Origin of the sequence: Saccharopolyspora hattusasensis (assembly GCF_050972075.1) — a bacterium.
GTDB lineage: Bacteria > Actinomycetota > Actinomycetes > Mycobacteriales > Pseudonocardiaceae > Saccharopolyspora > Saccharopolyspora hattusasensis.
The window spans coordinates 4,885,419-4,939,260 of the sequence record NZ_JBPCDC010000001.1; the positions used below are offsets into that span (position 1 = coordinate 4,885,419).

Consider the following 53,842-nt stretch of genomic DNA (forward strand, 5'->3'; position numbering starts at 1 on the left):
TGCCTCCTCGGTTCGGCTGACGCGCTCGCTGACGACAGTCGTCATAAGCATCCAATCCAGCTAGAACGGCTTCTCCCGCAATAGTTTTCCACTGCGCGCACCCGGCCATGATCGTGCCCACCTCGCTGGGGGCCGCGGCCGTCGGAGCAGCCACGACTGCCTTGGTGCCATGATTGCGTCGGCACGTGGGAGCACCAAGGGAGAAGCATGGACGGCGAGGCGGTGCCCGCACGGCTGCGTCGGCTCTGGCGCGTTCCGGTCACCTCGCGGCTGGGGCGACCTGCGGAGCTCGACGTGGACCAGGTGGTGCATGCCGCCGTCGACTTGGCGGACCAGCACGGGCTACTCGGGGTCACGCTGCCGAAGACCGCCAAGGAACTCGGCTTCACCACAATGTCCCTCTACCGCTACGTCGGCTCGAAGGATGAGTTATTCGTCCTCATGCAGGACTTCGCGATCGGCGCGCCACCGGAGATCGCGGCGGACGACTGGTGCGACGGCCTGCGGGAGTGGGCCAAGGCCGAACGCCGCATCACCCACCGGCACCCGTGGATGGCCCAGTTGCCCGTTTCGGAGCCGCCGACCGGGCCGAACCAGATCGCGTGGCTGGAAGCCGCCCTGCGCGTCCTGCGCCCCACCAAGCTCGACTGGCCGCAGAAGATCGGCGTGATCATGCTGCTCAGCGGCTACGTCCGGCATTCGACGGTGCTGTCGGAAGAGCTCGAGACCGGTCGCGGCGACATCGACGAACCCGAGGCCACCCGCCGCTACGGCGCGAGCCTGACGAAGCTGATCGACCCGCACACGTTCCCGGAAGTCGCCGAAATGCTGGCCGCCGGTCTCTTCGAGGCATCCCCGGGGCCGGGCGAGGACCCGGCGGAAGACCGGGACTTCACCTTCGGCCTGGACCGGATCCTCGACGGAGTAGCCGCCCTGACCTAGGGGTCCGCATCAGGGCAGGTTGAGCCGCCAGGAGACCCCGAAGCGGTCGTTCAGCCAGCCGAAATTGTGGTCTGCCGTGCAGGTACGCCGCGCCCGCTACGGTGGCCCATTCCGCGACGGCTCGGGCCTCGGCCGAGGTGCCATCCGTCAGGTTGACCACGGTGCGGCCGGCGAGCGCGTCGCCCGCCGATTCCAGGAGTTCGCGCGCTGCTGTCGCCCTTCACACCGACGACCACGAGCGGCCGGCCGCGACGCGTCAGGCCCAGAGACTTGATCAAGTTGTGGATCTCGGCCCGGTAGAGCTTGGCCGGTTCCCTGGTCAGGGGGCCCAGGCGCCGTAGATCTCCAGCGACCCCACCCCGTGCCTGCGACCCCAGGCGTGCAGTGAGAGCGCGACGGCGGCCGGCGGCAGTTCGGGGAACGACTCGCGGACCTCGTCGGCCAGGCGCGGTCCGAAGTCCGGCCAATCGTGGCCGCCGTCAGCCTGGCGGTTGCCAGGCGGCGGCCACCAAGCTGGTGAGGCCCGCGCAAGCCCGGTGCTCGGCCTCGGCGGCGGGCCCGCCGGGCGGTGCCTGATAGCCGGGGACCGGGTCGCCGTAGATCCGCAACCCCACAATCCGGCGCACCACGTGCACGGGCGTGCGCGTCGGGTTGTGATGCGGAGGTGAGCTGCGATTGGCCATCCCTGCCGCACCCTCGGCCGGTAGCGTGCAGCCCATTTCCCGGCGGTCTTGGGCGAGACCATGAACGCCCCGGCCGCCGAGGCGACGGTCCAGCCTGCTCGACGATCAGACACCCAACCGCAGACGTGCACGCGAAGTCAGCGCAGCGTTAGCGTGGGCACGAACGCCTCCCGGTCGTGAACGTGGTTACCGGACATCTCAACTCCACAACCGGAGGCCTTCCGTTCACGAAACGTGTCAAAACGTTCCGTGAGCAGATGACTTGCGCCACCTGCGTTGACCATCAGGAAGACTGGTGGCCTTCACGCTTCCTCGACCACTGCCCGCACGAACGCTGGTCTGACACGGTCTCCACGTGCGTTTGGCCTTGCGGCCGGTTCCCACGCAACTCGCGGTACCTGACGTGTTTCACCTGCCGCCGCAGGAAAACCGCTGACCGGGCTTGGCTTTCGCTCGGTCAGCAAGCAACACACTACACCACGCTCTGTCACACATTGCACAGGATCCGGAACTGTCAGTAACCCCATGCCGTCATTCACGACCGTGTGTCGCGCGATGTCATTCACGACCGTGTGTCACGCGATCAAACCCAGGACGACCTCCCCGACCGGGATCGGCGACTCATGAATGCCAATCCACCACGCCGGGGACTGGCCTCGCCAAGAACCCCGACGGGGTGGCATGGCCTGAGAACCCGCAGCGACGCCAGCCGCTTAGCTGTGGTGTCCGCCAGGCCGTCCGAGGTTCCGCTACCCGCACCGCCACGCAAAATGAGTTCGGAAACAGGCTCTGCAGCGTCTTAAATCAGTCACGGGTGATCAAGTGCGGAACCGGCCGTCGGGCCCTGCACCCTCCTCCCGGGTTGGGGCCGTACGCTTCGGGTATGGAGCGCGACCCGGTCAACAGCCTGCTGCCCGAACTGGCGGCGTGGGCTGAGAAGCAGGAACAACCGGTGCACGGGAACAGCCACGACGCCGAGATCTTGCTCCGGCTGCTGTTCGAGCACGTGGGGCTGGCCGATCTCGCGGAGCTGCGACCAGCGGATCTCGACGAACTGCTGCTGGAGTTGTTCCCCGTCAAGGTGGCCGTTGAACCGGACGAGGACCTCGCCGAGGTGATCGCGACGCTCCGCGAGCTGCTGAGCTTCGCTGGGGACACGGGCCGGATCTCGACGGAGCAGCTCGACGGTCTGCGGCAGAAGGTCGACGAGATCGAGCCGCGGTTCGCCGAGGCCGTGATGGACCCGGCGAACTGGGGAGGCGCCCGCGCCCTCGAACAAGCCCTCATGGCCGAGGGCGTCGACCTGACCGACGAGGCCGCGGTGGCTCGCTGGGTCGACGAGACCGCCGAGTCCCTCGCCGAGTCCCTCGGCGAGGCGCAGCCCTACGACCTCCGGGAGGAGCTCGGGCTGCCCGACCGGTTGCCGCCGCTGCGGTTGCCGTCGGACGAAGAACTCGCCGCCGCAGCGCGGCAAAGCCCGTTGCTCGACCGCGCCCGGCGGCTGGCGTTGCGCACGGTCGCCTGCCCGGTCAACGCCGGTGAGCTGGGTGCCGGCGACGCCGTCGACGTCGCCGGGGAACTCGGCTTCCCGGTTCCGGACGCGGTGGAAGGAATGGCGGACATCCCGGAGCTGGCGAAGCTGTGGGAATGGGCGGCCGAGCTGGAATTCATCGGCCCCGGAACGGAAGTGGTCGAGTTCGGTCCGACCATTGAAGACTGGCCGGACGGCGACGACGAAGCGGTGCTGGACGTCTGGGCGGACGCACTGGGCCTGCTGCTGGAGGCGATCTTCCAGGACGAATGCTCCGAGCTCGATCTCGACGACGTCGCCTTCTATGCGATGGTGTCGTTGTTCCTGGTCCGCAGCGAGGGCGTGCCCGTGGCGGAGTTGCGGGACATGATCCGCGAGATCGCCGTGGACGAAACCACTTCGGATGGCGCGTGGAATTCCTGGGTCCAGCGGTGCGGCGATCCGGCGGAGCGGCTGCTCGCGACCCTGGTCGACCTGGGAGCCGCGCAGGTCGACCAGGGCGTCGCGCGCCTCACCCCGCTCGGCCAGTACACCTTCGGGGGCGCGTTGACCGACGGCGGCGTCGAGGTTCCGCTGCTGCCGCCGGTCGAGGAGATGAGCGCCTTCGACCTGGTGGACTTCGCCAAGGGCGCGACCGACGAAGAACTGGCCGCCGAGACCGAGGCCTGGTTTACGGTCCGCGGAGCCGCCGCCGCCACCGACGACCTGCTGACCGCCGCGGCCGAGGCCGAAGCGGAAGACCGGATGATCGCGGTCGCCATCGCCGCGCCGCTCGCCGAAAACGCGACGCAGCGATGGCAGCAGGCGCTGGACGAACCGATGCTGCGGCCTTACGCGAAAGTGACGCTCCGCCAACTGGATCCGTCCGAGGAGCTCGAATCGACGGTGACCGACGCGGCACGGTTGCTCACCGACATGCTCGCGGCCGCGCTCGACTCGGTTGACCCCGAGGAGCTGCCCGAATTGCTCGCGGAAACGGTGCCCGCGGGGCAGGAGCCGACGATCTTCGAGGAAATGTGGCGCCTGGACCACCCGGCGGTCCGCGACGTCCTGATGCTGATCGGCGAACAGCACCCGGACAAGAAGATCGCCAAGGCCGCCCGCAAGACGTCCTTCAAAATCACCCCAGCCGAGTGATTTCCTCGAGGTGAGGGGCACCCTTGAGCGGTTGTGCCGTCGGTTGTGCCGCCCAAGGGTGCGTGCCCCTCACCTGTCACCTGTCATCGGTCCGGGTGGTCAGGCGGCGTCGAGGAGGATCTTGCGGAAGTCGTCCGGGGCGTCGGCCACGATGTTGTGCCCGATCGGCAGCGACCGGACGTGCCACGCCGAGTCCTCCCGCGTCAAAACCCGTGAGTGTTTTTGGTTGCCATAGGGCCCAAAAACACTCACGGGTCTGCCGGTCGGCGCGTCCCGCGGGCCCAGTCCCGGCAACGTCACCGGGAGCGCCGCGTGTCCCTCTTCGCGCAGCTCGGCCGCCAGCGGCTCGTACCACCATCCGCCGTGGCAGGCACCGGGAACCAGCACGTAGGTCGCCATGTCCGTCTCCTTCGAGGTCGTCGTGACACCAACCGTAGGAGCCGTTTAGGACAGTTCCCGTCCACAAGCGGATTCCGTTGTCGGGGATCCGGTGGGTCCGGGTGCGAGCGAGGTGGAGCGCACGGCCTGCTCGCCTCGATAGACGGCGCAAACGGGCCGTTTGCTCCACGAGGCGGGTTCGCCGACCCAGGCTCGTGAGTGCTCAAGCCGGTTCTTGCCGGAACGAGCACTCACGACGACGTGCCGAACCACCCCGGTACGTCGAGGCGGAACGTCTCTGCCGGCGCCATGGTGCGCAGGTTCGCCTCCAGTTCGCACCTCCGCTTCGCACCGAGGACCTTCGCCCACTGCGACCTGAGCTCCTCGAAGATGGCGGCCGAGCGGGCGAGCACGTCGACGCCCCGGTCGGTAAGCCGGATCAGCTTCCGCCGTGCATCGACGGCGTCGTCGACCCGCTCGACATACCGAGGCTCGCCAGGCGGTCCACGGTCTGGCCCGTGGCCCCGTTTGGAGATCCCGAGCCGACGTCCCAGCTCACTGGCCGTCGCGTCGCGCCGTCGCGTCCGGTCGCCTGCATGGCGAATCCGTGCGCCGGGCGCACGTCGGGGTGTCCTTGCACAGCCAGCTCGGCGTGCAGCCGGTCGATCAGGTCAGTTCTGCTGCCGACGGGCCCGCTTCACCTCGCGGTCGATGGCCCAGGCGTCGGCGACCGGCCCGATGTGGCCGAGCTTGTCGGGATTGATCACCGTGCGGATGTTCTGAATCTGCCCGTCGAGCACATCGAGGACCATGGTGTGGAGCACCTTGCCGTCCCGGTCGCGGAAGATCGCGCCGGGCTGGCCGTTGACCTCGTGCGGCTCGAACGACACATCGATCCGGCTCATCAAGGGGAAGATCGTGCCCAGCACCCGGGCCACGTTCTGCGCGCCCACGATGGCCCTGGCCAGCTGCGGGCTCTTGCCGCCGCCGTCCCCGACCAGCTGCACATCGGCTGCCAGCAGATCCTGCAGCCCGCCCACATCGCCGTCCTTCAGCGCGTCGAAGAATCGCGTCGCCAGCTCCTGCCGCACCTGCCGGTCCGCTTCGAACCGCGGCCGCCCGGCCTCCATGTGCCGCCGCGCCCGCACCAGCAGCTGCCGGCACGCCGCCTCCGACCGCCCCACCGCCGCGGCGACCTCGTCGAACCCGAAGGCGAACACCTCCCGCAGCACGAAGACCGCCCGCTCCAGCGGACTGAGCCGCTCAAGCAGCAGCAGTGCCGCCATCGACACCGAGTCGGCCAGCTCCACCGACCGGCCCGGATCCTGGTACGGATCGCTGAGCAGCGGCTCGGGGAACCACGGGCCCACGTACTCCTCGCGCCGCACCCGCGCGGAGCGCAGCACATCGATCGAGATCCGCGTGACCGCGGCCGACAGAAAAGCCTTGGTCGACGTGGGCCGGGTCGACGAGCCGTCAAAGCGCAGCCACGTCTCCTGCACCGCATCCTCGGCCTCACCGACGCTGCCCAGAATCCGATAGGCGATCGAGAACAGCAGCGGCCGCAGCTCCTCGAACTCCTCGACCTTGCTCACGCCGACTCCACTCTCTTCGAAGCGATCTCCTCCGGCCATGCTCGCGTGATCACCCGGACCGCCGCCAGGCCAGCGCACCACCCGAGTCCGGGGCCCGCAGCCGGGCCCCGAACCAGCTGATGCCGTTCAGTGGAACTGCCCGGGCTCGTAGTCGCCGGCGGGCTGCTGGGCGATGATGTTCAGCCGGTTCACCGAGTTCATGAAGGACACCAGGATCACCAGGGCGGTGAGCTGCCCCTCGTCGTAGTGCTTGGCGGCGCGGGCCCACACCTCGTCGCTGACCCCGCTGGCCGCGTCCGCGACCCGGGTCCCTTCCTCCGCCAGCTCCAGCGCGGCGCGCTCGGCCTCGGTGAAGACCGTGGCCTCCCGCCACGCCGCGACCAGGTTCAGCCGCACCGAGATCTCGCCGGCAGCGGCGGCCTCCTTGGTGTGCATGTCGATGCAGACGGCGCAGCCGTTGATCTGACTCACGCGAAGCGCTACCAGCTCTTGTGTTGCGGCCGGCAGCGGCGAGTCCTTGAGCGCCTTGCCCATCGACATGAAGTACTTGAGGACTTTGCCAGCGGTCGGGTCGGCGAAGTAGTCCAGTCGCGCGTCCATGGTGTGCTCCTCTGCGGTCGTCAGTGGCTACACACCTTGAGACGGGGTAGTCCGATGCGCTGTGACACGGACGAATGTGATCTACGTCTCTCGACGACTGTCTCTGAAATCGTTTTGCGCAGCGGTGCCCTGCGCGCGGAAATCCTCGGACAGCGAATGCGGCAGCTGCGCGATCGGCGGCCGCGGGTCTGGGTGAGCAGCCCTTCCTCGCTGAGAATGGCCAGTGCCTTCCGCAACGTCCCGCGGCTGACCCCGGGCGGCTTCGCGAGCGCGGGCTACGGCGGCAGCTTGTAGTGCTCCGGCCACTGTCCACTGAGGACGTCATCGCGGAACGCCGCCGCGATCCGCACGTGCAGCGGCGCGGGTGCATCGCGCGAGATGCGCGAAGCGTCGTCGGCCGGCACAGGGCAGATTTACAGTACATCCGGCTTCGCCGAGTGAACGAAGATGTGAACAATGGCCGCACTGGAGACGTCATGCTTGAGCGCATCCCACTGGTGATCGACACCGACACGGCGCAGGACGACTGCATCGCCCTGCTCGCGGGCCTGCTCGACCGCCGAGCCGACCTGCGCGCCGTGACGATGGTCGCCGGCAACGTCGACTTCGGCCACCAGGTCCACAACGCGTACCTGACCTGCAACGTCGCGGAAAAGCTCGGCGACGTCCCGATCTTCCTGGGGTGCCGCCGCCCGATGGTCCGGACGTGGGAGAGCGCGGAGAACGTGCACGGTGACGGCGCGGGCGGCCTGACGATGGACCTGACGGGCTGCGTGCCGGAACCCGAGCACGCGGTGGACGCGCTGATCCGGCTGGCCGCGGAGAACCCTGGCGAGTTGTCGATCGCCGCGATCGGCCCGCTGACTAACATCGCGACCGCGGTGGTGAAGGACCCGGACTTCGTCGGGAACGTCAAAACCCTTTACGTGATGGGCGGTTCCAACAACGCCCGCGGCAACATCACCGCAGCCGCCGAGTTCAATTTCTATGCAGACCCCGAGGCGGCGAAGACGGTATTCGCGGCGGGCTTCGAGATCGTGGTGGTCCCGTGGGCGCCGCTGACCCTGGACCAGGCGGTGTTCGCGCAGCCCGCGCTCGACGAGATCGCGGCGCTTGGCACGCCGCTGTCGGACTTCTTCACCCGCGTCTGCGCGGCGACGCTGGAATTCGACCGCAGCGTCGGCATCGACGGCACCACCCACCCCGACTCGCTGACGGCGGCGGTGCTGCTGCACCCCGAGCTGATCCGCCGTAGCGCGCGCTACCACGTGGACGTCGAGACGGCCGGCGAGCTGACCCGCGGTTACGCGGCGATGTCCTGGGGAGTCCACGGCCTGGAAGCCAACGCGACGGTCATCGAGGAGATCGACGCCGAAGCGTTCTTCGACTACATCAAGGGCCTACTGGCCACGAAGACCACCCCAGCCCGCAGGTTCGCCTGACTGCCCGGGTTTCAGGAGCGGGAGCGCCGAGAGCACTGCAACTGCCCCTGGCCCGGTCGCGTATCGTGGCCCACCCACCACTGGTGCTCACGGCCCTGTTAGTCGCGGTGGCTAGCTTCCAGACGAACGCGACCATGCTGTCGCCATCATCGACACCACGAGTTCGACGTTGCACACGGACGTTGGCACGATCGGCCTGAGCGCAACGGCGTTTCTGTTCGTCGCGGGCCTGACGGGCGTGATCCTGCCGCGCTACAGCGACATCATCCGCCGCCGCGCGCTGTTCGGTTCGATCGCGGTGATGGCTCTGGGCAGACTGATCGCTACCTCGCGCCGAATGTCGAGGTGCTGATGGTCGGCTGGGCGCTGCAAGGTACTTGCAGCGCAACGATTTCCTCGGCATCACGCTGCGCGACATCCTGCCGACCAAGCAGTTCGGCCGCTACCTGGGAATCCTGACGGCGGTGAACAGCGGTGTTGCGGGCGTGGACACGCTGCTGGGCGGAGTCATCACGGACACGATCGACGTCCGCGGCATCTTCGGCTTCACCTTCGTCCTAAAAGTGATCGCGGTGGCGGTGATCGCGGCCTGGGTCCCGGACTCGGCGCGCACGGACACCCGGATGGACTGGAAGGGCGCGGCGCTGATTTGCCTAGCCCTGCTGGTCCTGAACGCCTGGCTGACGGCCCGACCGCGGGCTGGTTCGCCCGTGGCCGCTGGCGTGCCTGACGGTGGGCGTGGTGCTGCTGGTGGTGTTCTGGCTGGTGGAGAAGGGGCAGAACGACCCGCGCCTGCCGCTGCCGGCGCTGCGCAGCCGAGGAGTGCGGGGCCTGCTGCTGACGACGTTCTGCACGATGGCGTCGATCTGGGCGGTCCTGACGTTCGTGCACCCAACGCTGGCGCAGAACGCGACGGCGGGCTTCGGCACGAGCAGAGAAAGTCTGACCCGAATCCGCGAGTATGGGTGTGATTTGGGGCGGGATATGGTGATGGGTGTCGCTCTGACCTGGGATGATGTTGATTGTGAAGTCAATTTCATCTGGTCGGAGAGGACACCCATCTGGTGGGCAGTGTAGTTGATGGCCGGCGCACGCTAGCGAAGGTGCGGGTCGGTGTGCCGGATTTGTCGTTGACCCAGGTGTCGGGGATGGCGGCGGTGACCGAGCTGGTGGACCGGCTGGGTGTGATCGCGGAGCTGGATGAGGCGGTCGGGCCGATTAAGGAACGGGACCGAGGCTTCGGGCCGGGTGAGCTGATGGTGGGGCTGGCGTGCGCGCAGCTGGCCGGGCAGGATTTCCTGGTCGGTCTGGACCGGGTACGTGAGGATGCCGCCGGCCAGAAGATCTCGCCGGTGCCGGGATTGCCCTCAACGACCGCAGCCGGTCTGGCACGGCGGTTCACTGATCCACAATGGACGGCGGTGGAGGCCGGGATCGCCGCGGTCACCGAACGCGCGTATGAGCTCTCGCCCGCGGCGCGGCGGGCGCGGCTGGCCGCCTCCGTGACGATCGACCTGGACACCTCCGATGTCGAAGTCTACGGGCGTAAGAAACGCGGCGTGGCCTATAACCATGAGGGCCGGCGTGTGGGGCGTCCGCATGTGGCGTGTTGGGCGGAGACCGAAGCAGTGCTGGCCGCGGAGTTGTTCTCCGGCAACGACGACGCTCGTGCGAGCGCACCGGCGATGTTACGGCGGGCGCTGAAAGGCCTGCCGCGTGCGGTGCGGGGCGCCCGGATACGGCTACGGGCCGACACCGGTTATTTCGACGGTGCCCTCGCGCGGGCGGCGCTGGCCGAGGGTGCGGAGTTCGCGATCGGCGCGAAACGCATCGCACCTCTGTGGCGGCTACTGGACGGGCTCTCGGAGGACGACTGGACCGACGCCCGGGACATGACCGGCGCGCAGGTCGCGGTCGCCTCCTACAGGCCGAACTGGTGGCCCACCGGCACCGAGATCCTCATCCGCCGTGTGAAACTGGACATCTCCCAGGTCTCGGCCGATCCCCGTTCCCGGCGGCGCCGCACCCTGCACCCCAACCAGCGCACCCTGCCGCTGGATGAACTCGGAAGTGCTGACTGGATCTACGCCTACTCGTTCATCTGCACCAACATTGACGTGTCCACCCCAGCCAAGGCGGTCGCGGTCGAGTACTGGTACCGCCACCGCACCACGATCGAAAACCTGTTTCGCGACAGCAAACATGGCGCCGCGCTACGACATCTGCCCAGCGGCTACAAGGAAGTCAACACCGCCTGGATGCACGGCGCGCTGCTGGCGGTGAACATTGCCGCCTGGCTACACGAACTCACCGGCAAGCCCGATGGCGAAACCGTGACAGGACACGGGATCCGTGGCGGCAAAGCCATGATCGCAACCCTACGGCACCGGCTCATCTGCGTCCCCGCGCGCCTGATTTCCCATGCGGGACAAGCCATCCTGCGTCTCCCACCCGGACATCACCTGCTCGCCGGGATCCTCACCACACTGAGAACACTCCCCGCGATCCCCTGACCACCCGGCCCACCGGCCCCGACCAAGGACCCGGACAACGCGAACCCGGCGCGACAACCGGGCCACCACCATGCCCACAACCCAAAAACACCGCAGCGGAGATCAACACCAAATACAACATGATCAACCCAACCCACTATTCACGGATTCGGGTTCTGAGCAGGGTCACTTCACCGGCTGCGGAGTACTCGAACGTGCTTGTCCGCTCCTGCGTGTGATCATCGATGTGGCCGTAGGTCAATTCTGGCGCCTACTTCGTCTGATCGGGTTATAGTCACATGGGTGATCAAGTGACTAAGAGTGATGACGGTCTGGTCGAGTGGGATCTCAAGGTCGATGATGAGTTGCGACGTACCGAGGTCCACGACAGGTTTGGCGGTTCTCGTCAGGGCGGCATTGCGTCGGCGCCAAAAGCGGGCAGCGTGCTTCTGTTCAGCTCTCCGCAGGGGGCGCAGTACGGCTACAAATACGACGGTTGGCGTGAAGACGGTTCCTACCACTACACCGGTGAAGGCCAAGCGGGCGATCAGCGTTTGGTGCGTGGAAACAAGGCGGTGCTAGCGCCAGGACTTGCTTTGCGGCTCTTCGAAGCAGCGGAGCGGAGGAGCTATGTCAAGTACATCGGCGAGTTCACATTGGACCGCGAAGAACCGTACTACCGTGCCGACGCACCCGACGAGGAAGGCGTACTCCGCAGCGCCATCGTGTTCCGGCTCTGGCGTGCCGACTCAGTTCCTCCTGTTCCTGCGGCGAGCGAGCCAACGGAGCCTCAGGTGCAGTCGATCCCTGTCGAGTCAAATGAAGCGGCAGAGTATTCCGCGACTTCCAAGGACAGTTCGATAGTCGCGAAACGTCGAGAAGCGGCGCTGGTGAATCGGTACACCGAGTGGCTTCATAAGCAGGGCAGAGCGGCGACGCGCCGATCGATCCGCTTGCCAGGGCAGGCTGGTCAACTTTTCACGGACTTGTTCGATGAAGGGCTCCGCGAGCTGATTGAAGCCAAAGGAGCAACCTCAAGAAGCGATGTGCGGCTCGCCCTCGGCCAGGTCCTCGATTACGGGCGCTACGTCAAGCACGACCAACTCGCCATTTTGGTGCCAGTTCGCCCGGCGGCTGACCTAGTCGACCTACTCACTTCGTATGGCGTGAGTTGTATCTACGAGGCGAAGCCAGGGCATTTCGCTCGCGTCCAGGCGACCTGAAGGTGTCATCGCGTTCTTCCTGAAGCGCAGGGTGGTCGGTGACCGGGCGCGTGGGGAGGGGGCATTCGCGCCCGGTCACCGGGGTGGGCCGGTGCGGCCGAGATCGGGGAGGTACCGCACCGGCCCGGCTGGGGAGGTCAAGTCTCGTGAGTGGTCGTGCCGGTAAGAACCAGAGGGAACACTCACGAGCGTTCAGGCGCGCAGGTGGTGCCGCCCGGTGGGTTCGTCGGGGTCTGTGGTGGGGAATCCTGCTGGTATGTGGGGATGTTCGTGCCTGGTGTCGGGTTCTTCGGCGGTGCGGGATTCGGCTTCGATGTCGGCTATGAGGTGCCAGACCGTGTAGGCGCCTTCGCCGCCTCCGGCGTGCTGGCCTGTTGAGAACGCGATGGCTCTTGCGGGTAGCTGGGTGGTGAGCATGGCGAGGATCAGCAGGTTGAACAGGACGAAGGTGCTGAGCTGGATCCAGAACATGGTGGGGTTCCTTCCGAGGCGGGACGGGTCGATTTCGCGCGAAATCGGCACTTGCCAGGCGTGGGGTGCGGCGATTTCGCGCGAAATCGCCCGTCCCTGGGTGTCACAGGCGGGTGGTGAGGGTGTGCCAGCAGCGCATGCAGGTGTCTTCGCGGATCCAGTCCACTTCGGGCCGGTCGTGCAGCTCCGCTGCGTTCGCTTCTGCTCCGCAGAACGCATTCACCTGCTCCTCGCGCGGAGCTTTTGTTGCTGCGATGGGGAAAGCGTGGCGGCCTCCGGTCACGGGGCGCCAGACGTAGGTCAAGTAGTCAGCCATCAGGGGCTCCCATCAGAGTCGATTACTCTATGAACTTTGATCAGCACTGAGAGTGTCAGATTTGGTGCCGATCATCAACTTGTCTGATCAGAAAATTTTCCATTCCGACCAGATCGGGTGATCGGATACGGTGTGCGCATGCCCAAGCGCGCACAGCCAACAGTCCGCAAGCGCCGCCTTGCGGCCACGTTGCGCAGCCTCCGCGACCAAGCAGGAGTGAGCCCAGAGCAGGTCATGGAGGAGCTGGACTGGTCCCGTTCGAAGGTCTCCAAGGTCGAGACCGCAAACATGGGGGTCTCCGTACCGGATGTGCGGGTGCTTTGCGAGCTCTACGGAGCTGACCACAAGATCACCGAATGGCTGGTGAAGACCGCCCGCGACGCAAAGCGCCGTGGGTGGTGGGCCTCGTACAACGATGCGATGCCGTCAATCTTCGAGGACTACGTTGAACTGGAGTCTGAAGCGACCTGCGCGCACTACTTTGAGATCGACTTGATCCCAGGCTTGCTCCAGACCGCAGACTATGCGGTTGCGCTGATGGAAACGACCTCTCCGGAAGCAGTAAAGGAGACCACCAGGGCGCGGGCCGAACTACGCATGCGGCGACAAGAGCGCTTGCTGTCTGGCGAAATGTCCTTGTGGGCGATCATCGATGAGTCCGCGCTACTGCGTGGCACGGGCACCGCTGAGACCCGCAGCGGCCAGATTCGGCGCCTTCTGGACGCGATGGACCTGCAGAACGTGGTCCTGCAGATCTTGCCCCTCCGGGCCGGGTCGCATCCGGCGAGCGGATCGCCCTTCGGTCAACTCCACTTTCCCGAGCCGATACCGAGTGTCGTCTTCGTCGACAACGTGGCGGGAAGCCTGTACATCGAGGAACCCGACGAAGTTGCTCGGTTCAGCACCGCCTTTGATCACCTTCGAGCGACGGCTGTAGATGCGAGAGAATCACGAAAGCTGCTCACAGCAGCTTTGAAGGCGGTCGATGCAGAGAGGTGACCCATGGACGTCATCACGAACTGGCGCACGTCTAGCCGTAGCAACGGACATGGCGGGATGTGCGTCGAGGTTGGCAGTGGCACCGACGTGGTTGGGGTGCGGGATACGAAGAATCGGGACGGCGGGACATTAGTCTTCCCGTCGCAAGCCTGGGGATCCTTCTTAGCCGCCGTCAAGGCTGAGCGGTTCGGCTGAACCACGCAGCGCAGCGGGTAGCTGTTTCAAGGCTCCGGCGTGGCGCTTGCGCGAGAGGCGACGACAGTGCTCCCGGCAGTTTCGCCGGGGGCACTGTCGTTGATGTCGCTGCCGTCGGCCGGCCCCTGAAAAAACTGAACAGGGCCGACGCGGTGCTTGGCCGCCTGCGCCGAAGACCTGCGTCGACCAAGATCTCGTTGCGTCAACGGCTGCGTGCTCATGCAAGAACCCACTGGCCCCGGGTGGCCGACCTGCGGTTTCGCTACCGCGGCCAGTTCGCCTACGTCGAGGGCGAACTGACAGACGGCGAGGTCTGGCCGCTGATACGCCTGAGGTACACAGGCTCGGCCGGCCAATGGGGCTTCGCGCTGTACCTGGCCAGTTCCGGGAAGTACGAAGACCAGATCCTGCCCAGCGGCCTCCCCGTAGGCAGCCCGGAAGAAGCCCTCGATTGCGCAGCCAGTCTCTACCTCACAACACCCGACATCTGACCCGCACAAGACCCACAGGCAGTCAACCCCCGAAAAACTTCCGGCGGCGACCACTTAGGTGTGTCCGGTTGGGTCGGTGACCGGGCGCGTGGGGCGAGGGGGCATTCGCGCCCGGTCACCGGGGTGGGCCGGTGCGGCCGAGGTCGGGGAGGTACCGCACCGGCCTGGCTGGGGAGGCCAGGTCTCGTGAGTGTTTGTTCCGGTAAGAGCCGGAAGGATCACTCACGAGCGTTCAGGCGCGCAGGTGGTGGCGCCCGGTGGGTTCGTCGGGGTCTGTGGTAGGGAATCCCGGTGGTATGTGGGGATGTTCGTGCCTGGTGTCGGGTTCGTCGGTGGTGCGGGATTTGGCTTCGATGTCGGCTATGAGGTGCCAGACCGTGTAGGCGCCTTCGCCGCCTCCGGCGTGCTGGCCTGTGGAGAACGCGATGGTTCTTGCGGGTAGCTGGGTGGTGAGCATGGCGAGGATCAGCAGGTTGAACAGGACGAAGGTGCTGAGCTGGATCCAGAACATCGGTGGGGTTCCTTCCGAGGCGGGACGGGTCGATTTCGCGCGAAATCGGCGTTTGCCAGGCGTGGGGAGCGGCGATTTCGCGCGAAATCGCCCGTCCCTGGGTGTCACAGGCGGGTGGTGAGGGTGTGCCAGCAGCGCATGCAGGTGTCCTCGCGGATCCAGTCCACTTCTGACCGGTCGTGCAGTTCCGCTGCGTTCGCTTCTGCTCCGCAGAACGCATTCACCTGCTCCTTGCGCGGAGCTTTCGTTGCTGCGATGGGAAACGCGTGGCGGCCTCCCGTGACGGGGCGCCAGACGTAGGTCAAGTAGTCGGTCATCGATGCCTCCTTGGTCTCGGAATCTATCGGCAGTTTCTGAAACTGATCTAGTCCCGTTTTGGGTGAACCAGATCCCCGAGCGGACGATCTAGTACGGCAGCCGCACTTTCCGGTTGGGCTATGTTCGCTGGTCACGACGTAGTCGGGCGCGGTGATGGAACCAGCGGGCGCGAGCTTGGTGTCGGCGTCGCCACCAGACCCAGTGCAGGTGGTGGGTTTCGGGGTGGAGCCGACGGGTGACCAGTGTGAATAGTCGTTTGATCTCGGCGACAGTGAGTGCGATCAGGCCGGGATCCTCGGGTGGCTGCTGATCGGGCGTGGTGGGCAAGATTGGTGCTGGAGCTCGGGTTCTGGCTTGGGCTGCGGTGATGGCGCAGACGGCGAGCGCGGCCAGAGTGAGTACGATGTGCCGCAGCAGTGCGGTGTAGAGGCGGACCTGGGAGTGATCAAGTCCGAAGTGGTCTTTTCCGAACTCGAACCCTTCTTCGACTGGCCAGCGCAAGCATGCGACCCGCACGAGGGTCATCAGCGTGATCGGCCGTCCAGCGGGAACGTGACAGTAGTGGTAGGCCAACTCGCCGGTCTGCAAGTGTTTGCGTATCAACAGAAAGTGGCGTGGGCTCGCGGTCGCGATCCAGGCCCAGGCGTACATGCGTTCGCCTTTCGACCCGGTCACCGAGCAGACCTGCCAGGCCCGCTCGTGCTCGCGGCTGGCCAGGTGCGTGGCCACGGTAGCGTCCGCGCGTATCCGCTCACCCGTTGGCAACTCGATGGTGAAGGCGCACCCGACGCGCATCACGTACCCGATCTCGTTGTCCTCCAAGAAAGTCCGTAGCGGGCCCGATCGGCCATAGACCTCGTCGCCCGCCACCCACGGTGGTATCGTCTCATCCGAGATCATGTCAAAAAGAATGTCTTGCGCCAGTTGCGGTTTCGTTCGGAACTCGGTCTTGTCGGGAACACCGAGCGCGACACGGCGATCAGGATCGTCGAGCTGTTCGGCCGGCACATAGATACGGGCACCGACCAGCGCGTGCCCGCCGGGGGTGGCGTACGAGCAATAGACTGTGTTCACCCCATTCGCGACCCGGCCCGCGCAGCCCATGTACTGCCGTTTGGCGCCCGCAGTGCATTCCCCCTGTTTCTCCTGACCGGACTCGTCCAGCGCCACCACCCGCAACGGCTGGTCTCCTAACTGGTCGACCACGAACCGTCGCACCACCCCCTGAACCTGATCGTGGTCCCACACCGCGTGATTGAGCAGCCGCTGCATCCGATCCGGAGTCCGGTCTCCCGCGTGCTCGGCGATGGTCCACCCGTTCTTGCGCGGCAGATCACTCATCAACCCGGACATGTACTTCCTGGCCTGCCCAAACGGCTTCGCCCGCGCGAAACACGGCCTCAACCGTCCGTGCAGCACCTCCAGGTTCGCCACCGCACGCGCACCCTCTACCATGACAGCCGCAGCCGCCTCACGATCTTCTTGCGTCACAACATGATCATCGCGAGGCGGCTGCCCGCCTGATTAACCGGGCCCCCTCAACGCCCCTGACCAGCCAAGATCACGAAAGTGCGGCTGCCGTACTAGGCTGCTCAACATGAATGGCAGTGCTCGTGCGCGGGGTTTGGGAGCTGAACTGCGGCAGTTCCGGAGCCAGAGCGGCTACAAGCAGGAAGACGTTGCGAAGCGACTCGGCTTGTCGAAAGCGACGATGAGTCGGATCGAGAACGGCACGAAGGCGGTCACCGAAGCCGACGTGTCCGCGATCCTCGCCATACTCGGCGTGACAGGCGAGGACCGTAACCGCCTACTGAAGCTCGCTCGCGAACAGGATCAGCCCGGCTGGTGGGAGACCGGCGTTCCAGGCTTGCCGAAGCAGCTCACCGGTTTGCTGGAGTTCGAGCGAGATGCGAGCCAGATCAGCTGCCTCGGCATGGTTCTGGTTCCAGGACTGTTGCAAACGAGTGACTACGCGCGGGCCGTTATGCATGGCAGCGACGTTGACGCCGCTGATATCGAAGCGCGCGTTGCGATTCGCCTCGGACGACAGGAGAGTCTCACCAAGCCCACTCCTGCAGGGTTCCGTGCGTTCATTGACGCAAGTGTGCTTCGGCGGGTTGTCGGAGGGACGCGCGTGATGGCGGAACAGTTGCGCCACATCTTGAAGATGGCCCGGCGTCGAAACGTGACTGTCCAGGTCATCCCGGAGGAAGTCGCAACGCATCCTGGCCTCGAAGGATCCTTCGTCCTGCTCGACTTCCCGAAAGCTCGCTCGATCGTCCACTTGGAGCAGCGCAGGCTGGGCGCGTTCCTGGACGAGCCCGCTGACGTTGCCGATTACGCGAAAGTGCTGGATACACTCGAACGGGTGACGCTGAGTCCTGCGGATTCGGCGAAGCTGATCGCAACGCGGGCTGACGAGCTAGAGGGGTGAAAGTCGTGGCATTCCAGACCTGGCGGAAGTCCAGCCATAGTGCGAGCCAGTCTGACTGTGTCGAGGTCGGCACCGGGACCGACGGGATCGGGGTGCGGGACACCAAGGACCGGGCTGGGGGGACGTTGGTCTTCCAGTCGCAGGCCTGGGGATCCTTCTTGGTCGCCGTCAAGGCGGAGCGCTTCGGCTGAACTGCAGAGCGCGGCATGGTTGTTGCTTCCCGAGGCTTCGACGTGCCCCGGCGGTTTCACCGGGGCACCGTCGTTGTCGCTCGTGGCAAGTCGGTCGACCGGTCTCTGAAGACCGCGGACCGCGCGGACGTCATGCTTGGCTGCCTGTGCGGAAGGCTTGGCCAGGTGACTCGGTTGGGCTGGCGGCGCGTAGCCTGCACGGGCGACGAACGATCAACCTTCCAGCGCGGGGCACCGGTGAGCGAGTACCAGTACTACGAGTTCTTGGCTATTGATCAGCCGCTTGATGAACAGCAGCAGCTCGAACTTCGGGATCTTTCGAGTCGGGCTGACATTTCTGCGACCAGGTTCGTCAACGAGTACCACTGGAGCGACTTCCGGGGCCGTCCGCGCGTATTGATGGAGCGTTACTTCGACGCTTTCCTCTACTTCGCGAACTGGGGAGACCGGCAGCTGATGCTTCGGTTGCCCGCGGGGCTGCTTGATCTCGAGACGGCGCAGCGTTACTGTGTCGATGACGATCTGACCAGTGCTTGGCAGCATGGTGACCACGTCATTCTCAGTTTCACGTACCGCGACGAAAGCGGCGAGTGGGAATACACCAGCGATCCGAAGTTGGGTGTACTGCTTCCGATCCGCGAGGAGGTGGCCGGTGGCGACTACCGTGCTCTTTATCTCGCTTGGCTGGCGACGATCGGTTTTTACCTTGAGTGGGAGGACATCGATGCCGAAGAGGTCGAACCTCCCGTTCCCGCTGGGCTTTCGAAGCTGACCGGCCCCCAACGCGCACTGGTTGAGTTCCTCCGGATCGATGAAGACCTGCTGGCCGTTGCGGCACAAGCCAGCGCGCCGCTCGGCGCCAGGCCGTCGGATGATGGGCTCGCCAAGTTCGTGGAAAGCTTGCCGCAGAAAGAAAAAGACGCGCTCCTCGTCCGCGCCGCGACTGGCGATGGTAGTGGCATTGCGGATATCCGGCGACGCTATCGAAGTCTGCACGCGACTGCGCCTTTGACGGGCTCCCGCACGGTTGGTGAGTTGTTGGATGCAGCGTCAGGGCGGGAAGCGGTGAGGCAGCAGGAGGAGACTCGCCGCGCCGAAGAGTTGCGCGCCCGCCGTGATCGCGAGGCCGCTGCCGCTCGCGAGAAGCGGCTTGATGCGCTCGCCGCTGACGAGGAAGCCGCTTGGCAGCGGGTGGACGAACTGATCGCCACCAAGAACCAGCGCGAATACGACGCGGCCGTCGGTCTCCTTATCGATCTCAAGGCTCTCAGTGCACGGAGTGGTGACGAGCCGAAGTTCGCCAAACGCTACGAACAACTTCGAAATGATCATCGCCGCAAGCCGAGCCTGATGCAACGTTTCGACGTCGCAGGGCTTTGAGATTTCTGCAAGCCTTTGGCGGAGCCCGGAAAGCCGTCAACCGCACCACGGGAAACCGTCGTGGCAGTCCACGCCGAAGACCTTCCCGTGGCTCGTTGATCATTGGACGCGGCGGGGGCTGGGAAGCTGCGGCTGGTGTAGCCGGGGCGTCCAGCCCGTCCGTCACGGGAAGGACCATATCCGCCACTGGTAGTAATGCTCTCCGTTGCTGTTGTGGAGCGCGGCATCGTTTACCGAACATGATTTGCGCTGACTTGCCGGGGGTCGGTCTTTGCGTGGTTGGAATACGGGCGCGGTTGGCGACATCGCCGAGGTGCCCGACGGGTGCCTTGGCAACTGGCCAGAGCTCGAACTACCGGGTATCGGGTATAAGGTCCTGTCTCGTGGAAAAGACCGAGCTTCTCGAACAAGTGCGCCGGCTACGTAGTGAAGGCAAGTCGCCGAAGGAAATCGCCCGTGCTCTTGATGTACGTCCGTCCGCGGTGGCTCCTCTGGTGCGGGCCGTCGCGGCGCAAGATCGCGCCACGGCCGAGTTGCCGGAACTCGTTGGCTGCTGGATCAACGTGGGTTGGAGCCAGGGGCTTTCCGTTGTCGGCCGACCCGACTGGATTGAACCAGCACAGGACGGCGCCGGTGGGCTGGTGAGCGTGCTGATTGCGCGCAGGCACCGCTGGGACAAGGTGTCGGTGTGCGGATACCTGGTGGACGTCTATTGCCTGGGAGTCAAGAACGCGCTCGGGCCGGACATCACCGACGACGTCGCCCTGCGGCGGTTCGTGCCGGAGTACTTCAGGACCTTCCGGAACGGTTGGAAGGAGGCTCCGATCGAACTCGCACAGGAGATCGTGTTCGGCGCCGTCGAGTACGCGCGCGGACTCGGTTTCGAACCCCACGCCGATTTCCTGAAAGCCGCCGACCACCTCGGTACCTGGGAAGGCCCGTCCGGCATCACCTTTGGCAACCAGGGCAAGCCGTGCTACATCTCGGGCCCGTATGACAACCCTCGCCGGGTGATTGACACTCTGCACCGCACGGTGGGCCCGCCACCCAACTTCGATCACATAGTGATGATGTGACCACCGTTCGTGACCACCGTTCGTGACTCCTGCTTGTAACCCCCGTTTGTGATCACCGTTCGTGACCCCTGTTCGTGACCCCTGTTCGTGACCCAGGCGCAGGACGATCCAGCACTCTACCAACGCTTGCGGTTGCTGGCGGCCACCACGTCGGACCAGCCAGATTTTTCGGCACTGCGTGATCAGATCGATCTGCTGCAGACAGATTGGCTCGATTACGATCAAGCGGTCGCCTATGCCGACCGCGCCTACGGCACGCTGGACGCGCTTCGCCGCCTGTTGCCCGATCACGCGACCGACGTGCAGTCCTTGCTGCGTGAGGTGATGACTCACGTCGGCGCCGCCGCCGATTGCGGCGAGGGTGAGGTGGAGGAGGTCGCTGATGCGGCTTGGCAGCTCTATCTGGATGCCTGCCAGGTCAATCCGCCCGACCCGGAGGAGCTAGGGCGCTGGCTGGCATCCTTCCGGCTCAACGGTACGGATTGGCCCAGCATCGAACTGTGTGAAGTCATCGAACTGCTCGGTCCGGAGGGGCTCGCGGCTTATCGGCTCGGCCTGGATCAGGCCGGAAGCCGATGCCCGGTGTGGCGGCTACGCTGGCTGCGCGAGGAGCTCGTCCGGGAAACCGAGGACACCGACACGCTGATCAAGACCTTTGCCGAGGACCTCTCCAATCCTTACTCCTACGTGCGAATCGCCGATGTGCTGCGCGATGCCGGTCGCGTTGATGATGCGATCGACTGGTTGCAGCGCGGTCTTCGGGACATGGGTCGGCAGGATCCGCGGCTTGTGGACCTGCTTGTCGACCTCTACCAGGCGGAAGGCCGTGGGCCTGATGCGGTGGAGCTCCTGGAAGCCGGATTCGCCGATGCTCCCGACGAGGGCACCTACCGGCGATTGCGCGTGGCCGCCGAGCGGACCGGACAATGGTCGCAGCTGCGCGAGCGGGCGCACCAGGTGCTGCGCAAGCGAGTCGAGGCCGGGAAACCCTTCGTGGCCGCAACACTGGCGCGGATTCTGTTGGCGGAAGACGACATCGATGCGTCCTGGCAGGTGGTGCAGCAGTATGACTGCGACGCGTCGACCCGAATGGCCGTCGCGGAGCGCCGGGCGGAGACCCACCCGGCCGATGCCATCGCCATCTACCGGCCGCAGGTCGACACGGCCATCGCGGAAACCAGCCGCCAGGGCTACCTCCGCGCAGCTCAGTTGTTGACGGCGTTGCGGGGCCTGCACTCCCGTGTTGGAGAAAGGGAGGCTTTCGCGGCAGACGTTAGGCAGCTGAAGGAAACCCACCGGCGCAAGCGGAACTTCCTGTCGATCCTCGCCGAACACGGCTTGTGACGGAGCCGCGGCCATCGGCAGGCAGTTCGCAGCGGCCATCGGCAGGCAGTTCGTAGCGGCCATCCGTAGGCAGTTCGTAGCGGCGGTTTCTGCTGCTCAGGGGGCCGTGAGTGGTTTGGGGTGCTATAGCCCCCAGAAGTGCTCACGAGGGGTTTGTCGGCCCTGCGCACGTTGATGTCGTTTTTTCGCTAGCTTGCGGCCCGGCTCCCGGTGATGCTGGTGGGTATGCACGAGGATGTGGCTCGGTGTGTGCGGGCCGTTCAGTCCAAGGACGCTCGGTTTGACGGGTGGTTCTACACCGCCGTCGTCAGCACTGGGATCTACTGCCGGCCCAGCTGCCCCGTTGTTCCTCCCAAGGTGGAGAACATGCGGTTCTACCCGAGCGCCGCCGCTGCTCAGCAGGCCGGGTTTCGGGCTTGCAAGCGGTGCCGACCCGACGCCAGCCCCGGGTCTCCGCAGTGGAACGAGCGCGCCGACCTCGTTGGGCGGGCCATGCGGCTGATCGCCGACGGGGGCGTCGATCGGGACGGCGTTCCCGGGCTCGCCTCTCGGTTGGGGTACAGCGTGCGGCAGATCCAGCGGCAGTTGCTGGCCGAACTTGGGGCCGGGCCGCTTGCCCTGGCCAGGGCGCAGCGCGCGCAGACCGCGAGACTGCTGATCGAGACCACGACCGTGCCCATGAGCGATGCCGCTTTCGCCGCTGGGTTTGCCAGCGTGCGGACGTTCAACGACACCGTGCGCGAGATCTTCGGGCTTGCGCCCACCGAGTTGCGAGCGCGGGCTTCCCGGCAGCAGTCGGTCGCAGGGGGATCACTCGCGTTGCGGTTGCCTTTCCGGGCTCCGTTATGTCCGGACAACCTTTTCGGGCACCTCGCCGCGACCGCAGTGCCCGGGGTTGAGGAATGGCTTGACGGGGCCTATCGGCGGACCTTGCGCCTGCCGCACGGGCACGGCGTCGTCGCGCTCCGGCCGCAGCCCGAGTACATCGACTGCCGGTTGACCTTGGCCGATCTTCGGGACCTGTCGGCCGCGATCACCCGCTGCCGTTGGCTTCTCGACCTCGACGCCGATCCGGTCGCCGTCGACGACCTGTTGCGCACCGACCCGGTGCTCACGCCGTTGGTCGACAAGGAGCCGGGGCGTCGGGTGCCCCGCACCGTCGACGCTGCGGAGTTCGCGGTGCGCGCCGTGCTCGGGCAGCAGGTTTCGACTGCTGCGGCACGCACGCATGCCGCTCGGTTGGTGACGGCTCACGGCGAGCCGGTCGACGATCCCGCCGGTGGGTTGACCCACTTGTTCCCGGATGCGAGTGCCTTGGCGTCGCTGGATCCGGACACGCTCGCCTTCCCGAAGGCTCGCCGCAAGACCATCACCACGTTGGTCGAGGCCTTGGCGGGTGGTGGTATCGATCTGAGCGTCGGCAGCGACTGGCATCGGGCTCGTGCCCAGCTCGCTAAGCTGCCAGGATTCGGCCCGTGGACCGTCGAGACGATCGCCATGCGCGCCCTGGGCGATCCCGATGCGTTCGTGCCCACCGACCTGGGAATCCGGTACGCCGCAAGTAGCCTGGGGCTGCCCTCGACGCCTGCGGCACTGACCGGTCATGCCGCTGCATGGCGTCCCTGGCGAGCGTACGCCGTGCAGTACCTGTGGGCGACCGGCGACCACGCGATCAACCGGCTACCGGCCTGAGGAGAGGTTTCCAGTGCACCCGGTGAACACCGTCATCGACAGCCCCGTCGGCCCGCTGACGCTCGTCGCCGTCGACGGCGCCCTGACCGGTCTCTACATGGAGCGTCAGCGACACCGCCCGCCGGAGGAGAACTTCGGCGAGCCGGACACCGCGCCCTTCGGGCCGGTGATCGATCAGTTGGAGGAGTACTTCTCGGGGCAGCGCAACGAGTTCGACCTGCCCATGACGCTGGTCGGCACCCCGTTCCAGCGCATGGTCTGGTCGGGGTTGTGCGAAATCCCCTACGGCGAAACGATTTCCTACGGCGAGCTGGCCGAGCGGATCGGAAAGCCCAGTGCCTCGCGGGCCGTCGGGCTCGCCAATGGCAAGAACCCGATCGGCATCATCGTGCCCTGCCACCGCGTCGTCGGATCTACCGGCAACCTCACCGGTTACGGCGGCGGGCTGGACCGGAAGCAGCACCTGCTCGACTTCGAGCGGCGTAACACCGCTGGCATGCAGGCGGCGCTCGACTTCTAGCGCCTGTTCTGGGGCGGTGCCGGACACGATTTCGCTGGCAGTGGGCCGGGAGTCTTTTGAACCAGCGCAAACCAGCGCAGCCCAGAAGACCTCACGGCCCCCGGGCTTCAGGGCGTCCAGGCCAGGTTGCGGCCGGTGCCCCCGAGGATACTGTCCAATGCCAATGCCAATGCCAATGCCAATGCCGAGGCCGAGGCCAATGCCGAGGTCGAGGTCGGCCGGTCCCCTTCGATTTCCATTGAAATTGCGTGAGTTGTCCACAGACTCCGGCGTGTCGTGGTCCGACACGCCGGAGGAACGCAATTTCCATTGAAATTGCGGGTGGGTCATCGGGACAGGCGGACGGTGGAGAAGCTGAGCACGAGCAGTGGCCGGTCCGTGCCCTCCCGGGCGATCGGGAGCCCGTCACCGCCGCGTGTGATCAGCTAGGTGTAATCGGGGTTAGTCGCGGCCGGTGGGCCGTTCTCCTGCCATCAAAACCTCGACCCGCGCCGGTACCCGGCACCGCGGTGATGCTGAGCCCGAGCATGAGATTGGTCAGATCCTCTAGTGGGAGGCAGAGTTCATCGGCGACGTCTGCAAGGCTGATCCGCTGTCCGCGAAGCGCACGCAAGACCTTCGTCAACAGTTGAGAATTTTCCCGGGGAATCCCGCCGGGTTCGGCCCCGCGGAACCCCTGCTGGCTGAGTTCCACGCATGCGGACCGATAGTGATCACCCGTGAGAAGCCCGAGGTCACGAAGCCGGTGCGTTAGCGCCATGGCTGACACTCGCCAAATGGCCCTGCCGTCGATGATCTGACTTGTCAGCGGTTCTCTTGGCATATGAGTGAGCACGCTCGTGCGCGGCATGAGGAAAGCGCTCGCAAAGGCGTTGGCTTCATCTTCCGCTTCCTGCGACGGTAGCTCCGCAGCCCCTGAGTGGAGCACCAGGTGCCCGAGTTCGTGTGCGACATCGAACCGGCCGCGTTCCCCCGAAGTGAGGGTGTTGAGGAAGATGAACGGCCGCCCTCCATGCCAAAGTGAAAAAGCGCCGACCTCGGCATCTTCCGGTGACACGGCGAACAGTCGAACCCCGCGTGACTCCAGGAGGTGCACCATGTTCGTCGTCGGTTTGAGCTCGATGCCCCATGACGCCTGCACCATCTCCGCTGCGATCTCCGGGTCCACCCGATCGATGATCGGCACCGCGGCTTCCGGCAGGTCGAAACGGCTTTCAAGCCAACGGTTGAACTCCACTGCGAAAACGGCCGAGCTCGTCGCGGCATCGCGTTTGATCGCTGCGGTCTTCTTGCGCGCCCTGAAGGAAGGCGCACCCGATGCGATCTCATCGGGTTCAGGTGCTGCGAAGAAGTTCAGCGGGAACCTGAGTTGCTCGGCGAGGGAACCCAGTGCCGCGCGGTCGGGTTCCAGCCGGCCGCGTTCGTAGTCGCCGATGCGCCTTGCGGTAACTCCTGCCCGTCTGGCCAGTTCAGCCTGAGTCAGCCCACGACGTCGGCGGGCAAGTGCGAGGCGGCCTGGCGAGAACATGACTCCGCCATTGTCCACCCGTCTCGGTCAGCCCAACGCAGCACCGGACTGAAGAGCTCGAACGTAGACATCGATCTGGTCCGGGTCCTCGGGTCCTCCGGGCATCACGATGGGGGCGAACCGCAGCGGTGGGAAGACCAGTCGTTGTCTCCAGGACGTGATGTGCCTGTCGGGAGAGATCGGGTCTGCCAATGAGACCTCTCTGCGCACCATGAACTCGTCGCCGACATCGAGGGGATAGGTCACGAGGAACCACACGTCCATCGCAGCGAGGTCTTCGATGTCAAGATGCCCGCGGTTGCTCGACCGCGTCAGGTCGAGATCGAGTGTCGGCTGCCCGGTACCTTGCGCCGTAGCCTCAGCAACCACCGCGCCCTTCGGGTACTTGCTCCGGGGGCCCGTCTTCGAGCGGGCGTCGCCCGTGTTCTGGTCACCCAACAAGACACCCAATGCCCTGCTCTTGTGGGCTTCGTACACCAACGGCACGTTCCGTGGATCCGCGTATCGCCAGCCGGCCTCAGCCACTACGCGGCGACGGAGCTCCCCTACTCGTGCGATCCAGTCCTTGAGGCCGGGGGCGGATCGGGGCTCGAAGTCGTTGTTGGAACGCCTAGCGTTCACTCCGGCCCGGATGGCCTCATCAACCTGAGCGATATTGAGCCCAAGCTCTTGAAGGCGGCGTTGCGCAGCGGTACCGGTCCAGACGATCGTGCCTGACATCAAGCCCTCCCCAGCGCCGATGATCCGTTTCTAACGAAAGTGGATCTCCCTGGGGAACCGCCAATCGGGGCGGTGTCGCCTTACGCGGTCAACGCCCCGCCGTCGGCGACCGCGCGGCCGTTGTGGATCACCGTCCGGTCACGGCCGCGGTCCATCACGGCGGCGGCAACGGTTTCGCCGTCGACCAGCAGCAGGTCGGCCTGGTCACCGACGGCGAACCCGGGGCGGTCGGCTACCGACGCCAGCCGCGGCAGCGAGCGGTCGAGGATCGACGCACCGCCGCGGGAGGCCACCGCGTAGCAGTGCTCGATGAGCTCGTCGGCGCGGAACTGGTTGGTGAACGAGAGCTGCCACGTGCGGTCGAGCATGTCGGCGTTGCCGTACGGCGACCAGTAGTCGCGCGCTGGCCGTCCTCGCCCAGCCCGACCCGGACCCCGGCGGCGGTGAGCTCGGTGAGCGGCAGCGAGTGGTGCCGCGCGGGCGCGACGGTGGCCATCGAGATGTCCAGCTCGGCGAACTCCGCGATCAGCCGCCGGGTGGTGGCTTCCGAGACGCTGCCGAGGCTGTAGGCGTGGGAGATGGTGACCTGCCCCGCCATGCCGAGCGCGCGGGTGCGCTCCAGGATCAGGTCGACCGAGAACACCCCGAGCTCGCCGGGCTCGTGCAGGTGGACGTCGATCCGCGCCTGGTGCTTCTCCGCCAGTCCGAACAGGACGTCCAGGTGCCGCACCGGGTCGCGGTCGAGGGTGCAGGGGTCGATGCCGCCGACCACGGCAGCCCCCGAGACCAGCGCCTCGTCGATCAGCGGCGGGACGCCGTCCTCCCGCAGCAGCCCTGCCTGCGGGAACGCGATGATCTCGACGTCGCAGCGGTCGCGGTGCGCCTCCTTCGCGGCCAGCACCCCTTCGAAGCGCTCCAGCCCGCAGTCCGCGTCGATCTGGGCGTAGCTGCGCACCCGGGTCGTGCCCTGCTCGATCATGCGGCGGAGCGTGTAGGTGGCCCTTTCGGCGACGCTCCACTCGGCGTCGCGCCAGTTCCCGCGGTCGTTCACGACCAGCGGCCAGATCCCCGGGCTGCCGGTGTGCGGCCGGAACGGCAGGCCCAGCCGGGTCGAGTCGAGGTGGCAGTGGACGTCGGAGAACGAGGGCAGGGCGAGCCGCCCGCGGCCGTCGACCGAGTCGGCGCTCGTGGCCTGCGTCAAGTGCGGGGTGACGGCGCTGATCCGGCCGTCCTGGATCTCGATGTCCGAGGCCTGGCCGCCCCACGGGCGGACGTTGGTGATCAGCATTGGCTCTCCGTTCGTCACGTCGTTGGTAGCACGTCGGCGAGGCTGGCCAGCGAGGGTGCTCGGCCAAGCTCGATGCGAGAACGCGAGTGTTGATCTTCGCCGTGGAACGGGTGCATACCGGACGCGAGTTCCTGCCGCACGGCTACAACATTCGGAGCAGTTCCGGCCGATCAGCGTGCGGGTTTTCCGACGACGGGCTCCGGACTGCTTTCGATCCACCGTCGCATGCCGCTCAGCGTGCTCTGCGCGTCGAAGACGTCCGCGGTCCAGGTGGTGGATCGGACCGTGCCCCGCTCGCGGCAGCGGCGCATGATCTCGACGTGCGCGGGCAGGCCGACGAACCGCTGCAGGTCGTGCTCGCCGGTCCAAACCGAGAGCGCGCCGCTCTTGCCCTCCAGCGGCGAGACCCAGAGCCACGAGCCGACCGCGCCGGGCATCGCTTACCAACCTCGGCGCAGGCGGATCCCGGCGCGCGCCACGCCGACCAGATCGCGGCGGCGGTGCAGGGTGAGTTCGGTGCCGCTCACCAGCACCGGCCCGGCCGGATTCAGGGCGGGCCCGGGCTCGAAGCGGGTGAACAGCGGGGAGTGGAGTCGGTCCATGCCCCGATCTTGCGGCCCGATTGGTTTGCTACGAGATCCAATCTAGTCATGGACAAGCAGACCAATTCAACGCATTCGGAGTTCCCGGCGGACGTGTTGGTGCCGCTGGATCGATCCGCTCCGCGTCGGCTTCGGGAGCAGGTCGAGCACGGGTTGCGCGCGGCGGTCCAGGACGGGCGCCTGGCGGCCGGCACGCTGCTGCCGCCGTCCCGCGCGTTGGCCGGCGATCTCGGGGTCTCCCGCAGCGTGATCGTCGAGGCGTACCGGAACCTGATCGCCGATGGCTACCTGGTGGCGCGCCGCGGATCGGGCACGCGGGTCCGCGACGTCGCGCCTGCCGACAGCATCGAACCGCTTTCGGCACCGACGGCGGCGGCTCGGTTCGTCGGCGGACTGCCCGACACCGGGACCTTCCCCAGGCGGGAGTGGTACCGGCACTACCGGGCCGCACTCGCCGGCACACCGGATTGCAGGCTCACCTACCCGGGTCCGCAAGGCGCGCCCGAGCTCCGGGCCGCGCTGGCCGGTTATCTCGGTCGCGTGCGAGGAGTCCGCACGGCACCCGAGACGATGGTCATCACGACCGGATTCACACAGGCGCTCGTGCTCCTCTGCCGCGTCCTGCGCGCCCGCGGGGCCGAGCGGATCGCGGTCGAGGACCCGTGCTTCGCCTTCCACCGCAGGACAGTCGAAAGGACGGGCATCCACGTGGTCCCCGTGCCCGTCGACGACGACGGCATCGACGTGGCCCGGCTGCGCGTGCAGCAGGTCGCTGCGGTGCTCGTCGCACCGGCGCACTCCTACCCGACAGGTGCGGTCCTGAGCCCGCAGCGGCGCGGGGAACTGGTGCGGTGGGCCCAGCGCCACGACGTTCTGGTCATCGAGGACGACTACGACGCGGAGTTCCGCTACGACCGCGCTCCGGCAGGCGCGGTCCAGGGGCTCGACCCCGAGCACGTCGTTTACGCAGGTGGGGCAAGCAAGACGTTGAGTCCCGCGCTGCGGCTCGGTTGGGTCGCCGCGCCCAAGTCCCTGGTGGGTGATCTCGTCCAGGAGAAGTTCTTCGACGACATGGGGTCGGGGCTGCTGGAGCAGCTCGCGCTCGCGCGGTTGGTCGAGGACGGCGGATTCACCCGGCACCTGCGGCGGGTCCGCCCGATCTACCGCGGCCGGCGGGATGCGGCGCTCAAGGCTCTTGCAGCGCACTTTCCCGAAGTCACCCCGACCGGTGCGGCGGCGGGTCTGCACGTCTACGTCCGGCTGCCACCAGGCACGGACGAGAACGGGCTGCTCGACGACGCGCGCGCACGAGGTGCGCTGGTGGAGGGCGCCGCGCAGCACTGGGCCGACCCCGAGCGCGCCGCACCCGCGTTCGTGCTCGGCTACGGGCGGTTCGCCGAGCACGCCCTCCCCGGTCTCATCGCCGCAATCGCAGCGCCCCACCGCTCGCGGAACTCGAGGCAGCGGCCGTGACCGTACCTTGGCGGCGTCGCGGACTGCGGACGAGAACTGCGGATGGTTACCTTCGAGCGAGGCGGCTGCGCGCGCTCACACCCCCGGCGCGCGACAGCGGCCCGGCCGACTCGCATTGGTGGCTGGTGGGAATCGGCGCGCGGCAGGTGCCGCAACCGTTTCGGTAGTTGTCAAGTCAAATGAGACAGTTGGTGCCTACTGTGTGGGTTGCGGCTGGTCGGCGGGCTGGTTGATCCAGACAACCTCGGGAAGTTTCGGTGCCCGAGGACGACGAGCGAACCGGTGTGGGTAGGTGGCGTGGGCACGGTCCAGGGTGGCCTGCCGCTGGGTCTGGATCTGCTCGGCGGTGCCGAAATGCACCGATGCCGGGGTGTGCCAGCCGATCCCGGAATGCCGATGCTCGTGGTTGTAGGACAGGAAGAAGCCATCGCAGAACCTGCGCGCGTCTTCCAGTGACCCGAACCGTTCCGGGAAGTCCGGCACATACTTCATCGTCTTGAACTGAGCCTCCGAATAGGGGGGTTGTCGTTCGATGTGCGGGGACGGGAATGTGACCGCAGTACGCCCAGGTCGACCAACAGCTCGGATACCGGCTTGGACACCATCGCCCCGCCCCGATCGGCGTGGATCGTGTGCGGCTCACACCCATTCCGGCGCACGGCATCGGCGAGGAGATCCTTCGCTACCACGGCGTCCTCCGCAGCGGCGACCAACCACCCAGTGACATAGCGGGAAAAAATGTCGATGACGACATAGCATTTGTACCAGACGCCTTTGATGGGTCCTTTCAGTGCGGTGATGTCCCACGACCACACCTCGCTGGGACCGTGCGCAGCCAGCTCGGGGCGGACGCGGGGTGGATGGGTGGCTTGGCGGCGCCGCTCGGATACCTGGCCGGCGGCGCGGGCGATGCGGTACATCGTGGACATCGAGCACCAGTACCGGCCTTCGTCCAGTTCCCGGGCCCAGACCTGCGGGATCGCCAGGTCGAGGTAGGTGGGGCTGTTCAGCAGGTCCAGCACCGCTGCCCGCTCGGCTACGCTCAGCGCCGACGGGGGCGGTGTGCGCGGCAACCACGGACCGTGCAGCGGGCCTTTCGGTGAGGTGTGCCGATAGTGGGTCGCCCGAGAAATCCCGGTCAGCGTACAGGATTTCTGCACGGACACCTCCGCTGCGCGTAGGCCGGTGAATGCGGTGGTCATGATGTCGTCGGCGGCTCGTCGTTCTCCGCGCTCCCGGAGAGTTCGTCCAAGAGCGCGCGCGCTTTTCCCATGATGTCCAGCGCCATCCGGGTCTTCGCGAGGTCGGATTTCAATTTCTCGTTCTGGCGGCGGAGTTTCTCTAATTCGAGCTGTTCGGCGGACTTCTTCGGTCGCTTCGCTGAAGTCGTTGCCTCTGCTGGTCGGTTAGTCAGGACTCCGGCGTCACGTGCCCGTGTCCATTCGATGACGTGGGAGGAGTACAGGCCCTCGCGACGCAGGATGGCGCCTTTCTCGCCGTTGGGTGCGTTCTCGTACTCGGCGACGATGGCGAGCTTGTAGTCGGGGCTGAACACTCGCCGGGTCGGCCGGGGTGCGGGGTCGGCCGCCGGGGAGCTGGGCTGGTCATCAGACGGGGTGGACACGTACACAAGGATCTCCGATCCCGCCCTCGGTCGCGGACCCCGGGTACTCACTCGGGGTGTCTCACCTCAGCCTGACAAAGAGGGTTTCCCCGCGCGCCGGGTACCGCGACAGATGATTACCGACAGGGGGAGGATCACTACGATGCTGTTCATGCGGCCCTCGTGTAATGGCACGGGATACACAGAGGTACGTAGCCAATCGCGGCGCAAGGGCGAAGGCGAAGAAGCCGAACAGGTCGACTGCGATGACAACTGCAACACGTGCGACGGTTCCGGCCAGCTGGAGACTCCGCCCGCGGTGTAGGAGGTAGCGATGAACGACACCGGCGAGACGAGGTCGCGCTGCCGCGGCTGTGGCGGCGGCCGGTACGTGACGCTGCCGCGCGCGATCATGTCAATCACCACGGGTGAGGTGGGCACGGTGATGGCGCAGTCGAGATGTCGGCACTGCCGCGAAACACCGGGCCGCCAACGCGGCTTCGGGCCGCCCGCATGATGAGGTAGGGGCATGGTGGGCAACAACGACGACGACGACGACGAGCAGATGCGCGCTGGCGGTCCGAACGCACTGTGCTTCACCTGCGGTGGGATGCGGAAGATCAGCGAACCGCGGATCTACGTCGTGCAGGCCACCGAGGACATGCAGACCGGCATGACGATGGCCGAATGGCGCACCTGCCCGCAATGCGACGGTAAGGGCTACCTGCCGGGTCTTGTCCCGCCTGTGTAATCCCCCCGGAAACGACGAACGCGCCCCCGCACTCGACGAAGGGTGCGGGAGCGTGCTTCGTTCTCCGCTCGGTGGTGTGGGTCAGTTGGTTTCGGTGAAGGTGATGCAGGAGTTGGGGACGTAGCCGGGGATAAAGTGGGGGCTGATCTTGAACTAGATCAGCCCCCACGGCTTTTACCAGCGGTTTTGCGCCCCGGCAGGATTCGAACCTGCGACACCCGCTTTAGGAGAGCCTTCCGGCCGCCACGCCTAGTTCACGATCTTGTCTGGACTCGGCGGGCGGCTCGCTGTGCGACCACCGCCCCGATCCCGATGGCCACCGTAACTGGCCACTCCAGCACATCAAACACGGCCAGCAAGCCGAGGCCGCTGTAGTAGGCCAGTCTCGGAGGTGAGGGCAGACAAGTTCGCGCAGTGTTGACCGCGAAAGCGAGCTCGTCGCGGCTAGGAATGTGGACGGCGGGCATGGGGCTCCTCCCTCGAAAGCATTCCGGAGCTTTTGGGCCGAACTAAGCGCGCTCGGAGGTCCTTGGGTGCGCCCCGCAAGGGAGGGCCTCTGCCCTCACGCCGTCGACCCGGCGAAGCCCGATCAGGTCGTGTCAAGGGGCAACCGCTGCTGGTCACGGTACGCCTTGTGCGCAAGTGTTACCCCCTTGACACGGCCTGATAGCCCTTGTGGCGGTAGTTGGTCGGGTGGGGCAGCGCAGCCACGACCGAACCGCAGCGTTCGAGCGCGACCCCTCACCCCGTTGGCCTGCCCGTCCGGCGAGGACATCTCTGTGCTCTTCAGAGCGCCCCTTCTGGCGTTGCGGGGCCGCCTGCCTTCCCGTCTGGCCGGGACGCGGGCGCTCTCGCCCGGCCAACCAGGGTGCTGCCGTCGCGGTAGCGGACGATTGGAGAGCGGGTCATGCGTCGGAATCCCTTCGGTTGCTCGACTGAAGCGCTAATGCGGGAATTCTAAGAAAACGAGAGGAAGATCACGACGATGATTTGCGTTGCGCTTTTCGAGTGATTGAAGCGGATTTTGCGGGTGCACGGTGCTCATCTGGTTAGCGTGGACCCCATGACATCACTACAACTTGCTGGCGCTGTTTCCTGCGTAGTCGCTGGTTTCCTGCTGGGGTCGGTTCCGGCTTCGGCTACCTCCGCTACTCGTGACGCTGCGGTGCAGAACGCGGCCGACGTCGATATAAAGGCTGTGCGCGCCTGGGCGTGTTTTGATGGATCTGCCCTCCCGAGTTCCATCGTCGCCGAGTACGGGTCCCCTTCGGGGCAATCCCTTAAGATGCGGTGCGGTGACCCCACTAAGGGTGTGGTCCATGTGGACCTTGACCACGAAATTACAGAACAGACCGCCGATGCTTTCCAGAACTGCCTGTCGGACACTATGCAATTTGGCGGGTACAACCGTCCCGGCACTAACCCTAGTCTTTCAGTCTGGCGCTGGCAGTTCGGTCCTGGCCGGGGCGACGCCGCAGAGTTCGTGTATGAAAGCGCTAACGGCGAAGGGATCACCTTATACACCACTGGCGTGGCGCCGGGGAACGAGTGGCAACGTTGCGCTGGCGCTCGATGAGCGAGATCGTTACAGCCCATGAGTGAAGATCAGCAGCGCGCGGTGTCGGAGACGTTCGAGGTTCGCCTGTCAGGCGAGCACGGCGGCGTCATGCTTGCAGAGACGGATGCTGGTGAGTTCACCTTCAGTACGTCAGCTACGCGGAGTTCTCTGAACAACCTAGCGGAGGTGGTGCTTGCACTCGCGCACGGGGCTGATGTCGGCTGCGTGTTGTGGGCCACTGAAGGTCCAAGCGATAGAAGTGTGTTTCTGGACTTCGCGCTGGATTGGCAGGGAACGCTCGCGGTAGCCGTGCATCGCCTTGCCAGCTGGGAATGGCTCCAGCCAACGACCATGTGGACACCGCGTCGAGCGGACTGTGTCGTCGAGGCAAGAGTTCCGTTCTCTCAATTCGTCGTCAACGTTACGCGAGAGCTTCAGCTCCTCCGAAAGGAAGAAACCGACGCTGCCGGGTATATGGCCAATTGGGGTCATTACTTCCCGGTGTCGTTGTTTGAGCAGCTCGAACGAGTTAGTGCGAGACATGGCTACATGGCGAGCGCTGACCCACGTCAATTCAGGGGGAATGAAAATTGAGAAGAACACTGGTAGGTGCGACCGCGGTTGCGATGATGTTGCTGGGGGTTCCTGAAGCAGCGACCGCAGAAGGCGACGACGTTGACGTCGCTTCGCCACCCGCTCCTAGCTGTGTTACGTGGCGCGTGGTCAAAGAGGTTCCGCCTCTCTACACGACCTTCCGCATCCAGAACGACTGTGTGGTGCCGTACACCGTGCGCCTAGACATTGCCTATGCGCCGGACACGGCGTGTGTGCGCGTGGATCCCTTCAGGTTCGTTGATCAGGATAATGACTGGCACTACGGCGAGTCGTCGATTCGAGGCGTAGTTTTCTGTGAATGATCGCTGGTCTGATGAGTGATCGCGGGTGTGGTGGTGTCCCGCCAGACGGGACGCCATCACACCCGTTTAGCTTGGTGCTTCTGGAAACTGACCATCAGTGCTATGCCGTCCTCTGCAACGCAAGTGCAGCTCCGAGACGCAGTAGGTCGAAGCCGCAGAGTGTGGCCCGGCAGTCGCCGCAGCAGACCGCGACCGGTGTCGGTGTCGCCGAGCGGCCACAGCGGGCCGCCGCAGTCCGGGCACGGGGCGACGGGCCGCGGGGGCGTGTCTCCGGCGAGCTGTCGGGCTTGGGCGTGCAGCTCGCGCAGATCCTCGGCGAGATCGTCGGCCCACCGCTGCGTGGTGCACCAGTGGATGTATCCGCGAAGCCACCCTGTGCTGCTGGTGATCGTCATATTGTGGTCTACGTCAAGCCGCAGCAGCACGGAATGCACCCACCCGCATAGGCGACGCGTGGTGCCGATGATGGATCGGGTGGCGCCGTCGGTGTCGTCGGGCCCGATCACGTGCGCTACCGAGCGGTGATCGAGTGCGGCGATCACGTCGAGGTTCGCGGGTGGCCTGCTGCCGTAGCCGGGGGGCCGCCGGCCACCATCGCCACCGCGGCCGGGTGCCGCGGTGAGGGTGGCGGCGTAGTCGTCGATCTCGCGCAGCCAGCGACGCATCCGCTCGGAGCAGGGCTTGCAGGTGTAGCGGCCGAGCTCGGGGCACGCTGGCAGCGGTCGACGATGCGGGGCGCGGCGTGGTCGATGTTCATGCGGTCACCTCCGGGGCAAGGGATTCGACGATGTGCATAAGGCCGAGCGCGTCGCCGAGCTGGATTTCGGGCATGTCGTGCCAACCGCCAGGGTTCGGGCGGAAGGTCCGGCCGCGAGCGAAGCGCGGACGCGCGAACTGCATGCCCCAGCGGGCTAAGTCCATCACTACCTGCCTGCCCCAGTACTTCGTGGAGAGGTAGATGTTCCGGACGTTGGTGTTGCCAAACCAGCCCCACGGGCCGGGCGTGGCCGCGTTGACGCGGGCCTTGATCTCGTCGAGTCGGTCGCTCATGCCGACACCGCCTCGGCGTCGGCGGCCAGCAGCGGAGCGCAGCCGGAGACGGTTACTGCGGACGACGAGTACTTCATGGAGCGCGCCGAGGTGGCGCGGTTTCGCGAAGTCGCGGCAGAGGACAGTGGACTGCTCGATTCGAACCTGCGACACCCGCTTTAGGAGATCTTGTTTCCGGTCCTTTCCGGACGGTCGCGGATTTCCCCTGTGATCTCAACGGATTCCGATTGCAAACGCTGGTTGCTCGGCGTTGGTTGCGGACGTTTCCGGTTGATTCCTGGGGGTAAAGTGGGGGCTCGCATCAGGGGCCCAAGGTAGGCCTCTTGTGACTGCCTCCTGTGCGTCGGCCACCGAACCACCTTTGGTCCTGCCTAGTTTTCGAGATTAAGAGTCGATCGAATGCGGAAGCGAGTAGGCTAGATCCCGTGATCCCCGACTTGAACGAGGCCAGAAGTATTAAGTGCAACGCCCCTCTCGTCGAAGACTCCTATTCTCGGGCTATTATAAGAAAAAACCTAAAGTCGCTGACCTATCGAGGTCTCATCTTGGCTCTTGATTACGGTTTGCCAGAAGATGAGATGATTAAAGCAAGAAAACAGACTAGATTTATGGGGCGAATAAATGTCGTAACAGGGCTACTGTTGGCCGCCCTATTCTGGTTCTCTTGGGGGACAGTAGAAACGTTAATTGTCGAAGTTCAAAAGGGTTCATCGGCAGGCCTGGGCCGTATCATCGAAATGGTCGATCTACTGGTAATTTTTGCTATTCTGGTTGGTGTGATTATCCGGTTGTGGCGAAATTATGCCGCCCGGTATTACGCGATGGTGGTTGTGCTAGAAACTCTTGACCATCTTGCCTGGCAGCGTAACCATTACAGGTACTTGCTGGCACGGCCGTCCTGGGTTCGTACCCGACACCATCGCGCGTCTGCTCAACGGTACCTGCAACGTGAGGCGTACAAGGTAAGGCGATTACTCGGCAAGCTAAACGGTGACAAAATTGATTGCCGATCCAATGCGGGCACAATTTTGGGGCGATGGATGTGCTGGGCTGCGGAGGATTTAGACGACTTCTGTCGTGCCGATTATCTTGTATATGCCTGCCTGGACACCGTCCGATATCTACTCAATCCAGAACCTCCAAGGAGGCTTTCACTTCAATACCCTCCACGGCAGGCTGAACTAAATATCCCCGCCTTGCATAAGAGGATTTCTGACGTAAATACGCTTGCAACTAACCCCGTCGTTTTTGCGGGCATGTTGACGCTACTTGGGGCGATTGTTGCGCTTGTTAACAAGGCAATCTAGTTTGTTAGGTCGGGTCCGTTAACCCGATGTTTCGCCGGTTCCCCTCAACCTGGACCACAAGCGGGCGACCCTGTCCACGACGCTTCGGTCTCGTGCTCACGGGAGTGGTAAGGCGACCAGCTCGGCGACGTGCCCAGCACCGGTTCTTCGGTGGCTCGCCCAGGTGACCTAGTGGAGTCAGGACGTCCGCGGTTTAATCTCGATCTCGGCGGCTTCTGCGGGGCCGCCTGCCTTCCGCTCGCGTCATGACGAGGCTGCCGACCTTTCCGCTCGCGCCCGGTCGCCGCCGATGGCCGGCCGGGACCGGTGAGCGCAGCGAGCCGCACGCCCGGCCGGCCATCGGCGGCTTGACCGGGCTCGCATACAGGAAGGTCGGCAGCCTCGTCATGGCTCGCATACAGCAGGCAGGCGGCCCCGCAGGGGCCGCCCTTGATGAAGTAGAGAAAGTTTAAACACACGTGGGCTGGGGCCTGGTGCGCCTTGGCCGGTAGCCTCAGGGCATGAGCATCACGCGGGACGAGCTTCACCGCCTGCTCGATCAGATAGAGCCTGATGAGCTGGAGCAGGTTGGCGACTATGTTCGTCACCTGGTCGAGCGGCGTAAGGATCTGACCGAGCAGCGTCGGCACCTCCGGTCCCAGGGTGCGTTCCCTGCTGAGCCTGAGTTGTCGATGGAGTTGAAGGACTACCGGCGCGTGTCTGAGTCTGGTGAAGGGCAGCAGCCGCGCCGGGTGTTCCGGTTCGCTGGGCTCGGGGAAGGTCCGTCAGACCTGGGCGCTCGGGCTAAGGAGATCGCCCGTGAGGAACTGGGCCGGGGCAGGCACGCCCAGTGATCGTTGTCGACACCGGTCCGCTCGTGTCGGTCGCTAACCGGGTAGATGCTGATCACGCTCGTTGCCTTCGGCTGCTGTCGGAGATTCCTGATCGCCTGTTGCTCCCTGAGCCGTTGCTCGGAGAGATCGGCTACCTACTGGGAACACGCTGCGGTGCACGTGTCGAGGCCGAGTTCATCCGCGAAGTAGCCCAAGGTGGCTTCGATGTGGTCTCGCTCGCTGCTGCCGACTGGGAGCGGGTGGCCGACCTCGTCGAGAAGTACGCAGACCTGCCGCTGGGGCTGGCGGACGCGTCAGTCATCGCTGTGGCGGAACGGTTCGAGATCCACCAGGTGGCTACGCTCGATCGCCGACACTTCTCCGTAGTCCGCCCGAAGCACATCCCGGCTTTCACCCTGCTGCCGTAGTTACTCGCGTTCCTGGTCGTCGAGCTCGCCCAGGTCTTCGCCATGTGAATTCTGCTCACGAAGCTTCTTGATCTGTCCGCGAACATCGTCAAGGTCCCACCTGTAGTGGCCACCGAGCGTGGTCTCGGTCGGCGTCAGCTGGCGGCGGGATGTGGAGCCTGCCGTTGGAAACCTGCGGGGAGTGAGATCAAGGTTTCCTTGGCTACGCGGGTGCTCCGGTCGGTCCATGACACCGCAGGGCCTGGAAGCGCGATCCACGCCAAGGTCGTTTTGAGCGGGGTCATGGGCGTCTTTGTCCGGCACGATGCGATCGAGACCAACCCGATCGCTGAGGTGGTCCTTCCGAGATCCAGCAAGAAGACAAAGAAGCCACGAATGAAGCTCGAATCAAGCGAGCTGCCCAAGCTTCGGGCGAAGCTGCGCCGACAAGAAGGCAGTCCGACGTGACCTGCCGGATGTGGTCGACGGCCTCGCTGCGCTCGGGTGCCGGATCGGCGAGCTACTGGCACTCGACTGGGGCAAGATCGACTTTGCTGCGGGGACCATCGCGATCGAGGGCACCGTGATCCGCGTGAAGGATGTCGGTTTGATCGTCCAGCCGCACACCAAGTCTGAGGCGGGAATGCGGACGGTTATGCCGCCTGGGTGGTACGTGGAGACGCTCAAGCGGCGTCACGCCGAGTCCGAGTCCAAATGGGTGTATCCCACGTCAACGGGGACGCTACGGGATCCGGACGACACCCGCGCCTTCCTCCGCGAAGCTGTAGAGGGTACGGCCTGGGAGGGGCTGCACCCACACGCCTTCCGGCACCTGGTCGCTACGGAGCTAGACGGGCAGGGGCTGACCGCGCGTGAGATCGCCGATTACCTCGGTCACGAGCAGGTCAGCATGACCCAGGACGTGTACATGAACCGGGGGATCGTCAGTAGCTCGGCAGCCGAAGCGCTGGCAAACATGCAGCTAGAGGGCTGAGGCGAAGATGGGGATAAAGTGGGGGTTGATCTTGAACTAGATCAGCCCCCACCGCTTTTACCAGCGGTTTTGCGCCCCCGGCAGGATTCGAACCTGCGACACCCGCTTTAGGAGAGCGGTGCTCTATCCCCTGAGCTACGAGGGCTTGGTCTTCGACCCGTCTCGCAGCCTACCTGCACCGCCGTTCGCTGCCGACACCCGGTTGGCGTCCCTCATGTCCCACCGGTCGCAGGCTTCCGTCGCGTATCGTCAGGTGATCGTTACCGTTCGGCGCCACTGGGGTGGGTATGGGCAACGAGAACAGCGGTTCGGTGCGCAACCTCGTGCAGATCGGGGCCGTTCACGGCGGCGTGCACTTCCGCGAGGAGCAGGTGCCGCCGGGGCAGTTGTCTGCGGAGCCGGTCAACTTCGTCGATCGGGAGCCGGAGTGCGAAGCACTCGACGCGCTGTTGGCCGAGCGGCGCGGTGCTCGGGCCGCGTGCGTGGTGATCAGTGGGATCAACGGGGTCGGCAAGAGCGCGCTGTGCACTTACTGGTCGCACCGGATGATCGGGGCGTTCGAGGACGGGCAGGTGGTGTTCGACTTCGACCTCGGGCGGCGGAGTCTCGACGAGGCCGCCGAGCACTGCTTGCGTTCGCTGGGCGTTGACGGTGACCGGATCCCGCTGGCGACGGACGACAAGATCGTCCTGCTACGCAGCAGGACCAAGGGCCGGAAGCTTCTGTTCTTCTTCGACGACGTGGCCGACCTGGGGGAGATCGAGAAGTTGCTGCCCGCCTCGGCGGACAGCCTCGTGCTGTGCACGGCCCGAGAAGATGCCGCCGACCTGGTTCCGGACGGGGTTCGCCCGATTCGGCTGACCGCGCTCGATCCGCCGCATGCCCTTGACTACCTGCGGCGGAACGGGCTGCGGGCGCGGGTCGATGCCGAGCCCGCCGCTGCGGCGGAGCTCGTGGATCAGTGCGGCGGGTTGCCGATCGCGTTGCGCGTCGTCGCCGGTCTTTTGCAGCGGCGGGCGTCTTGGAACATCGCGCGGGCGGTTCGGGAGCTCTCGGGCCGGCGGCGGAGGCACTTCCACAAGGTCTTCTCGGCCCTGGACCTCGCGGTCGGGGAGCTCCAGGCGACCGAGAAGGAACTGTACGCGTGGCTGGGTGTGTTCCCGGGCCCCGTGTTCTCGACCCGGGCGGTGGCGGCGTTAGCCGATCTCGCCGAGATCGACGCCGAATCCCGTCTCGCTGAGCTGCACAGGACGTGTCTGGTGGAAGAGAACGATCAAGAGCAGTACCTGCTCCACGACCTCGTGGACGAGCACGCCTCCTCCGAAGCCGTCCGGGCGCTCGGCGCCGCGAAGCGCGACGACGCGCTGCGGCGCCTCGTCGGTTGGTATCGGTTGCAGGGCGCCTTCGCCGACCGGATGGTGATGGAGCCGAGCCGTCTCCGCGTCGTGGACGACGACGTCGCCGGGGAAAATCCCTTCGCCACTCGGGAAGAAGCGCTGGAGTGGCTGGAGCGGGAGCGGGTCAACCTGCTCGGCATAGTTCGCTTGGCAGAAGAAAGTGGTTTGCGCGTCGACGTGATCGCGCTCTGCGACGGTCCATTGTGGGCGCTGCACAACCAGCATAAGCACTATTCCGACACGTTGGGGGCTTTGGAACTGGCCATCAGGTGCGCACGGGAGATCGAGGATCCCGTCGCGGAGTCCCGGATGCGGAGCCTTCGCGGGCAGCTGCTGATGGAGTGCGACGAGCTCGCCGAAGCGCAGGAGGAATGCGCGCAGGCCGTCGCCGTGGCGGAGCGAGCCGGGCATCGGCGGATCCTGGCTTCCGCACTGGAATTCCAGGGCAAGGTGATGCACGCGCTCGGCGAATTCGACGGAGCCATCGGGAATTTCGAGCGGTCGCGGCGGCTCAACGAGGAGTTGGGGCGCCGTCGCGGCATGGCGCTGCAGGAATACCTGATGGGGGAGTCGTTTTCCGGGCTCGGACGCCACGATGAGGCCCTGGAGGTGTTGCGGGCCGCCCTGGAGCGGATCGCGGAATTCCCCGAGGACAAGCGGACTCCTGGAAAGATCAGGGTCGCCGCGGCTCGGGCGCACCAGTCGCTCGGCCAGCACGAGCAGGCCATCGCGCTGCTCCAGGATGCCATTGCCACGACTCGGGAGCGGCAGGCATCCTTCGACCTCGCCGAGCCGTTGGAACTGCTCGCCGACTCGCTGGCCGCGACCGGGCAGCCGGGCTCGCGGGACTGCCTGGAGGAGGCGCTGGCGATCTACGAGCAGGCGCAGAGCCCGAAGGCGGAGCGGGTGCAGCGCAAGCTCGATCGTGAGTGATCGTTCCGGTTCTTACCGGAACGGTCACTCACGAGTGGAACAGGTCCACCGGCTCCGGACGGGCAGGCCACGGCGGCTCCGGGAGTTCCAGCCGCCGGTAGATCAGCTCGCGAAGGCGCTGGTAGGGGCCGTCGTGGAAGGCCAGATCGGCGAGCTGCCGATGATCCGGGATCGGCCGCGCCGCATCGATCTGCGCCCGCACGTCCCCGGCCGGGTCCAGGTGTTCCGCCCGCCCTCTCAGCAGCGCCATCGGGGAGCCGGGCACCACCTCGCCGGTGCCGAAAGCCGCCATGAGCAGCGGTTTTCCCAGCGCGGCAGCGTAGAACGCCAGCGACCCGTGATCGGAGACGACCACGTCCGCGGCGACCAGCGCGGCCTGCCACTTGCGTAGCTTTGGAACCAGGACGAGCCCGTTGCGCAGGGCCGTCCGCAGCCAGGTTTCGAGCTGCAGGCCGCCATACCTGCTCCAGACGTTCGGGTGCAGCACCAGCGCTACCTGGTAGTCGGCGGGTAGCGCGGCGACCAATTGTTGCGCCAGCCCGCCTTGTTGGCGGAACAGCGAATGCGGGCCCCAGGTCGAGGCCAGGACCACCAGTTTTCGCGGGCCGGTGCCGAGGGCCGCGCGGTACTGCCCGCGCATCGGCAGGCTGACCTGCAGGCGCGCGAAGCAGGGGTCGCCGATCACCTCGGCGCGGGGGACCGCTTCGGGGCAGCTGCGCCGCAGCTCGGCCAGTTGGTTCGGGTGCGAGAGGCCGACGACCGCCGGGACCACCCGGCCCTCGTGCATCAGCTGGGCGGTGGACAGGCCCGAAATTTCCTGTGCCACACCGGTTTCCGTGGCGCGGAGCTTGTGGTGTCCGGCGCCGTGCGGCAGCGTCAGCACCGGGACCTCCAGCTCGTGCAGCGGGCCGTTGCCGCTCGGCGAGATCGCGAAGTCGAAGTCCTTGCCGATGGCCTGCTCCCAGTCCACGACCTGCGCCTGCGAGCGGTGCAGCTCGTCGGCGAGGTTCACGGCGAACTCCGATCCCGCGGCCACCGCGAAGCGGGTCTCCACCCGCATGTCGTCCGCGAGCACCGGGAGCACGTCCAGCAGGCGGTCCAGCGTGGCCAGAGTTCTCACGAGGCAGAGGATCCGGCGCTGCACCGGCGCGGAGTCCCAGCGCCCAGCCCGGTCCCGCCCAGCGGACATCGCCGCCACCAGCGGGCTTCCGGGCTTCCGGGCTTCCGGGCTTCCGGGCTTCCGGGCTTCCGGGCTTCCGGGCTTCCGGGCTTCCGGGCTTCCGGGCTTCCGGGCTTCCGGGCTTCCGGGCTTCCGGCGTCAATCATCGATTCTACCTTGCTGCGCAAGGGAAATCCGCCGCCATCGGGGCGCAGCGTGGTGGGCACGGCGACCGATCCTAACCGGAGCCGGATCCGCCTCAACCCGCGGTCGACCGGTCCGCGGTCGACCGGTCCGCGGCCGACCGGTCGCCGTCGATCTCCCAGCGGTTGCGCCCGCCCCGCTTCGCCCGGTACAGCGCGATGTCGGCGGCGGCGAACAGGTGCTCTAGGAGGCCGCTGAATAATCGGCGTGTCTCCCAGGAATCTGGGCTTGAGCTGGGAGAATCGGTTTATGCAGGGTGTGGAACGTGCCGACCGGGAACTGCTGGACGCTCACGCGCTGGTCGGTCATCTGGTGCCGGCGGGCAGTGTGTTCGCGTTCCTGGCCGAGCATCGTCAGGATGTGTTCCCCGATGGGGAGTTCGAGGACCTGTTCCCCTCGGGGAGGGGACGTCCGTCGATCCCGGCGTCGGTGATGGCCTCGGTCCTGGTGTTGCAGACGCTGCATGACTACTCGGATCGGGAGACCGCCGACGCCGCGCGGTGTGATCTGCGGTGGAAGGTCGCGACCGGAATGTCGTTGGACCACAAGGGATTTGATGCCTCGACCCTGGTGTACTGGCGCAAACGGCTGGCGGCGTCGGATCGGCCCCACCGGATCAATGACGCGGTCAAGGACGTCATCGAGCAGACCGGGATCCTGCGCGGCCGGCGTAAACGGGCGGTGGATTCCACGATCCTGGCTGATGCGGTGGCCACTCAGGACACCGTCACCCAGCTGATTGCGGCGATCCGGCGGGTGGCCCGGCAGGTTCCTGGCGCAGCCGAGCGGATCGCACAGGTGTGCACCGGCCATGACTACAGCCAGCCGGGCAAACCGAGGATTGACTGGGATGACCCGCAGGCCAAGGACGCACTGGTGTCGGCCTTGGTCAACGACGCAGGCGCGCTGGTGGCGGTGTTGACGGAGGCCGAGTTGGAGGGCGATGCGGAGGTCGCGGTGGCGTTGCTGGCGCTGGTCGCCGGTCAGGATGTCGAACCGGCGGAAGGATCGGATGGCACTGATGGGCGGTGGCGGATTGCGCGGCGGGTCGCCCCGGATCGAGTGATATCCACTGTGGACCCGGATGCGCGGCATACCCGCAAGTCGCCGGAGAACCGCCGCGACGGGTATCGGGCGCACGTGGCGGCCGAGCCCGAGACCGGGATCATCACCGACGAGAAGCTGACCAAGGCCGCTGGGACCAAGAACTCCGATCCGGCGGTGGCCGAGGAGTTCCTCGACGCCGAGGACGATCCCTGCGAGTGGTACGGAGATTCCGCCTACGGCACAGGGGATCTGCGTGGCGCGATCGACGACACCGACGCCGACGAGGCTGTGATCAAGCCGAAACCGGTGCAAGCGCCGGTGGAGGGCGGGTTCACCGTCGACGACTTCACCGTCGACGAGCACGCGGGCACGGTGAGCTGCCCGGCCGGTAACACCCGCCCGATCAGTCAGAAAAACCGGGTGGCGACCTTCGGCGCGCTGTGCCGCGACTGCCCGCTGCGTGCGCGCTGCACCAAGTCCAAGACCGGCCGTAAAATCGTTCTGCACCAACGAGATGATCTGCTGCGCCAAGCCCGCCGTGACTGGGCAGACAAGCCCGAACTGCGAGAGAAGTACCGGAAGTTCCGGCCCAACGTGGAACGGGTCATCTCCCAGATCGCCAGCATCGGCGGCCGTCGTCTCAAACTCCGTTATCGCGGCGCCACCAAGAACCATGCCTGGCTCACTCGTCGCACCGCCGGGCTCAACCTGCGCAATCTCGTGGGCCGCGGGCTATCTCGCACGGCAGGAGTCTGGGTTCTGGCGGGCTCGGCCGCCTGACCAGCGGCCGACCGGCCGGACCGGGCCCTCACCGGCCCGTCTATGTGCTCTCTCGCCCGCCCCGACCGCACTGCCACGCGCGGATAGGGGCTTTCTGCGGGACTGCTCGTCAATTTTCTCGCCTCCGTCCCTGCGGCGACTGTCCCCAGAACCGCCTAATTCAGCGGCCTCCTAGGTTCGCCGGGCCAGCCGCGACCCCGATGCTCACCGTCTTCGGCCTCGTCGTCCGCCCGAGCACCAGCTGCCAGTCGTGCCGGTGCACCGCGGCGCGGATCCGTTCGGCGACGATCGGCCCGGCGTCGCGGGTTTCCTCGGAGGCGTCGACGAGCAGCACCACGAACTCGTCGCCGGCCCACCGGCAGAGCAGGTCGTCGGCGCAGCATTCGCGGCGCAGCAGCTGCGCGACTTCCTGGAGCACGACGTCGCCCGCGGTGTGGCCCGCGAGGTCGTTGACGTCCTTGAACCAGTCCACGTCCAGCAGCAACAGCCACGGCACCCGCCCGGACGCGGCGGTGCTCTCGAGCAGTATGGGCGCGCGCCGCTCCAGACCGAGTCGGTTGGTCAGACCGGTCAGCGGGTCGCGTAGCGCGGCTTCCTGCGCGGCCACCGCCATGCGCTGCGCCTGCACCGCCACGCGGCGCTGCTCCAAGGCCTGCCCCAAGCCCTCCTGCAGCACGTCCACGGCCGTGCTGCAGGAGGCGACCGTTCGCCGCAGCGCGGCGGATTCACCGACGGGGTCGGACAGCTCCTCTTTGATCGCCGCCAGGTCGAGGGAGAACTGCATCATCAGCATGGTGTCGCGGATCGTTTCGGCGCCGTCCAGGGCGCGGCTGGCGAACGTCCGGGCCTCCCCCAGGCGGCCCTGGTCGCGGCGCACCACCGCCAGCACCCAGTTCGCCACCGACGTCGTGAACCAGTCGTCGGCGGCCCGCCCCAGCGCCAGCGACTCCAGGGCGGCCTGTTCCGCGGCTGCCGTGTCGCCGACACCGGCCAGCGCCCGCGCGAAACCTGCCAGCGCCGAGCGCTTCACCTGACCCGGCTTGGACAGCGCCTGCGACTCGTCGAAGAGGTCGCGGGCCAACGTGAACTGCGTCGCCCCCGATTCGTCCGGGCGGGTGATGGCGCGGAACACCCGCGCGTTGCCCTCCCTGTTCAGGCAGTGCGCCAGCGCCGCCTGGTCGCCGGAGTCGCGGGCGATCTGCACCGAGAGCGCCATCAGGTTCAGCGCCGGGCCGCGGTGGCCGATCGTCTCCAACAGGTAGCCGAGCATGCTGATGGTGTGGGCGGCCGCCGCGCCCTCGGGGCGGTCCACGTCCAGGTCGGTCCAGCCCTCGGCGATCAGCTCCAGGGCGAGCGGGATGCGCTCCAAGCGCCACGCCACCGAGGCCCGGTGCACCAGCACGGTGGGCCGGTTCCACTGCTCGTCGACGTGGTTCGCCCCGGCCGCGAGCAGCTCGTCGAACGCCGCGTTGGCCTCGGCGAAACGGCCGGAGTCCAGCAACAACCGCACGTGGCGGTCTTGGGCCGGCAGGTGGCCGACCATCAGCGGATCATCCTGCTGCACCGCGTCCTCGCTGGAGCACACCTAGTAATGGAACCGCGTGCCGGAGCGGTTTTCGTGACCTACAGGCTACCGGTTGCGACCGTGGCCGTACTTGTCGTAGTGGACAACCTGCTCCAGCGGCAACCGCTGCCGCCAGCCGTGACGTTCCAGGTCAGGTGTGTCCGCCAGGGCCCGCACCGGTCCAACGCACAACCATGCCACCGGACGCACCCCCTGCGGAATGCCCAGCAGGCGGCGGAGGAACTCCTCGCGGTAGAAGCTGACCCAACCGACGCCCAGGCCTTCGGCGGTAGCGGCCAGCCACAGGTTCTGGATGGCCAGGCACACCGAGTACAAGCCGGCATCGGCGATCGCGTGGCGGCCGAGCACCTGGGGTGCGCCGCGGTTCGGGTCGTAGGTGACGGCGATGCCCAGCGAGGACTCCACGATGCCCTCGACCTTGATCTTGGCGAAGGTCTCGGCGCGTTCCCCGTCGAGCTGGGCGGCGAACACGCTGCGTTCGGCCAGCACGTGCTCGCGGAAGGAGCGGCGGATGACGTCGTCGCGGACCAGGACGAAGTCCCACGGTTGGGACAGGCCGACGCTGGGCGCGCTGTGCGCGGCGGTCAGCACGCGGCGCAGCACGGGGTCGGGGAGTTCGCCGCCAGTGAACTCCCGGCGCACGTCGCGGCGGCGGTTGATCACGTCGTAGAGGTCGGCGGCGGGGGCGGTTTCGGTCAGCTTCGGGGCTCGGCGGGCAATCGTCATCGCCGCCCATCCTGCCGCGCCGCTGGGGCAAGGGGGTAAGGGGCACCCGTGCCTGGCCGCCCGCAACACCTGCTACCGGACGGGGCGGGGGGACGAGTTATGCCCGGTCAGGACCCGTGAGTGCTTTGGGGCGCCATAGCACCCCAAAGCACTCACGGCCCTTCACCTGGGCGAACGCCTCATTTGCGGCCGTTCGACGGGTAGGGGAGGAGCGCCATCTCGCGGGCGTTCTTGATCGCCTTCGCCACCTCGCGCTGCTCCTGCGCGGTAAGGCCGGTGACGCGGTGGGAGCGGATCTTGCCCCGGTCGGAGATGAACTTGCGCAGCAGCGAGGTGTCCTTCCAGTCCACCTGGACGACGCCTTCGCGCTGGAGGAGGTTGGGCTTGCGGCGGCCGCTGTGCCGGTCGTTGTTGCGCACGGCTCACCAACTCGACTTCGTCACGCCGGGCAGCTCGCCGGAGTGCGCGAGCTCGCGCAGCCGCACCCGGGAGACGCCGAACTTGCGGAAGTAGCCGCGCGGCCTCCCGTCGACGGCGTCGCGGTTGCGCAGCCGCACCCGGCTCGCGTTGCGCGGCTGGCGCTGCAGTTCGCGCTGTGCGGCATCGCGTTCCTCCGGGCTGCTCCCGGGGGCGACGATGATCTTCTTCAGCTCGGCCCGCCGCTCGGCGTAGCGGGCGACGATCTCGCGGCGCTGCTCGTTGCGCGCGATCTTGGACTTCTTGGCCACTTGGCCGTTCCTTTCAACTCTCGGGGCTCGCGAATGCTCACTGGTCAAGAGCCGGGAATCACCGTCTAGCGTTCTTCGCGGAATTCGACGTGCTTGCGGGCGACCGGGTCGTACTTGCGGAGGACCAGCCGGTCCGGGTCGTTCCGGCGGTTCTTGGTGGTCACGTAGGTGAAGCCGGTGCCGGCCGTGGACCGCAGCTTGATCACCGGGCGGACGTCGGTGCTCTTGGCCATCAGATGCGCTCCCCTCGCGCTCGCATTTCGGCCACCACGGCCTCGATGCCCCGCTTCTCGATCGTCTTCATGCCCTTCGTCGACACGCGCAGCCGGACCCAGCGGTTCTCGGACGGCAGCCAGTAGCGCCGCCGTTGCACGTTGGGCAGCCAGCGGCGGCGAGTGCGGTGGTTGGAGTGGGAGACCTGGTTGCCGTAGCCGGGTTTCTTCCCGGTCACCTGGCAGCGGATGGACATGACCTGCCTCTCGATAATGACATTCGTTTTCATTTCGTCGCTGTCGAGGGTAGCGTGTGTCCGCATCAGATGAAAACCGTTGTCGATTGAGGTGGGGATGGGAACCGAGTCGTCCGCGAACCGGCGGATTCCGCTGATCATGGTGGCCGGGATCCGCGCGGGGCAGGTCGCGGCGGCAGCCGAAACGGCCCGGCGGGAAGAACCGGCGGGCACCGCGCTCGTGCACCACGACCTGCGCCAAGTCGCCCAGGGCGTCGTTCGGCGCTTGGTCCGTCACGGCGACAGCGAGAGCACCGAGATCCTGGAGCTCGCGCACGGCTGCGTGTCCTGCACGCTGCGCCTGGACATGCTGCCGCTGCTGCGGAGGCTGTCCGCCGCGCCCGATGTGACGCGGATCGTCGTGCAGCTCGATCCGGCGCTGGAGCCGGAAACCATCTGTTGGGCGCTGCAGCACGTCCTGGTGGACGACCGCCCCCTCGCCGGCGACGTCGACGTCCAGGCCGTGGTCACCACCGTCGACCTGGCGACCTGGTTCGCCGATGCGACCGGCGAGGAGGAGCTCGTCGAGCGAGGGCTCGGCGGCAGCGCGGACGACGAGCGCACCGTCGCCCAGGTCGCGGTGGGGCAGGTCGAATTCGCCGATGCGATCGTGCTCGCCGGACGTGCCGACGACCGGTGGAACCAGGTGCGCACCGAGGCCGTGATCGCCCGGCTCACGCCCAACGCGCCCGGCATGCACCTCGACGACCTGGACGTTTCCGCGCTGCTGGCCAAGGTGCCCGCCGACGCGCGCCGCGGCGAAGTCGACGGGCCGCAGGGGCAATTGCTGCGCGGGCAGCCGTCGCTGGAAACCGATGCCGGGGTGTCGGTGGTGCTCTTCGAGGAGCGCCGGCCGTTCCACCCGGAGCGGCTGCACCAGGCGATCGACGTGCTGCTGGACGGCGTGGTGCGCACCCGCGGCCGCGTCTGGGTCGCCAGCCAGCCGGGCGTCGCGCTGTGGCTGGAGTCCGCGGGCGGTGGACTCGGCGTCGCGCACGCCGGGCCGTGGCTGGCCGCGCTGGAGCCGGACCAGTGGGCCGACGTTTCGCCGGAACGGCAGGTGAGGGCCTCGCTGACCTGGGACGACTACTACGGCGACCGGATGCAGGAGCTGGTCGTGATCGTCCACGAGGCCAACCCGCAGGACATCGCCCACGCCCTGCGCCACGCCCTGCTCACCGACGACGAGCTCGCCGAGGGCGAGCGCGCGTGGGCGAGCTACGAGGACCCGTTCGGCGAGTGGCACACCGACCCGTGCGGCGACGACCCGGCGGAGACCACCGCGGACGCCACCGGCGAGACCGGCACCCGGTAGCGCGTCGCCGGGCGGCGATTTCGCGCGAAATCGGCACTTTCCACGCGTGCCGGGCGGCGATTTCGCGCGAAATCGCCGCGATCCGCGGTGCCGGCCGCCAGCGGCTCCGCGCCGAAAACCTACGAGGAGAAGTCATGAAGCCAGGAATCCATCCCGAGTACCGGCCCGTCGTGTTCCAGGACCGCACGACCGGGGACCGGTTCCTGACCCGTTCCACCGCCACGTCCGACACGCGGACGGAGTGGGAGGACGGCAACACCTACCCGCTGATCGTGATCGACGTGACCGCCTACTCGCACCCGTTCTGGACCGGCAACCAGCGGGTCCTGGACACCCAGGGCCGGGTCGAGAAGTTCCGCCGCCGCTACGGCGACCGGATCCGCTGACAGCGGCGACGCGACCCGGATCTGCTCGCGAGGTTTAGAGCGAACGGCCTGTTTGCCTCGTCAGAGGAGGCGAACAGGCCGATCGCTGACCCCATCAACGCAACGACGAGAGGACCGCCATGGCCGTTCCGAAGCGGAAGATGTCCCGCAGCAACACCCGCCACCGCCGATCGCAGTGGAAGGCGACGGCACCCGATCTGGTGCCGATCGTTGTCGACGGGCAGCGCAAGCTGGTGCCGCGCGCGCTCATCAGGCACTTCCAGCAGCGGTGACCGATCCGGCGCGCGCGGTCACCCCGGGTGACGGCGCGCGCCGGGATCACGCCGAAGTGGAGACGGATGTCACGAGGTGCCGCGACGCACGGCGGGTTCTCAGCTGCTTCTCAGGGCTAGGGGTAAGACTGTTCCCATGCGCATCCTCGTCGTCGACGACGATCGTGCCGTGCGGGAATCGCTGCGAAGGTCGTTGCAGTTCAACGGGTACCAGGTCGAGCTCGCTGCGGACGGTCAACAGGCACTGGACTTCCTGGCCGGCAACCGTCCGGACGCCATGGTGCTCGACGTGATGATGCCCCGCCTGGACGGCTTGGAGGTCGCGCGGCGGCTCCGCAGCACCGGGGACGACCTGCCGATCCTGGTGCTCACCGCGCGCGACGCCGTGTCCGACCGGGTCGCCGGGCTCGACGCGGGCGCCGACGACTACCTGCCAAAGCCGTTCGCGCTCGAAGAGCTCCTCGCCCGGCTGCGCGCGCTGCTGCGCCGCGCCACCCCGCCGGAGGCCGGGCAGGACGCGCAGCCGGCCGCGCTGCACTTCGCCGACCTGGAGCTGGACCCGGGCACCCGCGATGTCCGCCGCGGGGAGCGCCCGATCAGCCTGACCCGCACCGAGTTCGCCCTACTGGAACTGCTGATGGCGCACCCCAAGCAGGTGCTGACCCGCAGCCGCCTGCTGGAGGACGTGTGGGGCTACGACTTCCCGACCTCGGGCAACGCCCTGGAGGTCTACATCGGATACCTGCGCCGCAAGACCGAGGCCGAGGGTGAGCCGCGGTTGATCCACACGGTCCGCGGCGTCGGTTACGTGCTCCGCGAGACGCCGCCGTGACAGTCCCCGCACCACCTCCGCCCGACCTCGACCCGCAAGAGCGCCCGAAAGGCCGGTTCCAGCGCGTCTCGCTGCGCAACCGGGTCACCTGGCTGGCCGCGATCTGCGTGGCCGGCGCGGTAGCGCTGGTATCGGTCGCGGCCTTCGTCACCGTGCGCGACAGCCTCTACCAGCAGTTGGACGACAACCTCACCGAGCGCGCGGTGGAAGCGGCCGATGGCCCGCTGGTGCGTACCTCGGACCTGCAGCAGGTGCCGGTGGCGTTTTTCGTTGCGCAGAACTTCAAGATCAGCGTGCTGTCCGCGGACGGCGTCGTGGTCGGCCCGAACGACCGGCCGCCGATCAGCCTCGACGAGCTGGCGGTCGCCAAGGGCCAGACCGGCGAGTCGCTGCGCACCGATCAGCGCACCAACAGCCGCGTGGTGGCGGTCCCGACCGGGCAGAACGCCGCGCTGGTGATGTCCACGTCGCTGCAACCCACGCAGCGGACGCTCGCGCAGCTGAGCGTGGTGCTGGTGGTGATGGGCGGTGCCGGGATCTTGCTCGCGGCGGCCGCCGGGACCGCGGTGGCCCGCGCCGGGCTGCGGCCGGTGCAGCGGCTGACCGCGGCCACCGAGCGCGTCGCGCTCACCGGTGACCTGCGCCCGATCCCGGTCGGCGGCGACGACGAGCTGGCGCGGCTGACCACGAGTTTCAACAAGATGCTCGGCGCCCTAGCCGAGTCGCAGGAACGGCAGCGGCGTTTGGTTGCCGACGCCGGTCACGAGCTGCGCACCCCGCTGACCTCGCTGCGCACCAACCTGGAGCTGCTGATGGCCTCGGCCCGGCCGGACGCGCCGAAGCTGTCCGAGCAAGACCGGGCGGAGATGTTCACCGACGTCCAGGCGCAGGTGATGGAGCTGTCCGCCCTGGTGGGCGACCTCGTCGAGCTGGCCAGGGAGGACACCCCGCAGGCCGTGCATGAGCCGGTGGACCTGGTCGAAGTCGTGGAGCGCGCGTTGAGCCGCGCGAGGCGCCGGGCGCCGCGCATCGAGTTCGACGTCCGCCTGGAGCCGTGGGTGATGATGGGCGACGCGACCGCGCTGGAGCGGGCGGTGCTGAACCTGCTGGACAACGCCGCGAAGTGGAGCCCGGACGGCGGCCGGGTGCGGGTGGACCTGCATCCGGCCGCGAACGGCGCGACCACCGAGCTGGAGGTCGCCGACAGCGGGCCCGGCATCGCCGCGGCGGACCGGCCGTACGTGTTCGAGCGCTTCTACCGGTCTTCCGACGCGCGGACCCTGCCGGGCTCCGGGCTCGGCCTGTCGATCGTCAAGCAGGTCGCGGAGCGCCACGGCGGGACGGTCTGGGCCGGTGAGGCGCCCGAGGGCGGGGCGCTCCTGCGCATGGCGCTGCCGGGCAGCCCGCCGTACATCGAACATCAATGAACACTCTACTTCGTCCGCTGTGTCGAATTGCTGCGCCATTCGCCATTCGCCGGTTCGGGTAATGTTGGTTCTTGTTTGCTTGGGCTGTGTGGGTAGGCTCGTGAGTGTTGGTGCCGGTAAGAACCGGAACGAACACTCACGAGCCCTACGCGGCCCCGACGGGCTGAGGGGACGGGTGGAGTGCTCGCGCGGCAACGCCAGGAAGTGATCCTCGACGAGGTGCGGCGCACCGGGGCGGTGCAGGTCGGCGACCTGGTGCAGCGGCTGGGCGTGTCGGACATGACGATCCGCCGTGACCTCGACGCGCTGTCCCGCCGTGGCCTGGTGGAAAAGGTCTACGGCGGCGCAACCTCGATGATCGGCCGCAGCACCGACGAGCCGGGCTTCGAGGCCAAGTCGGTGCGGCAGCTCGACGAGAAGGAGGCGATCGCGCGGTTGGCCGCCGAACAGGTCCGGCCGGGCACCGCGATCGGCCTGTCCGCGGGAACGACCACCTGGACGCTCGCGCGGCACCTCGACGAGGTCGCCGACCTGACGGTGGTGACCAACTCCGTGCGGGTCGCCGACGCCCTGCAGCAGCGCGGCCGCACCGACCGCACCGTGGTGCTCACCGGCGGCGTCCGCACCCCGTCGGATGCGCTCGTCGGGCCCGTCGCGGTGCAGGCGCTGCGCTCCCTGCACCTGGACCTGGTGTTCCTCGGGGTGCATGGGATGGCGCCGCGGGCCGGTTTCACCACCCCGAACCTGAACGAGAGCGAAACGAACCGGGCGCTGGCCGAGGCGGCGGGCCGGTTGGTCGTGGTCGCCGACAGCTCCAAGTGGTCGACGGTCGGGATCTCCACGATCGTCGACTTCGACGAGGTCGATCTGCTGATCAGCGACCAGGGCCTGCCGGGCGACGCGCGCCAGTTGCTGGCCGAGCACGTCGAGCTGCTGCTGGCCGATCAGCAGGGCGTGGAGGAGGAGCGGTGAAGCGGACGGCGCGATGCCTGGCCGACGGCCGGGAGATCATCTACTTCGACGCCGACCCGGCGCGGACCCGGGATGCTGACGACACCAGGGACCTGCCGCCGCAGGCCCCGGCTTCGGAGATGCGACGGGACCCGCTGACCGGCGAGTGGGTCGCGATCGCCGCGCACCGGCAGGCGCGGACCTACAAGCCGCCAGCCAAGCTGTGCCCGCTGTGCCCCAGCGCCCCCGGGCGGCCCACCGAGATCCCGGAGCCGGACTACGACGTCGTCGTGTTCGAGAACCAGTTCCCGTCGTTCGCCCAGGGCATTCCCGGCGCCGAGTCCACTGTGGAGGGAATGCCGATGGTGCCGGTCGCGCCCGCGAGCGGCCGCTGCGAGGTGGTGTGCTTCACCTCCGACCACAACTCGTCGTTCGGTGAGCTCAGCCCACCGCAGGCGCGGACTGTGGTGGACGTCTGGGCCGACCGGACCGCCGGCCTGGCCGAGACGCCCGGCGTCGAGCAGGTGTTCTGCTTCGAGAACCGCGGTGAGGAGATCGGCGTCACCCTGCACCACCCGCACGGCCAGATCTACGGATATCCGTTCGTGACGCCCAAGACGG

General features: G+C 66.8%; 62 protein-coding genes, 1 tRNA gene and 2 pseudogenes (2 of these 65 only partly in view). 34 read left to right on the forward strand and 31 right to left on the reverse strand.

The window, feature by feature from the left end; genetic code table 11:
• Positions 1–45 carry the start of a peroxidase-related enzyme gene (locus ACRXBZ_RS23160; RefSeq protein WP_433880884.1) on the reverse strand. It extends 1,029 nt beyond the left edge of the window, so only the first 45 of its 1,074 coding nucleotides appear in the window; its start codon is at positions 43–45; the stop codon falls past the left edge of the window.
• Positions 46–207: 162 nt separating this feature from the next.
• On the opposite strand from ACRXBZ_RS23160, the gene ACRXBZ_RS23165 reads away from it, so the two are divergent.
• Positions 208–942 carry a TetR/AcrR family transcriptional regulator gene (locus tag ACRXBZ_RS23165; protein ID WP_433880885.1) on the forward strand — a complete coding sequence of 245 codons (735 nt, stop codon included), beginning with the start codon at positions 208–210 and terminating at the stop codon, positions 940–942.
• A gap of 602 nt (positions 943–1,544) precedes the next feature.
• Here ACRXBZ_RS23165 and ACRXBZ_RS23170 read toward each other — a convergent pair.
• Positions 1,545–1,766: pseudogene (locus ACRXBZ_RS23170) on the reverse strand (leucine zipper domain-containing protein); the annotation flags it as partial.
• Positions 1,767–2,508: 742 nt separating this feature from the next.
• Here ACRXBZ_RS23170 and ACRXBZ_RS23175 point away from each other — a divergent pair.
• Entirely contained in the window at positions 2,509–4,293 is a 1,785-nt protein-coding gene (locus ACRXBZ_RS23175) for a hypothetical protein (RefSeq protein ID WP_433880886.1), read from the forward strand.
• A 99-nt stretch (positions 4,294–4,392) separates the two neighbouring features.
• On the opposite strand, the gene ACRXBZ_RS23180 is transcribed toward ACRXBZ_RS23175, so the two are convergent.
• The 4 genes and pseudogenes from ACRXBZ_RS23180 to ACRXBZ_RS23195 all read right to left on the reverse strand — a co-directional run bounded on the left by ACRXBZ_RS23180 (position 4,393) and on the right by ACRXBZ_RS23195 (position 6,866).
• Entirely contained in the window at positions 4,393–4,692 is a 300-nt protein-coding gene (locus ACRXBZ_RS23180) for a hypothetical protein (RefSeq protein ID WP_433880887.1), read from the reverse strand.
• Positions 4,693–4,922: 230 nt separating this feature from the next.
• Positions 4,923–5,341: pseudogene (locus tag ACRXBZ_RS23185) on the reverse strand (MarR family winged helix-turn-helix transcriptional regulator).
• A 1-nt stretch (position 5,342) separates the two neighbouring features.
• Complete coding sequence (locus tag ACRXBZ_RS23190; protein ID WP_433880888.1) at positions 5,343–6,266, reverse strand: RNA polymerase sigma-70 factor; 924 nt, start codon at positions 6,264–6,266, stop codon at positions 5,343–5,345.
• Between the two features lie 126 nt (positions 6,267–6,392).
• Entirely contained in the window at positions 6,393–6,866 is a 474-nt protein-coding gene (locus ACRXBZ_RS23195; RefSeq protein ID WP_433880889.1) for a carboxymuconolactone decarboxylase family protein, read from the reverse strand.
• A gap of 476 nt (positions 6,867–7,342) precedes the next feature.
• On the opposite strand from ACRXBZ_RS23195, the gene ACRXBZ_RS23200 reads away from it, so the two are divergent.
• The 5 genes from ACRXBZ_RS23200 (at position 7,343) to ACRXBZ_RS23220 (ending at position 12,023) form a co-directional block, all read left to right on the forward strand.
• Positions 7,343–8,308, forward strand: coding sequence for a nucleoside hydrolase (locus ACRXBZ_RS23200; protein WP_433880890.1), 966 nt, complete (start codon positions 7,343–7,345; stop codon positions 8,306–8,308).
• A gap of 169 nt (positions 8,309–8,477) precedes the next feature.
• Positions 8,478–8,660: a hypothetical protein gene (locus tag ACRXBZ_RS23205; RefSeq protein WP_433880891.1), complete on the forward strand. Its 183-nt coding sequence runs from the start codon at positions 8,478–8,480 to the stop codon at positions 8,658–8,660.
• 25 nt (positions 8,661–8,685) lie between these two features.
• Positions 8,686–9,279: a hypothetical protein gene (locus ACRXBZ_RS23210; protein WP_433880892.1), complete on the forward strand. Its 594-nt coding sequence runs from the start codon at positions 8,686–8,688 to the stop codon at positions 9,277–9,279.
• 93 nt (positions 9,280–9,372) lie between these two features.
• Positions 9,373–10,821 (forward strand): IS1380 family transposase, encoded by a 1,449-nt coding sequence (locus tag ACRXBZ_RS23215; protein WP_433877998.1) that lies wholly within the window; start codon positions 9,373–9,375, stop codon positions 10,819–10,821.
• Between the two features lie 290 nt (positions 10,822–11,111).
• Positions 11,112–12,023: an SRA domain-containing endonuclease gene (locus tag ACRXBZ_RS23220; protein WP_433880893.1), complete on the forward strand. Its 912-nt coding sequence runs from the start codon at positions 11,112–11,114 to the stop codon at positions 12,021–12,023.
• 192 nt (positions 12,024–12,215) lie between these two features.
• Here the strand turns inward: ACRXBZ_RS23220 and ACRXBZ_RS23225 are convergent, their stop codons facing one another.
• Both ACRXBZ_RS23225 and ACRXBZ_RS23230 read right to left on the reverse strand, forming a co-directional pair.
• Positions 12,216–12,494, reverse strand: a complete 279-nt coding sequence (locus tag ACRXBZ_RS23225; protein ID WP_433880894.1) for a hypothetical protein — start codon at positions 12,492–12,494, stop codon at positions 12,216–12,218.
• 103 nt (positions 12,495–12,597) lie between these two features.
• Positions 12,598–12,810: an HC3 family zinc finger protein gene (locus tag ACRXBZ_RS23230; RefSeq protein ID WP_433880895.1), complete on the reverse strand. Its 213-nt coding sequence runs from the start codon at positions 12,808–12,810 to the stop codon at positions 12,598–12,600.
• A gap of 138 nt (positions 12,811–12,948) precedes the next feature.
• On the opposite strand from ACRXBZ_RS23230, the gene ACRXBZ_RS23235 reads away from it, so the two are divergent.
• From ACRXBZ_RS23235 to ACRXBZ_RS23245, 3 genes are all read left to right on the forward strand, one after another.
• Positions 12,949–13,809: a helix-turn-helix domain-containing protein gene (locus tag ACRXBZ_RS23235; protein ID WP_433880896.1), complete on the forward strand. Its 861-nt coding sequence runs from the start codon at positions 12,949–12,951 to the stop codon at positions 13,807–13,809.
• A gap of 3 nt (positions 13,810–13,812) precedes the next feature.
• On the forward strand, positions 13,813–14,004 hold the full coding sequence (locus ACRXBZ_RS23240; protein ID WP_433880897.1) for a DUF397 domain-containing protein: 192 nt from the start codon (positions 13,813–13,815) through the stop codon (positions 14,002–14,004).
• A gap of 242 nt (positions 14,005–14,246) precedes the next feature.
• Positions 14,247–14,495, forward strand: coding sequence for a hypothetical protein (locus ACRXBZ_RS23245; protein ID WP_433880898.1), 249 nt, complete (start codon positions 14,247–14,249; stop codon positions 14,493–14,495).
• A 232-nt stretch (positions 14,496–14,727) separates the two neighbouring features.
• On the opposite strand, the gene ACRXBZ_RS23250 is transcribed toward ACRXBZ_RS23245, so the two are convergent.
• The 3 genes from ACRXBZ_RS23250 to ACRXBZ_RS23260 form a co-directional block, all read right to left on the reverse strand.
• Entirely contained in the window at positions 14,728–15,006 is a 279-nt protein-coding gene (locus tag ACRXBZ_RS23250; protein ID WP_433880899.1) for a hypothetical protein, read from the reverse strand.
• A gap of 104 nt (positions 15,007–15,110) precedes the next feature.
• On the reverse strand, positions 15,111–15,323 hold the full coding sequence (locus tag ACRXBZ_RS23255) for an HC3 family zinc finger protein (protein ID WP_433880900.1): 213 nt from the start codon (positions 15,321–15,323) through the stop codon (positions 15,111–15,113).
• Between the two features lie 118 nt (positions 15,324–15,441).
• On the reverse strand, positions 15,442–16,815 hold the full coding sequence (locus ACRXBZ_RS23260) for an IS701 family transposase (RefSeq protein WP_433878126.1): 1,374 nt from the start codon (positions 16,813–16,815) through the stop codon (positions 15,442–15,444).
• Between the two features lie 106 nt (positions 16,816–16,921).
• Between ACRXBZ_RS23260 and ACRXBZ_RS23265 the strand changes: the two genes are divergently transcribed.
• From ACRXBZ_RS23265 to ACRXBZ_RS23295, 7 genes are all read left to right on the forward strand, one after another.
• Positions 16,922–17,758 (forward strand): helix-turn-helix domain-containing protein, encoded by an 837-nt coding sequence (locus tag ACRXBZ_RS23265; RefSeq protein ID WP_433880901.1) that lies wholly within the window; start codon positions 16,922–16,924, stop codon positions 17,756–17,758.
• 5 nt (positions 17,759–17,763) lie between these two features.
• Complete coding sequence (locus ACRXBZ_RS23270; RefSeq protein ID WP_433880902.1) at positions 17,764–17,949, forward strand: DUF397 domain-containing protein; 186 nt, start codon at positions 17,764–17,766, stop codon at positions 17,947–17,949.
• A 237-nt stretch (positions 17,950–18,186) separates the two neighbouring features.
• On the forward strand, positions 18,187–19,329 hold the full coding sequence (locus ACRXBZ_RS23275; RefSeq protein WP_433880903.1) for a hypothetical protein: 1,143 nt from the start codon (positions 18,187–18,189) through the stop codon (positions 19,327–19,329).
• A 383-nt stretch (positions 19,330–19,712) separates the two neighbouring features.
• Complete coding sequence (locus tag ACRXBZ_RS23280; protein ID WP_433880904.1) at positions 19,713–20,405, forward strand: helix-turn-helix domain-containing protein; 693 nt, start codon at positions 19,713–19,715, stop codon at positions 20,403–20,405.
• Positions 20,406–20,537: 132 nt separating this feature from the next.
• On the forward strand, positions 20,538–21,749 hold the full coding sequence (locus tag ACRXBZ_RS23285; RefSeq protein ID WP_433880905.1) for a tetratricopeptide repeat protein: 1,212 nt from the start codon (positions 20,538–20,540) through the stop codon (positions 21,747–21,749).
• 225 nt (positions 21,750–21,974) lie between these two features.
• A complete protein-coding gene (locus ACRXBZ_RS23290) occupies positions 21,975–23,441 on the forward strand; it encodes an AlkA N-terminal domain-containing protein (RefSeq protein ID WP_433883946.1) in 1,467 nt (488 codons plus the stop codon).
• Positions 23,442–23,454: 13 nt separating this feature from the next.
• Positions 23,455–23,961, forward strand: coding sequence for a methylated-DNA--[protein]-cysteine S-methyltransferase (locus ACRXBZ_RS23295; protein WP_433880906.1), 507 nt, complete (start codon positions 23,455–23,457; stop codon positions 23,959–23,961).
• 421 nt (positions 23,962–24,382) lie between these two features.
• On the opposite strand, the gene ACRXBZ_RS23300 is transcribed toward ACRXBZ_RS23295, so the two are convergent.
• The 6 genes from ACRXBZ_RS23300 to ACRXBZ_RS23325 form a co-directional block, all read right to left on the reverse strand.
• Positions 24,383–25,489: a helix-turn-helix domain-containing protein gene (locus tag ACRXBZ_RS23300; RefSeq protein ID WP_433880907.1), complete on the reverse strand. Its 1,107-nt coding sequence runs from the start codon at positions 25,487–25,489 to the stop codon at positions 24,383–24,385.
• Positions 25,490–25,516: 27 nt separating this feature from the next.
• Positions 25,517–26,209: a hypothetical protein gene (locus ACRXBZ_RS23305; protein ID WP_433880908.1), complete on the reverse strand. Its 693-nt coding sequence runs from the start codon at positions 26,207–26,209 to the stop codon at positions 25,517–25,519.
• 80 nt (positions 26,210–26,289) lie between these two features.
• A complete protein-coding gene (locus ACRXBZ_RS23310) occupies positions 26,290–26,502 on the reverse strand; it encodes a hypothetical protein (RefSeq protein ID WP_433880909.1) in 213 nt (70 codons plus the stop codon).
• Positions 26,442–27,497, reverse strand: a complete 1,056-nt coding sequence (locus ACRXBZ_RS23315) for an amidohydrolase family protein (RefSeq protein WP_433880910.1) — start codon at positions 27,495–27,497, stop codon at positions 26,442–26,444. The genes ACRXBZ_RS23310 and ACRXBZ_RS23315 overlap by 61 nt, the downstream gene beginning before the upstream one ends.
• 170 nt (positions 27,498–27,667) lie before the next feature.
• Positions 27,668–27,934 carry a hypothetical protein gene (locus ACRXBZ_RS23320; RefSeq protein WP_433880911.1) on the reverse strand — a complete coding sequence of 89 codons (267 nt, stop codon included), beginning with the start codon at positions 27,932–27,934 and terminating at the stop codon, positions 27,668–27,670.
• 3 nt (positions 27,935–27,937) lie between these two features.
• Entirely contained in the window at positions 27,938–28,099 is a 162-nt protein-coding gene (locus tag ACRXBZ_RS23325) for a hypothetical protein (protein WP_433880912.1), read from the reverse strand.
• A 48-nt stretch (positions 28,100–28,147) separates the two neighbouring features.
• Between ACRXBZ_RS23325 and pdxR the strand changes: the two genes are divergently transcribed.
• Entirely contained in the window at positions 28,148–29,572 is a 1,425-nt protein-coding gene (gene pdxR, locus ACRXBZ_RS23330) for a MocR-like pyridoxine biosynthesis transcription factor PdxR (protein ID WP_433880913.1), read from the forward strand.
• A 195-nt stretch (positions 29,573–29,767) separates the two neighbouring features.
• On the opposite strand, the gene ACRXBZ_RS23335 is transcribed toward pdxR, so the two are convergent.
• Genes ACRXBZ_RS23335 through ACRXBZ_RS23345 form a run of 3 tightly spaced genes read right to left on the reverse strand, consistent with a single transcriptional unit; the run spans position 29,768 to position 31,196 of the window.
• Positions 29,768–30,064 carry an integrase core domain-containing protein gene (locus ACRXBZ_RS23335; RefSeq protein ID WP_433880914.1) on the reverse strand — a complete coding sequence of 99 codons (297 nt, stop codon included), beginning with the start codon at positions 30,062–30,064 and terminating at the stop codon, positions 29,768–29,770.
• Positions 30,061–30,774: a DDE-type integrase/transposase/recombinase gene (locus tag ACRXBZ_RS23340; protein ID WP_433880915.1), complete on the reverse strand. Its 714-nt coding sequence runs from the start codon at positions 30,772–30,774 to the stop codon at positions 30,061–30,063. Before ACRXBZ_RS23340 ends, ACRXBZ_RS23335 begins: the two co-directional genes overlap by 4 nt.
• Positions 30,771–31,196, reverse strand: coding sequence for a transposase (locus ACRXBZ_RS23345; protein WP_433880916.1), 426 nt, complete (start codon positions 31,194–31,196; stop codon positions 30,771–30,773). Before ACRXBZ_RS23345 ends, ACRXBZ_RS23340 begins: the two co-directional genes overlap by 4 nt.
• A 313-nt stretch (positions 31,197–31,509) precedes the next feature.
• On the opposite strand from ACRXBZ_RS23345, the gene ACRXBZ_RS23350 reads away from it, so the two are divergent.
• Positions 31,510–31,692 carry a hypothetical protein gene (locus tag ACRXBZ_RS23350; protein WP_433880917.1) on the forward strand — a complete coding sequence of 61 codons (183 nt, stop codon included), beginning with the start codon at positions 31,510–31,512 and terminating at the stop codon, positions 31,690–31,692.
• Positions 31,693–31,704: 12 nt separating this feature from the next.
• A complete protein-coding gene (locus ACRXBZ_RS23355; RefSeq protein ID WP_433880918.1) occupies positions 31,705–31,926 on the forward strand; it encodes a hypothetical protein in 222 nt (73 codons plus the stop codon).
• Positions 31,927–32,180: 254 nt separating this feature from the next.
• On the opposite strand, the gene ACRXBZ_RS23360 is transcribed toward ACRXBZ_RS23355, so the two are convergent.
• Positions 32,181–32,393: a hypothetical protein gene (locus ACRXBZ_RS23360; protein ID WP_433880919.1), complete on the reverse strand. Its 213-nt coding sequence runs from the start codon at positions 32,391–32,393 to the stop codon at positions 32,181–32,183.
• Positions 32,394–33,520: 1,127 nt separating this feature from the next.
• Here ACRXBZ_RS23360 and ACRXBZ_RS23365 point away from each other — a divergent pair.
• On the forward strand, positions 33,521–34,078 hold the full coding sequence (locus ACRXBZ_RS23365; RefSeq protein ID WP_433880920.1) for a hypothetical protein: 558 nt from the start codon (positions 33,521–33,523) through the stop codon (positions 34,076–34,078).
• A gap of 379 nt (positions 34,079–34,457) precedes the next feature.
• Here ACRXBZ_RS23365 and ACRXBZ_RS23370 read toward each other — a convergent pair whose 3' ends face one another.
• On the reverse strand, positions 34,458–35,066 hold the full coding sequence (locus ACRXBZ_RS23370) for a hypothetical protein (protein ID WP_433880921.1): 609 nt from the start codon (positions 35,064–35,066) through the stop codon (positions 34,458–34,460).
• An 88-nt stretch (positions 35,067–35,154) separates the two neighbouring features.
• Positions 35,155–35,451 carry a hypothetical protein gene (locus ACRXBZ_RS23375; protein ID WP_433880922.1) on the reverse strand — a complete coding sequence of 99 codons (297 nt, stop codon included), beginning with the start codon at positions 35,449–35,451 and terminating at the stop codon, positions 35,155–35,157.
• 545 nt (positions 35,452–35,996) lie between these two features.
• On the opposite strand from ACRXBZ_RS23375, the gene ACRXBZ_RS23380 reads away from it, so the two are divergent.
• The 4 genes from ACRXBZ_RS23380 to ACRXBZ_RS23395 all read left to right on the forward strand — a co-directional run bounded on the left by ACRXBZ_RS23380 (position 35,997) and on the right by ACRXBZ_RS23395 (position 38,971).
• Entirely contained in the window at positions 35,997–36,758 is a 762-nt protein-coding gene (locus ACRXBZ_RS23380; protein WP_433880923.1) for a hypothetical protein, read from the forward strand.
• Positions 36,759–37,258: 500 nt separating this feature from the next.
• Positions 37,259–37,591, forward strand: a complete 333-nt coding sequence (locus tag ACRXBZ_RS23385) for a hypothetical protein (protein ID WP_433880924.1) — start codon at positions 37,259–37,261, stop codon at positions 37,589–37,591.
• On the forward strand, positions 37,588–37,998 hold the full coding sequence (locus ACRXBZ_RS23390; protein WP_433880925.1) for a type II toxin-antitoxin system VapC family toxin: 411 nt from the start codon (positions 37,588–37,590) through the stop codon (positions 37,996–37,998). The genes ACRXBZ_RS23385 and ACRXBZ_RS23390 overlap by 4 nt, the downstream gene beginning before the upstream one ends.
• Before the next feature lie 457 nt (positions 37,999–38,455).
• Positions 38,456–38,971: a site-specific integrase gene (locus tag ACRXBZ_RS23395; RefSeq protein WP_433880926.1), complete on the forward strand. Its 516-nt coding sequence runs from the start codon at positions 38,456–38,458 to the stop codon at positions 38,969–38,971.
• A gap of 72 nt (positions 38,972–39,043) precedes the next feature.
• Here the strand turns inward: ACRXBZ_RS23395 and ACRXBZ_RS23400 are convergent.
• Positions 39,044–39,116, reverse strand: a tRNA-Arg gene (locus ACRXBZ_RS23400).
• 142 nt (positions 39,117–39,258) lie between these two features.
• Between ACRXBZ_RS23400 and ACRXBZ_RS23405 the strand changes: the two genes are divergently transcribed.
• Entirely contained in the window at positions 39,259–41,301 is a 2,043-nt protein-coding gene (locus tag ACRXBZ_RS23405; RefSeq protein ID WP_433880927.1) for a tetratricopeptide repeat protein, read from the forward strand.
• Positions 41,302–41,329: 28 nt separating this feature from the next.
• Here ACRXBZ_RS23405 and ACRXBZ_RS23410 read toward each other — a convergent pair whose 3' ends face one another.
• Positions 41,330–42,490, reverse strand: coding sequence for a hypothetical protein (locus ACRXBZ_RS23410; protein WP_433880928.1), 1,161 nt, complete (start codon positions 42,488–42,490; stop codon positions 41,330–41,332).
• 423 nt (positions 42,491–42,913) lie between these two features.
• Between ACRXBZ_RS23410 and ACRXBZ_RS23415 the strand changes: the two genes are divergently transcribed.
• Positions 42,914–44,491: an IS1182 family transposase gene (locus ACRXBZ_RS23415; RefSeq protein WP_433883811.1), complete on the forward strand. Its 1,578-nt coding sequence runs from the start codon at positions 42,914–42,916 to the stop codon at positions 44,489–44,491.
• 160 nt (positions 44,492–44,651) lie between these two features.
• Here ACRXBZ_RS23415 and ACRXBZ_RS23420 read toward each other — a convergent pair whose 3' ends face one another.
• The 6 genes from ACRXBZ_RS23420 to rpmB all read right to left on the reverse strand — a co-directional run bounded on the left by ACRXBZ_RS23420 (position 44,652) and on the right by rpmB (position 47,999).
• Complete coding sequence (locus ACRXBZ_RS23420) at positions 44,652–46,055, reverse strand: GGDEF domain-containing protein (RefSeq protein WP_433880929.1); 1,404 nt, start codon at positions 46,053–46,055, stop codon at positions 44,652–44,654.
• A gap of 66 nt (positions 46,056–46,121) precedes the next feature.
• Entirely contained in the window at positions 46,122–46,802 is a 681-nt protein-coding gene (gene bluB / locus ACRXBZ_RS23425) for a 5,6-dimethylbenzimidazole synthase (protein ID WP_433880930.1), read from the reverse strand.
• Between the two features lie 179 nt (positions 46,803–46,981).
• Positions 46,982–47,221 carry a 30S ribosomal protein S18 gene (rpsR, locus tag ACRXBZ_RS23430; RefSeq protein WP_433880931.1) on the reverse strand — a complete coding sequence of 80 codons (240 nt, stop codon included), beginning with the start codon at positions 47,219–47,221 and terminating at the stop codon, positions 46,982–46,984.
• A 3-nt stretch (positions 47,222–47,224) separates the two neighbouring features.
• The gene (gene rpsN / locus ACRXBZ_RS23435) at positions 47,225–47,530 is read right to left on the reverse strand and encodes a 30S ribosomal protein S14 (protein WP_190818811.1); all 306 of its coding nucleotides are present in this window, start codon (positions 47,528–47,530) and stop codon (positions 47,225–47,227) included.
• 65 nt (positions 47,531–47,595) lie between these two features.
• Positions 47,596–47,763, reverse strand: a complete 168-nt coding sequence (gene rpmG / locus ACRXBZ_RS23440) for a 50S ribosomal protein L33 (RefSeq protein ID WP_010316403.1) — start codon at positions 47,761–47,763, stop codon at positions 47,596–47,598.
• Positions 47,763–47,999, reverse strand: a complete 237-nt coding sequence (gene rpmB, locus ACRXBZ_RS23445; protein WP_168586469.1) for a 50S ribosomal protein L28 — start codon at positions 47,997–47,999, stop codon at positions 47,763–47,765. The genes rpmG and rpmB overlap by 1 nt, the downstream gene beginning before the upstream one ends.
• Before the next feature lie 97 nt (positions 48,000–48,096).
• On the opposite strand from rpmB, the gene mrf reads away from it, so the two are divergent.
• From mrf to galT, 7 genes are all read left to right on the forward strand, one after another.
• Complete coding sequence (gene mrf, locus ACRXBZ_RS23450; RefSeq protein WP_433880932.1) at positions 48,097–49,353, forward strand: ribosome hibernation factor-recruiting GTPase MRF; 1,257 nt, start codon at positions 48,097–48,099, stop codon at positions 49,351–49,353.
• A gap of 134 nt (positions 49,354–49,487) precedes the next feature.
• Positions 49,488–49,739, forward strand: a complete 252-nt coding sequence (locus ACRXBZ_RS23455; RefSeq protein ID WP_190818809.1) for a type B 50S ribosomal protein L31 — start codon at positions 49,488–49,490, stop codon at positions 49,737–49,739.
• A 119-nt stretch (positions 49,740–49,858) separates the two neighbouring features.
• A complete protein-coding gene (gene rpmF / locus ACRXBZ_RS23460) occupies positions 49,859–50,011 on the forward strand; it encodes a 50S ribosomal protein L32 (protein ID WP_168586472.1) in 153 nt (50 codons plus the stop codon).
• 136 nt (positions 50,012–50,147) lie between these two features.
• Complete coding sequence (locus ACRXBZ_RS23465; RefSeq protein ID WP_168586473.1) at positions 50,148–50,843, forward strand: response regulator transcription factor; 696 nt, start codon at positions 50,148–50,150, stop codon at positions 50,841–50,843.
• Positions 50,840–52,270 carry a HAMP domain-containing sensor histidine kinase gene (locus ACRXBZ_RS23470; protein WP_433880933.1) on the forward strand — a complete coding sequence of 477 codons (1,431 nt, stop codon included), beginning with the start codon at positions 50,840–50,842 and terminating at the stop codon, positions 52,268–52,270. The genes ACRXBZ_RS23465 and ACRXBZ_RS23470 overlap by 4 nt, the downstream gene beginning before the upstream one ends.
• A gap of 180 nt (positions 52,271–52,450) precedes the next feature.
• On the forward strand, positions 52,451–53,242 hold the full coding sequence (locus ACRXBZ_RS23475) for a DeoR/GlpR family DNA-binding transcription regulator (protein ID WP_433880934.1): 792 nt from the start codon (positions 52,451–52,453) through the stop codon (positions 53,240–53,242).
• Positions 53,239–53,842, forward strand: partial view of a galactose-1-phosphate uridylyltransferase gene (gene galT / locus ACRXBZ_RS23480; protein ID WP_433880935.1) — the 5' portion only. 470 nt of this gene lie beyond the right edge of the window; the window shows 604 of its 1,074 coding nt (coding positions 1–604); the start codon lies at positions 53,239–53,241; its stop codon lies off the right edge, out of view. Before ACRXBZ_RS23475 ends, galT begins: the two co-directional genes overlap by 4 nt.

Bases quoted from the DNA above. Each gene is read 5' to 3' on its own strand.
- ACRXBZ_RS23165 (WP_433880885.1), top strand. From the start codon at position 208: ATGGACGGCGAGGCGGTGCCCGCACGGCTGCGTCGGCTCTGGCGCGTT.
- ACRXBZ_RS23175 (WP_433880886.1), top strand. From the start codon at position 2,509: ATGGAGCGCGACCCGGTCAACAGCCTGCTGCCCGAACTGGCGGCGTGG.
- ACRXBZ_RS23180 (WP_433880887.1), bottom strand. From the start codon at position 4,692: ATGGCGACCTACGTGCTGGTTCCCGGTGCCTGCCACGGCGGATGGTGG.
- ACRXBZ_RS23195 (WP_433880889.1), bottom strand. From the start codon at position 6,866: ATGGACGCGCGACTGGACTACTTCGCCGACCCGACCGCTGGCAAAGTC.
- ACRXBZ_RS23200 (WP_433880890.1), top strand. From the start codon at position 7,343: ATGCTTGAGCGCATCCCACTGGTGATCGACACCGACACGGCGCAGGAC.
- ACRXBZ_RS23225 (WP_433880894.1), bottom strand. From the start codon at position 12,494: ATGTTCTGGATCCAGCTCAGCACCTTCGTCCTGTTCAACCTGCTGATC.
- ACRXBZ_RS23230 (WP_433880895.1), bottom strand. From the start codon at position 12,810: ATGGCTGACTACTTGACCTACGTCTGGCGCCCCGTGACCGGAGGCCGC.
- ACRXBZ_RS23235 (WP_433880896.1), top strand. From the start codon at position 12,949: ATGCCCAAGCGCGCACAGCCAACAGTCCGCAAGCGCCGCCTTGCGGCC.
- ACRXBZ_RS23240 (WP_433880897.1), top strand. From the start codon at position 13,813: ATGGACGTCATCACGAACTGGCGCACGTCTAGCCGTAGCAACGGACAT.
- ACRXBZ_RS23250 (WP_433880899.1), bottom strand. From the start codon at position 15,006: ATGTTCTGGATCCAGCTCAGCACCTTCGTCCTGTTCAACCTGCTGATC.
- ACRXBZ_RS23255 (WP_433880900.1), bottom strand. From the start codon at position 15,323: ATGACCGACTACTTGACCTACGTCTGGCGCCCCGTCACGGGAGGCCGC.
- ACRXBZ_RS23265 (WP_433880901.1), top strand. From the start codon at position 16,922: ATGAATGGCAGTGCTCGTGCGCGGGGTTTGGGAGCTGAACTGCGGCAG.
- ACRXBZ_RS23290 (WP_433883946.1), top strand. From the start codon at position 21,975: ATGCACGAGGATGTGGCTCGGTGTGTGCGGGCCGTTCAGTCCAAGGAC.
- ACRXBZ_RS23300 (WP_433880907.1), bottom strand. From the start codon at position 25,489: ATGTTCTCGCCAGGCCGCCTCGCACTTGCCCGCCGACGTCGTGGGCTG.
- ACRXBZ_RS23305 (WP_433880908.1), bottom strand. From the start codon at position 26,209: ATGTCAGGCACGATCGTCTGGACCGGTACCGCTGCGCAACGCCGCCTT.
- ACRXBZ_RS23315 (WP_433880910.1), bottom strand. From the start codon at position 27,497: ATGCTGATCACCAACGTCCGCCCGTGGGGCGGCCAGGCCTCGGACATC.
- ACRXBZ_RS23320 (WP_433880911.1), bottom strand. From the start codon at position 27,934: ATGCCCGGCGCGGTCGGCTCGTGGCTCTGGGTCTCGCCGCTGGAGGGC.
- ACRXBZ_RS23325 (WP_433880912.1), bottom strand. From the start codon at position 28,099: ATGGACCGACTCCACTCCCCGCTGTTCACCCGCTTCGAGCCCGGGCCC.
- pdxR (WP_433880913.1), top strand. From the start codon at position 28,148: ATGGACAAGCAGACCAATTCAACGCATTCGGAGTTCCCGGCGGACGTG.
- ACRXBZ_RS23335 (WP_433880914.1), bottom strand. From the start codon at position 30,064: ATGAAGTATGTGCCGGACTTCCCGGAACGGTTCGGGTCACTGGAAGAC.
- ACRXBZ_RS23340 (WP_433880915.1), bottom strand. From the start codon at position 30,774: ATGACCACCGCATTCACCGGCCTACGCGCAGCGGAGGTGTCCGTGCAG.
- ACRXBZ_RS23350 (WP_433880917.1), top strand. From the start codon at position 31,510: ATGAACGACACCGGCGAGACGAGGTCGCGCTGCCGCGGCTGTGGCGGC.
- ACRXBZ_RS23355 (WP_433880918.1), top strand. From the start codon at position 31,705: ATGGTGGGCAACAACGACGACGACGACGACGAGCAGATGCGCGCTGGC.
- ACRXBZ_RS23360 (WP_433880919.1), bottom strand. From the start codon at position 32,393: ATGCCCGCCGTCCACATTCCTAGCCGCGACGAGCTCGCTTTCGCGGTC.
- ACRXBZ_RS23365 (WP_433880920.1), top strand. From the start codon at position 33,521: ATGAGTGAAGATCAGCAGCGCGCGGTGTCGGAGACGTTCGAGGTTCGC.
- ACRXBZ_RS23370 (WP_433880921.1), bottom strand. From the start codon at position 35,066: ATGCGTCGCTGGCTGCGCGAGATCGACGACTACGCCGCCACCCTCACC.
- ACRXBZ_RS23375 (WP_433880922.1), bottom strand. From the start codon at position 35,451: ATGAGCGACCGACTCGACGAGATCAAGGCCCGCGTCAACGCGGCCACG.
- ACRXBZ_RS23385 (WP_433880924.1), top strand. From the start codon at position 37,259: ATGAGCATCACGCGGGACGAGCTTCACCGCCTGCTCGATCAGATAGAG.
- ACRXBZ_RS23405 (WP_433880927.1), top strand. From the start codon at position 39,259: ATGGGCAACGAGAACAGCGGTTCGGTGCGCAACCTCGTGCAGATCGGG.
- ACRXBZ_RS23410 (WP_433880928.1), bottom strand. From the start codon at position 42,490: ATGTCCGCTGGGCGGGACCGGGCTGGGCGCTGGGACTCCGCGCCGGTG.
- ACRXBZ_RS23415 (WP_433883811.1), top strand. From the start codon at position 42,914: ATGCAGGGTGTGGAACGTGCCGACCGGGAACTGCTGGACGCTCACGCG.
- bluB (WP_433880930.1), bottom strand. From the start codon at position 46,802: ATGACGATTGCCCGCCGAGCCCCGAAGCTGACCGAAACCGCCCCCGCC.
- rpmG (WP_010316403.1), bottom strand. From the start codon at position 47,763: ATGGCCAAGAGCACCGACGTCCGCCCGGTGATCAAGCTGCGGTCCACG.
- rpmB (WP_168586469.1), bottom strand. From the start codon at position 47,999: ATGTCCATCCGCTGCCAGGTGACCGGGAAGAAACCCGGCTACGGCAAC.
- mrf (WP_433880932.1), top strand. From the start codon at position 48,097: ATGGGAACCGAGTCGTCCGCGAACCGGCGGATTCCGCTGATCATGGTG.
- ACRXBZ_RS23455 (WP_190818809.1), top strand. From the start codon at position 49,488: ATGAAGCCAGGAATCCATCCCGAGTACCGGCCCGTCGTGTTCCAGGAC.
- rpmF (WP_168586472.1), top strand. From the start codon at position 49,859: ATGGCCGTTCCGAAGCGGAAGATGTCCCGCAGCAACACCCGCCACCGC.
- ACRXBZ_RS23465 (WP_168586473.1), top strand. From the start codon at position 50,148: ATGCGCATCCTCGTCGTCGACGACGATCGTGCCGTGCGGGAATCGCTG.